General features: G+C 72.3%; 41 protein-coding genes and 1 tRNA gene (1 of these 42 running past the window's edge). 20 read left to right on the top strand and 22 right to left on the bottom strand.

What is annotated here, in order from left to right; genetic code table 11:
• From AB0395_RS19960 to AB0395_RS19910, 11 genes are all read right to left on the bottom strand, one after another.
• On the bottom strand, window positions 1-904 hold the 5' portion of the coding sequence (locus AB0395_RS19960) for an iron chelate uptake ABC transporter family permease subunit (RefSeq protein WP_366282496.1). 137 nt of this gene lie to the left of the window's left edge; only the first 904 of its 1,041 coding nucleotides appear in the window; the start codon lies at window positions 902-904; its stop codon lies off the left edge, out of view.
• Window positions 901-2,181, bottom strand: coding sequence for a cation:proton antiporter (locus AB0395_RS19955; protein ID WP_366282494.1), 1,281 nt, complete (start codon window positions 2,179-2,181; stop codon window positions 901-903). The genes AB0395_RS19960 and AB0395_RS19955 overlap by 4 nt, the downstream gene beginning before the upstream one ends.
• On the bottom strand, window positions 2,182-2,994 hold the full coding sequence (locus tag AB0395_RS19950; RefSeq protein ID WP_366282492.1) for a siderophore-interacting protein: 813 nt from the start codon (window positions 2,992-2,994) through the stop codon (window positions 2,182-2,184).
• A 9-nt stretch (window positions 2,995-3,003) separates the two neighbouring features.
• Entirely contained in the window at window positions 3,004-3,963 is a 960-nt protein-coding gene (locus tag AB0395_RS19945; protein ID WP_366282491.1) for an ABC transporter substrate-binding protein, read from the bottom strand.
• Window positions 3,964-4,104: 141 nt separating this feature from the next.
• Window positions 4,105-5,781: an ABC transporter ATP-binding protein gene (locus AB0395_RS19940; protein ID WP_366282489.1), complete on the bottom strand. Its 1,677-nt coding sequence runs from the start codon at window positions 5,779-5,781 to the stop codon at window positions 4,105-4,107.
• Entirely contained in the window at window positions 5,774-7,459 is a 1,686-nt protein-coding gene (locus tag AB0395_RS19935; protein ID WP_366282487.1) for an ABC transporter ATP-binding protein, read from the bottom strand. Before AB0395_RS19935 ends, AB0395_RS19940 begins: the two co-directional genes overlap by 8 nt.
• A gap of 2 nt (window positions 7,460-7,461) precedes the next feature.
• Window positions 7,462-7,671 carry an MbtH family protein gene (locus AB0395_RS19930; RefSeq protein ID WP_366282485.1) on the bottom strand — a complete coding sequence of 70 codons (210 nt, stop codon included), beginning with the start codon at window positions 7,669-7,671 and terminating at the stop codon, window positions 7,462-7,464.
• Window positions 7,668-23,285, bottom strand: coding sequence for an amino acid adenylation domain-containing protein (locus AB0395_RS19925; protein ID WP_366282484.1), 15,618 nt, complete (start codon window positions 23,283-23,285; stop codon window positions 7,668-7,670). Before AB0395_RS19925 ends, AB0395_RS19930 begins: the two co-directional genes overlap by 4 nt.
• A gap of 61 nt (window positions 23,286-23,346) precedes the next feature.
• The gene (locus tag AB0395_RS19920; protein WP_366282482.1) at window positions 23,347-24,807 is read right to left on the bottom strand and encodes a tryptophan 7-halogenase; all 1,461 of its coding nucleotides are present in this window, start codon (window positions 24,805-24,807) and stop codon (window positions 23,347-23,349) included.
• Window positions 24,804-25,043 carry a phosphopantetheine-binding protein gene (locus tag AB0395_RS19915; protein WP_366282480.1) on the bottom strand — a complete coding sequence of 80 codons (240 nt, stop codon included), beginning with the start codon at window positions 25,041-25,043 and terminating at the stop codon, window positions 24,804-24,806. The genes AB0395_RS19920 and AB0395_RS19915 overlap by 4 nt, the downstream gene beginning before the upstream one ends.
• Window positions 25,044-25,130: 87 nt before the next feature.
• Window positions 25,131-26,471 (bottom strand): lysine N(6)-hydroxylase/L-ornithine N(5)-oxygenase family protein, encoded by a 1,341-nt coding sequence (locus AB0395_RS19910; protein WP_366282479.1) that lies wholly within the window; start codon window positions 26,469-26,471, stop codon window positions 25,131-25,133.
• Window positions 26,472-26,712: 241 nt separating this feature from the next.
• On the opposite strand from AB0395_RS19910, the gene AB0395_RS19905 reads away from it, so the two are divergent.
• The 4 genes from AB0395_RS19905 to AB0395_RS19890 are packed head-to-tail and all read left to right on the top strand — an operon-like array spanning window position 26,713 to window position 30,901.
• On the top strand, window positions 26,713-27,462 hold the full coding sequence (locus tag AB0395_RS19905; RefSeq protein WP_366282478.1) for a 2,3-dihydro-2,3-dihydroxybenzoate dehydrogenase: 750 nt from the start codon (window positions 26,713-26,715) through the stop codon (window positions 27,460-27,462).
• A 21-nt stretch (window positions 27,463-27,483) separates the two neighbouring features.
• Window positions 27,484-28,632: an isochorismate synthase gene (locus AB0395_RS19900; protein ID WP_366282477.1), complete on the top strand. Its 1,149-nt coding sequence runs from the start codon at window positions 27,484-27,486 to the stop codon at window positions 28,630-28,632.
• Window positions 28,633-28,643: 11 nt separating this feature from the next.
• Window positions 28,644-30,209 (top strand): (2,3-dihydroxybenzoyl)adenylate synthase, encoded by a 1,566-nt coding sequence (locus AB0395_RS19895; protein ID WP_366282475.1) that lies wholly within the window; start codon window positions 28,644-28,646, stop codon window positions 30,207-30,209.
• Complete coding sequence (locus AB0395_RS19890) at window positions 30,206-30,901, top strand: isochorismatase family protein (RefSeq protein WP_366282474.1); 696 nt, start codon at window positions 30,206-30,208, stop codon at window positions 30,899-30,901. Before AB0395_RS19895 ends, AB0395_RS19890 begins: the two co-directional genes overlap by 4 nt.
• A gap of 55 nt (window positions 30,902-30,956) precedes the next feature.
• Here the strand turns inward: AB0395_RS19890 and AB0395_RS19885 are convergent, their stop codons facing one another.
• The 3 genes from AB0395_RS19885 to AB0395_RS19875 all read right to left on the bottom strand — a co-directional run bounded on the left by AB0395_RS19885 (window position 30,957) and on the right by AB0395_RS19875 (window position 33,873).
• Window positions 30,957-31,766, bottom strand: a complete 810-nt coding sequence (locus AB0395_RS19885) for a DUF1028 domain-containing protein (RefSeq protein WP_366282472.1) — start codon at window positions 31,764-31,766, stop codon at window positions 30,957-30,959.
• Between the two features lie 84 nt (window positions 31,767-31,850).
• Window positions 31,851-32,474 (bottom strand): class I SAM-dependent methyltransferase, encoded by a 624-nt coding sequence (locus tag AB0395_RS19880; RefSeq protein ID WP_366282471.1) that lies wholly within the window; start codon window positions 32,472-32,474, stop codon window positions 31,851-31,853.
• Window positions 32,475-33,120: 646 nt separating this feature from the next.
• Window positions 33,121-33,873, bottom strand: a complete 753-nt coding sequence (locus AB0395_RS19875; RefSeq protein WP_366282470.1) for a dienelactone hydrolase family protein — start codon at window positions 33,871-33,873, stop codon at window positions 33,121-33,123.
• 106 nt (window positions 33,874-33,979) lie between these two features.
• On the opposite strand from AB0395_RS19875, the gene AB0395_RS19870 reads away from it, so the two are divergent.
• Window positions 33,980-34,420 carry a MarR family transcriptional regulator gene (locus tag AB0395_RS19870; RefSeq protein ID WP_366282468.1) on the top strand — a complete coding sequence of 147 codons (441 nt, stop codon included), beginning with the start codon at window positions 33,980-33,982 and terminating at the stop codon, window positions 34,418-34,420.
• Between the two features lie 127 nt (window positions 34,421-34,547).
• Here AB0395_RS19870 and AB0395_RS19865 read toward each other — a convergent pair whose 3' ends face one another.
• From AB0395_RS19865 to AB0395_RS19850, 4 genes are all read right to left on the bottom strand, one after another.
• On the bottom strand, window positions 34,548-35,099 hold the full coding sequence (locus AB0395_RS19865; protein ID WP_366282466.1) for a hypothetical protein: 552 nt from the start codon (window positions 35,097-35,099) through the stop codon (window positions 34,548-34,550).
• A 65-nt stretch (window positions 35,100-35,164) separates the two neighbouring features.
• On the bottom strand, window positions 35,165-35,917 hold the full coding sequence (locus AB0395_RS19860; RefSeq protein ID WP_366282464.1) for a lysophospholipid acyltransferase family protein: 753 nt from the start codon (window positions 35,915-35,917) through the stop codon (window positions 35,165-35,167).
• Window positions 35,918-36,028: 111 nt separating this feature from the next.
• Window positions 36,029-37,717, bottom strand: a complete 1,689-nt coding sequence (locus AB0395_RS19855) for a thiamine pyrophosphate-binding protein (protein WP_366282462.1) — start codon at window positions 37,715-37,717, stop codon at window positions 36,029-36,031.
• Complete coding sequence (locus AB0395_RS19850) at window positions 37,714-38,487, bottom strand: cyclase family protein (RefSeq protein WP_366282460.1); 774 nt, start codon at window positions 38,485-38,487, stop codon at window positions 37,714-37,716. Before AB0395_RS19850 ends, AB0395_RS19855 begins: the two co-directional genes overlap by 4 nt.
• Window positions 38,488-38,647: 160 nt before the next feature.
• Between AB0395_RS19850 and dhaK the strand changes: the two genes are divergently transcribed.
• From dhaK to AB0395_RS19835, 3 genes are read left to right on the top strand one after another with little or no spacing between them, the layout of a single operon-like run.
• Window positions 38,648-39,640, top strand: coding sequence for a dihydroxyacetone kinase subunit DhaK (gene dhaK / locus AB0395_RS19845; protein WP_366282578.1), 993 nt, complete (start codon window positions 38,648-38,650; stop codon window positions 39,638-39,640).
• Window position 39,641: 1 nt separating this feature from the next.
• Window positions 39,642-40,289: a dihydroxyacetone kinase subunit DhaL gene (dhaL, locus tag AB0395_RS19840; RefSeq protein ID WP_366282458.1), complete on the top strand. Its 648-nt coding sequence runs from the start codon at window positions 39,642-39,644 to the stop codon at window positions 40,287-40,289.
• A gap of 11 nt (window positions 40,290-40,300) precedes the next feature.
• Window positions 40,301-40,672 (top strand): phosphoenolpyruvate--protein phosphotransferase, encoded by a 372-nt coding sequence (locus AB0395_RS19835; RefSeq protein ID WP_366282456.1) that lies wholly within the window; start codon window positions 40,301-40,303, stop codon window positions 40,670-40,672.
• Between the two features lie 94 nt (window positions 40,673-40,766).
• Here AB0395_RS19835 and AB0395_RS19830 read toward each other — a convergent pair whose 3' ends face one another.
• Window positions 40,767-41,207 carry a hypothetical protein gene (locus AB0395_RS19830; protein WP_366282454.1) on the bottom strand — a complete coding sequence of 147 codons (441 nt, stop codon included), beginning with the start codon at window positions 41,205-41,207 and terminating at the stop codon, window positions 40,767-40,769.
• 344 nt (window positions 41,208-41,551) lie between these two features.
• On the opposite strand from AB0395_RS19830, the gene AB0395_RS19825 reads away from it, so the two are divergent.
• Window positions 41,552-41,628: transfer RNA gene (locus AB0395_RS19825), tRNA-Pro, on the top strand.
• A gap of 80 nt (window positions 41,629-41,708) precedes the next feature.
• On the opposite strand, the gene AB0395_RS19820 is transcribed toward AB0395_RS19825, so the two are convergent.
• Window positions 41,709-42,266 (bottom strand): ATP-binding protein, encoded by a 558-nt coding sequence (locus tag AB0395_RS19820; protein WP_366282453.1) that lies wholly within the window; start codon window positions 42,264-42,266, stop codon window positions 41,709-41,711.
• Between the two features lie 550 nt (window positions 42,267-42,816).
• Between AB0395_RS19820 and AB0395_RS19815 the strand changes: the two genes are divergently transcribed.
• Entirely contained in the window at window positions 42,817-44,043 is a 1,227-nt protein-coding gene (locus tag AB0395_RS19815; protein WP_366282451.1) for a helix-turn-helix transcriptional regulator, read from the top strand.
• A gap of 177 nt (window positions 44,044-44,220) precedes the next feature.
• On the opposite strand, the gene AB0395_RS19810 is transcribed toward AB0395_RS19815, so the two are convergent.
• Window positions 44,221-46,125 carry a BTAD domain-containing putative transcriptional regulator gene (locus AB0395_RS19810; RefSeq protein WP_366282449.1) on the bottom strand — a complete coding sequence of 635 codons (1,905 nt, stop codon included), beginning with the start codon at window positions 46,123-46,125 and terminating at the stop codon, window positions 44,221-44,223.
• A 203-nt stretch (window positions 46,126-46,328) separates the two neighbouring features.
• Here AB0395_RS19810 and AB0395_RS19805 point away from each other — a divergent pair, with 203 nt between their 5' ends.
• Genes AB0395_RS19805 through paaI form a run of 10 tightly spaced genes read left to right on the top strand, consistent with a single transcriptional unit; the run spans window position 46,329 to window position 57,357 of the window.
• Window positions 46,329-47,831: an amino acid adenylation domain-containing protein gene (locus tag AB0395_RS19805; protein WP_366282577.1), complete on the top strand. Its 1,503-nt coding sequence runs from the start codon at window positions 46,329-46,331 to the stop codon at window positions 47,829-47,831.
• Window positions 47,832-47,845: 14 nt separating this feature from the next.
• Window positions 47,846-48,064, top strand: a complete 219-nt coding sequence (locus tag AB0395_RS19800) for an acyl carrier protein (protein WP_366282448.1) — start codon at window positions 47,846-47,848, stop codon at window positions 48,062-48,064.
• Window positions 48,061-49,434 (top strand): FAD-dependent oxidoreductase, encoded by a 1,374-nt coding sequence (locus AB0395_RS19795; RefSeq protein WP_366282447.1) that lies wholly within the window; start codon window positions 48,061-48,063, stop codon window positions 49,432-49,434. The genes AB0395_RS19800 and AB0395_RS19795 overlap by 4 nt, the downstream gene beginning before the upstream one ends.
• Window positions 49,427-51,130 (top strand): class I adenylate-forming enzyme family protein, encoded by a 1,704-nt coding sequence (locus AB0395_RS19790; RefSeq protein WP_366282446.1) that lies wholly within the window; start codon window positions 49,427-49,429, stop codon window positions 51,128-51,130. Before AB0395_RS19795 ends, AB0395_RS19790 begins: the two co-directional genes overlap by 8 nt.
• 8 nt (window positions 51,131-51,138) lie before the next feature.
• On the top strand, window positions 51,139-52,509 hold the full coding sequence (locus tag AB0395_RS19785; RefSeq protein WP_366282444.1) for a lysine 2,3-aminomutase: 1,371 nt from the start codon (window positions 51,139-51,141) through the stop codon (window positions 52,507-52,509).
• Window positions 52,506-53,549: a hypothetical protein gene (locus tag AB0395_RS19780; protein WP_366282442.1), complete on the top strand. Its 1,044-nt coding sequence runs from the start codon at window positions 52,506-52,508 to the stop codon at window positions 53,547-53,549. Before AB0395_RS19785 ends, AB0395_RS19780 begins: the two co-directional genes overlap by 4 nt.
• A gap of 4 nt (window positions 53,550-53,553) precedes the next feature.
• Window positions 53,554-54,783: an AMP-binding protein gene (locus AB0395_RS19775; RefSeq protein WP_366282440.1), complete on the top strand. Its 1,230-nt coding sequence runs from the start codon at window positions 53,554-53,556 to the stop codon at window positions 54,781-54,783.
• Window positions 54,780-56,048 (top strand): MFS transporter, encoded by a 1,269-nt coding sequence (locus AB0395_RS19770; protein WP_366282439.1) that lies wholly within the window; start codon window positions 54,780-54,782, stop codon window positions 56,046-56,048. The genes AB0395_RS19775 and AB0395_RS19770 overlap by 4 nt, the downstream gene beginning before the upstream one ends.
• The gene (locus tag AB0395_RS19765) at window positions 56,045-56,926 is read left to right on the top strand and encodes an SDR family oxidoreductase (protein WP_366282437.1); all 882 of its coding nucleotides are present in this window, start codon (window positions 56,045-56,047) and stop codon (window positions 56,924-56,926) included. Before AB0395_RS19770 ends, AB0395_RS19765 begins: the two co-directional genes overlap by 4 nt.
• 8 nt (window positions 56,927-56,934) lie before the next feature.
• Complete coding sequence (paaI, locus tag AB0395_RS19760) at window positions 56,935-57,357, top strand: hydroxyphenylacetyl-CoA thioesterase PaaI (protein WP_366282436.1); 423 nt, start codon at window positions 56,935-56,937, stop codon at window positions 57,355-57,357.
• 120 nt (window positions 57,358-57,477) lie between these two features.
• On the opposite strand, the gene AB0395_RS19755 is transcribed toward paaI, so the two are convergent.
• Window positions 57,478-57,671: transposase (locus AB0395_RS19755; protein WP_366282434.1), on the bottom strand; the 194-nt coding region annotated here is incomplete at its 5' end.

Here is a 57,671-nt window from a genome sequence, read left to right as displayed (position 1 = left end):
CGGGGCCGAGCAGCAGCGAGTACAGCAGCACCCAGCGGTTGTCCTGGCCGACGGTGAGGCGGGCGGCCTGCGCCACGACCAGGCCGACGAACCCGATGGGCCCGACGGCCGCGGTCGCCGCGCCGCACAGGAGGGTGACGGCGAGGACGCCGAGCAGCCGGGTACGGCCCGGCCTGACGCCGAGGGCCCGTCCCGTGTCGTCGCCGAGCGCCATGGCGTTCAGGGACGTGCCGAGCGACATCGCCAAGACCAGACCGGCGAGCATGAAGGGGGCGACCTTCGCCGCGACCGTGAGATCGTGCCCGCTGAGGGCGCCGGTCCCCCAGTACCGGTACTGGTCGAACGCCGTGGGATCGGTCAGCACGAACGCCTGGGTGACCGAGGCGAGGGCCGCGCTCACCGCCGTTCCGGCGAGCGCCAGCCGTACGGGGGTCGCGCCCGTCCGCCCGCTCGACCCGATGAGGTAGACGACGACCGCGGCGATCGCGGAACCCGCGAAGGAGAACCAGACGAAGTCCCGCAGGTCGTGCAGCCCGAACAGGCCGATGGCCACCGCGATGGCGATGACCGCGCCCGCCTCGACGCCGAGGACGCCCGGGTCGGCCAGCGGGTTGCGGGTGAGGGCCTGCATGAGCGCGCCCGCGAGGGCCAGGGACGCGCCCGCCCCGATCCCGAGCAGGGTCCTGGGGACCCGCAGATCCTGGATGACGTGGGCCGCGTCCGAGGTGTCCGGGTGCAGCAGGAGCCTGACGACGTCCCCCGCCGGGATGGCCTTCGACCCGATCGCGAGACTCCCGATCACGGCGAGGGCCAGCAGCGCGGCGGCGAGCAGCGCGCCCCCGGCGCGCAGCGCGTTGCCGCGGGCCCGCCCCCTGGACCGGACGGCGGACCGGACGGCGGTCATACCGGCACCTCGGCTGTCGCGGTCGTCCTGGCGCGGGCGGGGCGCAGGGCCTGCAGGAGCGGGGGCGCCATCACCGTGGTGACGATCGCCATCAGGACGATCGCGGTGTAGGCGGTGGCGCTGAGGATTCCCGTCTGCAGGCCGACGGTGGCGATGACCACCTCGACCGCGCCCCTGGCGTTGAGGCCGACGGCGATCGTGAGCCCGTCACGGAGGCCGACCCTGGCCAGGAGCGCGCCGCCCAGGGCGCCCGCGACCTTGGTCGCCACCGCGCAGACGAGCACCACGCCCGCCCACAGCAGCGCCTGCGCGTCGGCGAGGGCGGTCAGGTCCAGGCGCAGCCCCGCGGTGGCGAAGAACACCGGCGCCAGGATGGTGACCGTGAGGGGTTCGAGCTGCTGCCTGAGCTGGGCGGGGAAGAACCGGGAACGGCTGAGCAGCAGTCCCGCCAGGTAGGCGCCGATCACGACGTCGGATCCCGCAAGGTGGGCGAGGGCGGCCAGCGCGCCGGTGGCGACGACCGCGACGACGAGGCCGCCGTACTCGGTCCCCCGTTCCCGTACGGCCCGCAGCGCGGCGTCCACGAGCCGCTGCCCGGCGGTCAGGGCGGCGGCCAGGAGCAGCGCGACGCCGCCGAGCAGCGTGGCTACGGTGCCGAAGGACAGGGTGCCCGCCTGTGCCAGCGCGGTGACCAGGCCGAGGGCGGCCCATCCGGCGAGGTCGTTCGTCATCGCCACCGCGATGATCATCTGTCCGGTGTCGTGCCGGACGAGGCCGAGCTCGGTGAGGATCCTGGCGATCACCGGCAGCGACGAGATGCTCAGCGCGATCGCGATGAACAGGACGAAGGCGATCCTGGTCGCGGCGTCGCCGTGGAAGGAGGCGGGCATCAGCAGGCCGATCCCGATCCCCGCGGCGAAGGGCAGGCCAAGGGCGCCCGCGGCGATGAGGGCCGAGGCGCGGCCCAGCCTCCTGATCGTCGCGAGGTCGGTCTCCAGGCCGGTCAGCACGAGCAGCAACGCGACGCCGAGCCAGGCGATGGCGTTGAGCGGCGCCGCCGCCAGCCGGTCGTCGGGGACGACGATCGCGGCGGCGGCGGGCCAGAGCCAGCCGAGGACCGAGGGGCCGAGCAGCACACCGGCCAGCAGCTCGCCGACGACGCCCGGCTGCCCGATCCGCCGGAAGGCGGCGCCGAGCAGCCGTCCCGCCGCCACGATGACGAGCAGCTGCACCCACATCAGGAGGACGGCGTCGGCCTGCAGCGAGGGGAAGCCCACTCAGTCCTCTTCGTCCTCGTGGTGGTCGAGGTTGACCACACCGCGCTTCCAGTACCCGTCGACGTCGATCCGGTCCTTGGAGAGCCCGAACTCACCCCGCAGGTAGCGGCGGATGGGCTTGAGCGTGCCCGCCTCGCCGCCGACCCAGGCGAACCCCTCCCCCGGGGGTTTGCGCACGCCGCGGATGGCCTTCTCCAGCAGGTCTCCGGTGCCCGGCGCGGCATCGCCGCGGTAGAGCCAGGTCAGGCTGACGTCGGCGACGCTGCTGATCTCCTGTTCCTCCCGGGTGTCGGCGATCTCGGCGAACGCGAACACGGTCGCTCCGCGCGGCAGTGCCTCGAGCCAGCGGGCGAGGGCGGGCAGGGCGGTCTCGTCCGCGCCCAGCACGTACCAGTCGCAGTCGAGCGGCACCATGACCGAGCCGCGGGGGCCGATCACGCCGATCCGCTTGCCGGGGACCGCCTGGTCCGCCCAGGCCGACCCGGGACCGTGGCCGTGGACGACCATGTCGACGTCGATCTCCAGGTCCTGCGGCCGGTGGTAGCGGATGGTGTAGTCGCGGAAGATCGGGCGGGGCGCGCCGGGCGGCGGCGGTTCCAGGCCGTCGGGGCCGAGGGTCGGCATCACCGGCAGGTCCGCGCCGGGTTCGGGGAAGCAGAGCTTGACGTGGTCGGCGGGCGCCGCCTCCTGGAAGCCCTCCAGGTCGGGGCCCGTCAGGGTGACCCGGACGGTGGACGGGGTGATCCGCCGGACCCGGCTGACCTCCAGCAGGCGCGGTTTGAGGGGGTATTCGACGATCGTGACATCAGACATCGCGGGTCCTTAGGTGAGCTTGGCGAGGATGGCGTCGAGCTGGCCGAGGATCTCCAGGACGCCCTTGTAGCTGTACTGGTAGCCGTACTTGATCGGGTAGACGTGTCCCTCCTTCGCGGCGGGCAGCAGTTTCCAGGAGCCCTGGTCGAGCAGCTTTCGCGTCGCGGGGTCCGCGCTGCCGTCGGGCTGCGCGCCGTACAAGACGACGGTGGTCTTCTCGAACCGGGAGATCTGCTCGAAGGAGAGCCGCACCCCGCGGTTGGCGCGCTCATCGGTCGCGACCTCGGAGAACGTGAGGCCCGCCTCCTCCATGAACAGGCCGGGCCAGGAGACCGGGGAGTTGGCGACGAAGCCCTCCGGGCCGCCCTCGACGTAGTCCCATGTGGTCTTCGCCAGGACGGTCGAGTACTTCGACTTGATCTCGGCGACCTTCGCCCGGTACTCGGAGATCTTCCCGGCCATCGCGTCCTTCCTGCCCAGCGCGTCGGCGATCTCGGGGAGTGCCTTGCGGACGTCGGCCGGGTTCTCCGTCACGAAGAAGGCGGTCGGGGCGATGGCGCTGAGCTTGTCGTAGCCGAAGTCCTCCGCCCGGCGTTGGGTGCTGACGATGAGGTCGGGCTGGAGCTGGGCGAGCTGCTCGTAGTTGATGGACGTCTCGTCGGCGCCGATGACGGGGATGGCCTTGACCTTCGCCCAGTCCTCGGGGGAGTAGTCGCTCTCGGCCTCCTGGAGGATCGCGACGGGGGTGATGCCCAGTTCGAGGACGGCCGCGGTGGTGTTGAGCAGGGAGACGACCCGCTTCGGCTCCGCGGGGACCTTGACCGGCCCGTTGGCGGTTTCGACGACCCGCGTGGCGGTGGCCTGGGCGGGCGCCGCGGCGGGCTGGGCCGGCGAGGAGGAGCCGCAGGCGGTGGTCAGAGCCACCAGCCCGGCTGTGACGAGGCCGAGAACGGCCCTGGTGAGATGCATCCTGCGTCTCCTGGATCACAATAAAGTTAGGTAAGGCAAACCTAAGTAAAGGGATAGGGTGTGGTTGCGTCAAGCCCGTCTCGGAGATCGCCGGTCTCGCCCTGGCTCCGGTGGCCGGCGAACTCCGCGCTCCTTTCCGGCTCAGTTCTCGTTCCCGGTTTCGAGCACGCCCGCGCGCAGGGCGACCAGGCGTGGCAGCAGCTCGATGGTCGAGGGGCGGTGGGCGATGACGATGAGCGCCCGGCTTTCGCGCAGCCGGGCGAGCGCGGTCTCCAGGCTGCGGGCGGTGACCGGGTCGACGTCGGCGGTCGCCTCGTCGAGGATGAGCACGGCCGGATCGGCGAGCACGGCTCTGACCAGCCCGAGGATCTGCCGCTCCCCCGCCGAGAGGTCTCCGGCCGGGGTGTCCAGGCCGCGCGGCAGCCCCTGGGCGAACGCGCTGATGCCGAGGGCCTCGAACGCGGCCTCCATGTCGGCGCGTCCCGGCTCCCCCTGGGCGAGGGCGAGGTTGTCGGCGACAGAGCCGGACACCGTGTGGACCTCCTGCGGCACGAGCGCGATCCGCCTGCGCACCTCGTCCGGCGAAGCCTCGCTCAGGTCAACGCCGCCGAAGGTGACCCGCCCCGAGTCGGGCCGGTAGAGGCCGCTGAGAATCTTGGACAGGGTCGTCTTGCCGGATCCGGTCTCCCCGACGAGCCCCGCGTGAGCGTCCTCGGCGAACCCCACAGAGACCTCGCGCAGCACCTCGGCGTCGCCCTCGTAGCGGAAGGTGACCTTCTCGGCCAGCAGTTCCCCCTTGACGGGCAGCGGCCGGTCGCCTCCGGGCTCCGGGACGCCCGCCGCCAGCAGGTCGAGCAGGCGGGCCAGCCCGGCCCGCACGGTCTGCACCTCCCCCGCGAGCTGGGACAGGTCGCCGAACCCCTCGAACAGGTTCCTTCCGGCCAGCACGAAGACGACGACGGTCCCGACGCTCAGGTGCCCCTCCACGGCGAGCCAGGCGCCGAAGACGAGGAGCACGGCCATCGCGGCCCCCTCGACGAGGGTGATCGCGCCGATCCGGTTCTCCACCAGCACCGTGCGCCGCTGGGTGGCGAGGGTGGCGAGGTTGTCGCGGTCGAACCGCGCCATCCACGCGGGCAGACCGCCCGCCGCGCGCAGTTCCTCGCGGGCGTCGAGGGTCTCGGCGAAGGTGGCCGCCATGGTGGCCTCCGCACCGGCGTGCGCGCCGAAAGCGGGCCCGGCGTCCTTGGCGAACCATCGGGTGACCAGCACCGCGGGGGCCAGGAAGACGGCCACCACCACGAGGGTGAGCGGCCAGGAGTAGGCCAGCAGCACGACGGTGGTGAAGGCGAGCGTCGCGGTGACGCCGAGCAGGTTCGGCAGCGCGGTGCGGACGAACATGGCCAGCTCGGCGATCTCACCGGTCGCGCGCTGCAGCAGCGAGCCGTCGCGGTGCGCCTCGATGAAGCGCAGCGGCGCCTCGGCGAGCCGTTCCGCGGCGCGCTCGCGCAGGCCGCGGGCGACGTGCTCGCCCGCGTTCGCCAGCGTGGTCGCGGCGAACCTGGCCAGCAGAGCCTGTGCCACGACGAGTCCGGCCAGCAGCGCGACGGTCGTGAGCAACCGGTCGCGGTCGTTGGCGGTCAGCGCCTCCACGGCCACGCCGATGAGGGGCGCGAGGGCCACCAGCGAGGCGCTCTCCGCGAGGCTGAGCAGCAGCGCGACCAGCATCCTGCCCGAGTACGGCCGCAGGTGCGGCCAGGCACGGCGCAGCAGCCTCGCGCTGGACGGCTCGTCCGACAGCAGGACGGTCTCAGCCATGGGAGACCTCCGCACCGGTGAGGTCGAGCACGCGGTCGGCGGCGTCCGCGACCGCGGCCCTGTGGGTCACGAAGACGACGGCGGTCTCCGGTGACCACCGCCGCAGCCGGTCGAGGACGTGCGCCTCCGTCGTCTCGTCGAGGGCGGAGGTGACGTCGTCGAGCAGCAGCACGGCCGGGCGGCCGAGCAGGGCGCGGGCGAGCGCGAGCCGTTTCACCTGGCCGCCGGACAGCGCTCCGCCGCGCTCGCCGACCTCGGCGTCGAGGGGAAGGTCGATGGCGGCGGTGTGGCAGGCGGCCCGCAGGTCGGCGTCGCCCAGGTCACGGCCGAGGCACAGGTTGTCGGCGACGGTGCCGGACACCAGGACGGGCCGCTGCGACACCAGGACGAGACGGCGGGCCACCTCGTCGGGGTCCGCCGCGCGCAGGTCGAGGCCCCCGTAGGAGACGGTCCCCGCCGAGGGGTCGGCGCGACGGCACAGCAGCCGCAGCAGCGTCGACTTGCCCGAACCGCTCGGCCCGGTGACGGCGAGCAGTTCCCCGGGCCGCACCGACAGGGAAAGGGGACCCAGCACACGCCGCCCGCCGCGCGTGAACGTCACGTCCTCGCAGGTGAGCGCGCCGCGCGCGGGCAGCGGGACCGGGTCGGGCCGGTCGGCCAGCGCGGGACGCAGCGCGAGGATCTCCCCGATACGGCGGGCGGCGACGACGGCCTGGCCGCGGTCGGCGAACCGTTCGACGGCGACGCCGACGGCCAGGGTGAGCGTGACCATCCACGAGGTGAACGCGACGAGGCCGCCGATGGTGAGGTCTCCGGAGAGCACCGCGAGGCCGCCGAAGCCGATCCCGGCGACCACGGCCAGGCGCGGGATCATCGGCCCGAGCGCCGACCAGGTCGCCGAGATGCGGGCGGCCCGCATGGTCGCCTCCGCGACGCGGGCGCTGCGCGTGTGGTGACGCCCGAGGAGGACGTCGGCGCCACCGAGCCCGCGCAGCGCGCCGCCGACGGTCAGCAGGTCCGCGACGGCGTCGGCGCGGGAGGCGTGCGCGTCGGACAGCTCGGCGAGCGCGGGCTCGAACCGGCGTGGGAACACCAGGTTGACCAGGACGAGCGGCGGCAGCATCGCGAGCGTCACGTACAGCAGGGCGGGTTCGAGCGCGGCGAGGGCGGGCAGCACGACCGCGAACGTGGTGGCGATGACCGCCCACGTGGTCAGCCCGTGCACCCAGATGCGCACCAGGTCGACGTCTCGGGTCACACGCAGGGCGAGGTCGCCCCGGCCGCCCTGCCCTACCAGGTCGTCGTCGCCGAGCGCGGCGACGTGCCGGACGAGACGGTGCCGCAGGCTGACGCCGACTCTGGCGTCGGCCAGGTTGGCCCACCACTGCCAGCCGATCAGACCGGCCCACTGGGCCGCGGCGACGGCGAGGATCACCAGCGCCCACGAGAGCGTGACGCCCGCGTCGGAGCGCGCGATGCCGTCGTCGACGGCCCGCTGCACGCACCAGGGGATGGCCAGCAGCGCGACCTGCCTGACGACGGCCGCCGTCACGGCGGCGGCCAGCGTGCGCCACTGCGCCAGCAGGCACCGGCGCAGCAGCGAGGAGGGCCGCTGGGTGAGGGGCGGCCCGCCGTCGGCGGCGCCGCCCGGGGAGGAGGCGGGGGCGAGAGCGAGCAAGCTCAGCCGCCCATCTCGGTGACGAGGCTCAGCGGGCGCATGTCGGTCCAGTTCTCCTCGACGTAGGCGAGGCAGTCGGCGCGTGGCGCCGGGCCGTGGACGCTGTCCCAGCCGCCGGGAACGTCGGCGAAGGCGGGCCACAGCGAGTGCTGTCCCTCGGCGTTCACCAGCACCAGGTAGGAGGCGTCCGCGTCTTCGAAGGGGTTGGTCATCGGGGGTCCTCCTCTGAGGATGTGTCGGTCATCGGGGCGGTCACTGTGTCGGTCACTGTGTCGGTCGGGATGTCGGTCGGGATGTCGGTCGGGATGTCGGTCGGGATGTCGGTCGGGATGTCGGTCGGGATGTCGGTCACGGTGTCGTTGAGCGCGCGGTCGACGATGGGGCCGATCACGGTGAGCGCCCCGGGAGTGAGCAGTTCCGCGTGGGTGAAGTCGACGTCGTGGTTGACGATCGCCCCGCCGACGTGGGCGGCCCACTGGAGGTGGTCGCCGGTCTCCACGCGGTCCTTCGTCGCCGTGACGACGAGCAGGTCGCCGTCGTAGCGGGCGTAGTCGGCGCCGAGCAGCAGGCCCATGCAGGCGCGGTGGACGGTCTCGATGGCCCGCACGGTGGCGTCGTCGAAGTCGGCGAGCACGCCCGCCGACTCGCGCAGCCCCTGCAGGAACTCCTCGGTCTCGGCGCGGCTGAGCTCGTCGAGCTCCTCGGGGGTGCGTCCCACCTCGCCTTCGGCGTCCATCGGGAAGGTGTCGAGGACGCCGAGGAAGGCGACCTCCTCGCCGCGCTCGCGCAGGGCCGTCGCGATCGCATAGGCGACCTGCCCGCCGAAGGACCAGCCGAACAGGTGGTACGGCCCCGCGGGCTGGACGGCGGCGATCCGGTCGGCGTAGGCCCGGCCGAGGTCGCGCAGGCTCGCCGGGGTGAAGTCCTCCCCGGAGAGCTGGGGCGCCTGGATGCCGTACAGGGGCCTGCGTGGGTCCAGGTGCGGCAGCAGCCCGCCGTACAGCCAGGCGAACCCGGCGGGCGGGTGCGCGCAGAACAGCGGCGGCAGGTCACCGGCGGCCCGCAGCGGCAGGATCACCTCGAACCCGCCGTGCGCGCCGCCCGCCAGGCGTGCCGCCAGCTCCGCCGGAGTCGGGCTGGCCATGACGGCGGCCAGTTTGAGCGGCACCCCCAGCTCGGCGCGGATCCTGGCGGCGAGCCGCATCGCGAGCAGCGAGTGGCCGCCGAGCTCGAAGAAGCCGTCATCGATCCCGACCCTGGGCAGGCCGAGCACCTCGGCGAAGACCCGGCACAGGACGGCCTCACGCTCGTCGCGCGGCTCGCGGGACGAGACGGCCGCCGCGAAGTCCGGGGCGGGCAGCGCGCGCCGGTCGAGCTTGCCGTTGATGGTCAGCGGCAGCGCCTCCAGCGGGACGAACGCCGAGGGGACCATGTGGTCGGGCAGCCGTTCCCGCAGAGCCGCCGCCAGGTCGCCGGGGCCGTCTCCCGAGGGCACGACGTAGGCGACCAGGCGGGTGACCGGGCCCGGCCGGGCGACGACCGCGACCTGGCCGACACCGGGCTCGGCGGCCAGGACGGCCTCGATCTCCCCCGGCTCGACCCGGAACCCGCGGATCTTCACCTGGTCGTCGGCCCTGCCGAGGAAGTCGAGGTTGCCGTCGCCGCGCCAGCGCACGACGTCACCGGTGCGGTACATGCGCTCGCCGTGCCGGAACGGGTCGGCGACGAAGCGTTCCGCGGTCAGGCCCGGCCGGTTCAGGTAGCCGCGGGCCAGCCCGATCCCGGAGACGTACAGCTCGCCCGCGACGCCGACGGGGACCGGGCGGAGCCGGTCGTCCAGGACGTAGGCGCGGGTGTTCCAGATCGGGCTGCCGATGATGGGGGTGACGCTGTCGCCGGTCCCGCCGCCGAGCGTGTTGATGGTGTATTCGGTCGGCCCGTACAGGTTGTAGCCGAGGGTTCCCTCCGTGGTGCGCAGCGTCTCCCACAGGGCGTGGCCGACGGCCTCGCCGCCGAGCAGGACGAGCGGCGGCACATGTCCTTCGAGGAGCCCGTGGTCGACGAGCTGCTGGCCGTAGGACGGGGTGACGTTGACGACGTCGACGAGGTGCTCGGCGCAGTAGGCGGTGAGCGCCTGCGCGTCGCGCCGCATCTCCTCGTCCAGGACGTGCACCTCGTGCCCCTCGACCAGCCAGAGCAGTTCCTCCCACGACATGTCGAAGGAGAAGGAGACGGTGTGCGCGATCCGCAGCCGCCGCCCGGCCGCCGCGACCACCGGGCCGAAGATCTCCGCCCGGTGGTTGAACTGCATGTTGGTCAGGCCCGCGTACGGCACGACGACGCCCTTCGGGCGCCCGGTCGAGCCGGAGGTGTAGATGACGTAGGCCGGGTGGCTCAGCGGGAAGTCGAGCCCGAGGTCGTCGCCGGGCAGGTCGTCCAGGCCGCGCAGTTCGTCCGGGGTGAGCACGCAGACGGGCCGGGCGTCGGCGATCATGTGCTCGATCCGGTCGGCGGGGTAGTCGAGGTCGAGCGGCAGGTAGGCGGCGCCGGTCTTGAGCACCGCGAACAGCGCGGCGACCATGTCGGCCGAGCGCGGCAGCGCCAGCCCGACGATCCGCTCCGGGCCCGCGCCCCGGCCGGTGAGCATCCTGGCGATGCGGTTGGCGCGGGCGTTCAGCTCGGCGTAGGTGTGGCGCAGCTCGCCGAAGACCAATGCGACCGCGTCCGGTGTGCGGGTGGCCTGCTCCTCGAGCAGCCGGGCGACGGTCTTGTCCGGCAGCGGGTGCTCGGTGGCGTTCCAGTCCTGGAGCACCAGCCTCCGCTCGTCAGGGCCGAGCGGGTCGAGGCGGCCGACGGGCACCGTCACGTCGTCGGCGATCTGCTCGAGCAGCCGGACGAACCGGGCGAGCATCGACTCGGCGAGCGGCCGGTCGAACACGTCGGGGCGGTAGGCCAGGGACACCTTGAGCCGTTCGTCCGGGGTGACGACGAGGGTCAGCGGGTAGTGGGTGCCGTCGACGCTGTCCATCTCGGCGATGCCGTACGAGGCGGTGATCCTGGCCCGCTCGTCCTCGTCGTCGCCGAAGTTGCGCAGCACGTACAGGGTGTCGAAGAGCCGGCCGAGCCCGGCCGCCCGCTGGATCTCGCCCAGTCCCAGGTGTTCGTGCGCGAGCACGGCCGAGCGGCTCCGCTGGAGGCGGGTGAGCAGGCCGAGCAGGGGCTCGTCCTGGTCGAGGACGACCCGGACGGGGACGGTGTTGAGGAACAGGCCGATGGTCGACTCGACGCCGGGGATCTCGGCGGGCCGTCCGGAGACGGTGCTGCCGAACACGACGTCGGAGCGGCCGACGACCCCGGCCAGGACCATCCCCCACGCCGCGGTGAGCAGCGTGTTGAGCGTGAGCCCGTGCCGCCTGGCCTGGGCGCTCAGCGCCGGCCCGAACCCCTCGGGCAGCTCGGCCATGACGGCCTGCGGGATGACCGCGGCCAGCTCGCCGCCCGCGGGGGCCAGCAGCGTCGGCTCGCCGAGCCCGGCCAGGGCCTCCCGCCAGGCCGCGAAGGCGGCGCCGGAGTCCTGCCGCGACAGCCAGACCAGGTAGTCCCGGTACGGGGTGACCCTGGCGGGCTCGCGCCCGTCGTACAGGTCGAACAGCTCGCGCAGGAACAGTCCCTCCGACCAGCCGTCCCACAGGATGTGGTGGTGGATCATGACGAGGAGGTGGTGGTCGTCGGCCAGCTTGACCAGGGTGAACCGGACGAGCGGCGGCCTGGTCAGGTCGAAGCGCCTGGCCCGGTCCTCGGCGAGGACGCGCGCGACCTCGGCCCGCTGCGCGGGGTCGGCGAGGAAGCCGAGGTCGACGCCTGCGACCGGGACGCTCCCGGTGACGGGCCGTCCGGCGACGCCGGTCAGGTCGATCTCGGTCAGCGGCAGCTCCGCCACCGCGGGCACGAACTGGACGGCGCGGTCGAGGCCGTCGTGCCGGAATCCGGCGCGGAGGTTGGGGTGGCGCCCTGCGAGCCGCCGCCAGGCCTCGCGCAGCCGGTCGGCGTCCATCGGACGGCGCAGTTCGAGGAAGTTCTGCACCGTGTAGACGTCGAGCGCGCCCTCGTCGACGCTGGCGTGGAAGAGCAGGCCCTCCTGCAGCGGCGCCAGCGGCAGCACGTCGGCCGTGCCCGCGGGCAGGTCGTCGATCTGCTCCTGGGTGAGTGAGACGAGCGGCAGGTCGGACGGGGTCAGGACGCCGTCGAGGGCGCCGGTGCCGGTCAGCTCGGCGAGCGTCGCCGTCCAGCGTTCCGCGAGCCTGGCCAGTGCGTCGCCGTCGAGGACGGCGGAGGTCCAGGTGACCCGCAGCCGCGGCCCTTCCGGCCTGTCCTGGGTGACGGCGTCGACCTCAAGCCCGTACGGCGACGCGCCCGGCCCTCCGTCGGGGAGCGTCTCGCCGGCGATCCCCCAGTCCTCGGGCCCGCCGACGCCGAACCGGCCCAGGTAGTTGAACAGGATCTCCGGGCGGGGTGAGGAGGCGAGGACGGCGGCCGTCTGGGCGTTGAGGTGGCGGAGCAGGCCGTACCCGAGGCCGCCGTCCGGCACCACCGCGAGCTGTTGCCTGATCCGCTTGAACGCCGCGACCGCGTCTCCCCTGCCCGGGTCGAGCCGCACCGGGTGGACGGCGGTGAGCCAGCCCGCGGTCCGCGACAGGTCCAGTTCGGAATGCTCGCGTCCGTGCCCCTCCAGGTCGACCAGCACGGGCCCTTCCCCGGGCAGGGCACGGGCGAGGGCGGTGAGCAGCAGCGCGTTCATCCCGCCCCGCGCGGACAGCAGGCCGCGGGTGAGCGCGACGTCCAGGGTGGTCTCGTGTACGGCGGGCCCTGTGCCGGATCCCGTCACGGCCCCCGTCGCGGACCCGATGACGGGTCCAACGCCGGATGCCGTGGGGTGCGGGAGGACTCCTGCGCCGAGCCGGGACGCGCCGGGGCTGAGGGTGGCGAGCCAGTGGTCGAGCTCGGCCAGCCGGCCGGGCGCGTGCGCCTCCTCGGTCAGCCGTTGCGACCAGCGGCGCAGGGACACCGGGACGGGGGCCAGGTCGCGGCCCTCGACCGCGGCGGCCAGGTCGGGCAGCAGGAAGCGCCAGGAGACGCCGTCGACGGCGAGGTGGTGCGCGACGACGAGCAGGCGTCCCGGTTCCCGGCCGAGGTCGAACCAGACGGCCTGGACGACCGCTCCGGTCGCGGGGTCGAGCCGGTCGACGGCCGCGCGGTACTCGGCGCCGAGTCCTTCAAGGCCGGTGACCTTTCGCACCTGGGCGGCGGCCTCGGCGGGCACGTCCTGGGTGATCTCCGCGGACCAGACCGCCGGATGCGGCCTGGCCAGGCGGATCCTGAGCGCGTCGTGGCGGCGCCTGAGGGCGTCGAGCGCGGTGGTGATCCGGTCAAGGCCGAGTTCCGCGGGCACCTGGAGCAGCCTGGCCTGGTGCACGCCCTCGACCGGGACGCCCTGCTCGCGGAGCCAGTGCATGACCGGCAGCAGCGGCAGCGGGCCGCCCGTCTCCTCGACGTCGTCGGCAATGGCTTCCTGCGGGGCCGCCGCCCTGGCGACGACCGCGAGACCGGCGACGGTCGGGTGTTCGAAGACGTCCTTCGCGGTGATCGTCAGCCCGGCGGCGCGCGCCCTGGCGACCAGGGTGATGGACATGATGCTGTCGCCGCCGAGGCCGAAGAAGTCCTCGTCGGCGCCGACCGCGTCGAGGCCGAGCACCTCGGCGAACGCGGCGGCCAGGACCTCCTCCCCGGGAGAGCCCGGCCCGGCGGCGCGGGTGGCGGCCGGGGAGACGGCGGGGACGGGCAGCGCGCGGCGGTCGAGCTTGCCGTTGACCGAGAGCGGCAGCGCGTCGAGCGGCACGATCACCGACGGCACGAGCTGGCCGGGAAGCCTGGTCGCCAGCTCGGCGCGCAGCGCGGCCGGGTCGAGCGGCGCGCCCGCGCCACCGTCTTCGCCCGTACCGGAGCCGGTGACGGGACCGACGGACGAGCCGACGACGTAGCCGATCAGGCGGCCCTCGACGGCCGCGGCCGCGGCCTGCCGTACGCCGGGGAGGGCGCGCAGGGCGGCCTCGACCTCGCCCAGCTCGACCCGCTGCCCGCGGATCTTCACCTGGTCGTCGGTGCGGCCCAGGAACTCCAGCGTGCCGTCCGCCCGCCACCGGGCCAGGTCACCGGTGCGGTACATGCGCTCGCCGTGCCGGAACGGGTCGGCGACGAAGCGTTCCGCGGTCAGGCCCGGCCGGTTCAGGTAGCCGCGGGCGAGCTGGTCGCCCGACAGGTAGAGCTCTCCGGGGACGCCGACCGGCACCGGGCGGAGCGCGGCGTCGAGCACGTGCGTCCTGGTGTTCCACACGGGACGGCCGATCGGGACCGTCGTCGTGCCGGGATCCGCGGTGTACTCCTGGTAGGTGACGTCGACGGCGGCCTCCGTCGGGCCGTACAGGTTGTGCAGCGGCACGTCGAGCACGTCGGTGAAGGCCGCGGCGAGGTCGGCGGGCAGCGCCTCGCCGGAGCAGACGACGTGGCGCAGGCTCGCGCAGCCGGAAACGCCCGAGTCGGTCAGGAAGGCGCGCAGCATGGACGGCACGAAGTGCGCGACCGTGACGGACCGCTCCCGGATGAGCCGGGTGAGACTGCCGGGGTCGCGGTGGTCGCCGGGTCCGGCGAGGACCACGGCCGCGCCCTCGGACAGCGCCCAGAAGAACTCCCACACCGAGACGTCGAACCCGGCGGGGGTCTTCTGCAGCACCCGGTCCCGCGCGGTGAGGCCGTACTCGGCCTGCATCCAGGCGAGGCGGTTGACGATCGCCCGGTGCTCGACCGCGACGCCCTTCGGCCGCCCGGTCGAGCCGGAGGTGTAGATCACGTACGCGGGATGGCCCGGCGCCGAGGCGTCGGGGAACGGCCGGTCCGCATGGGCCGCGCCGTCGGCGTCCACGACGTCCCGCCCGGTCAGGAGGCGGACGGGGCGGGCGTCGGCGAGCATGAACTCGCGCCGCTCCGCCGGGTGGTCGGGGTCGATCGGCAGGTAGGCGGCGCCCGTCTTGAGCACGGCCAGCAGGGCGACCATCAGCTCCGCCGAGCGGGGCACACAGATCGCGACGACCGTCTCCGGCCCGGCTCCCTCTGCGGCGAGCGCCCAGGCCAGCCGGTCGGCCCGCCGTTCCAGCTCCGCGTACGTCAGCTCGGTCCACCCCTGCCCCGCGGGAGCGGGGGCGGCGACGGCCGGGGCGTCCGGGGTACGGCGGGCCTGGGCGCCGATGCGGCGGCTGAGCGTGCCGGAGGGCACCTCGTGGCCGGTCGCGTTCCAGGTCCCGGTGAGCAGATCGCGTTCCGCCGGGGACAGCACGTCGACGGACCCTGCCGTCAGTTCGGGGTCGGCGAGGACCTGACGCAGCACGTGGACGAGCCGGTCGGCGAGCAGCCCGGCGGTGGCGTCGTCGAACAGGTCGCGGGCGTAGACGACCGACAGGTGTGTGCCGTCGCCGTCGTCGACGGCGTTGAAGGCGAGGTCGAAGCGGGCGTGGACGCTGGTGTCCGGTTCGACCTCGCCGAGCGCGACGGCGGGCGCCGCGCGGTGGTACTGGGTCATGACCTGGAACAGCGGGTGCCTGGCCAGGGAGCGGGCCGGGGCGACGATGTCGACGAGCCGCTCGAACGGCAGGTCCTGGTGGGCGAGCGCGGCCAGCTCGGTCTCCCGCACCCGGTCGAGCAGCGTGCCGAACGAGGGGTTTCCCGACAGGTCGGCGCGCAGCACGAGCGTGTTGACGAACAGGCCCATGACGTCGTCGAGGACCTCGTCGGGACGGCCTGCGACGGGGACGCCGAGCGGGATGTCGGCTCCGCCGCCGAGCCCGCCGAGCAGGACGGCGACGGCGGCCTGGAGGACCATGAAGGGGGTGGCGCCGCTCCGCCGGGCGAGCGCCGTGATCCCCCGGTGGACGTCCTCCGGCAGGCGCAGCCGTACGGTGCCGCCCCGGTGGGTCGGGGTGTGCGGCCTCTGCCGATCGTACGGCAGCGCCAGCTCGTCGGGGATCCCGGCGAGCGCGGCCCGCCAGTGGCGCTCGGCCTCCTCGGTCGGCACGGCCCGCTGCCAGAGCGTGTAGTCGGCGTACTGGACGACCGGCTCGGCCCAGCGCGGCGGGTGCCCGGACAGCCGGGCCTCGTAGGCGACGGCCAGGTCGCGCAGGAACACGCCCTCCGACCACTGGTCGCTCGCGATGTGGTGGAAGACGGCCGACAGGACGAGCCGGCCGTCGTCGAGGGTGAACAGCGTCCCGCGCAACGGCGGCTCCACGGGAAGGTCGAAGGCGTGGGCCTCGGCGTCGGCGAGGTCGGCGCCGAGCCTTTCCCGGGGGCAGCTCACGGGCGTGAACGGCGGGTGCTCGTCGAGGATCCGCTGGTACGGCGTGCCGTCCACGTCCGGGTATACGGTGCGGAGGATCTCGTGACGGCCTGCCACGTCGTGCCAGGCGGCGCGCAGCGCGGCGGCGTCGCTTCCCTGGGCCAGGTGGAGGCGGAGGGGGATGTTGTAGACGGGGCTCGGGCCTTCCAGGTGGTGCAGGAACCACAGCCGCCGTTGCGCGGCGGACAGCGGTACCCGCTCCGGGCGTTCCGCGCGGGTGAGCGGCGCGCGCGGGGCCGCGCCGAGCCTGGGCATCAGCCGGGCGACGGTCCGCGCCTCGAACAGGTCCCTGATCGCGAGTTCGGCGCCGAGAACGCGCCGGATGCGGTTGACGGCGCGGGCGGCCAGCAGCGAGTGGCCGCCGAGCCCGAAGAAGTCGTCGTCCGCGCCGACGGCGGGCAGGCCGAGCAGGTCGGCCAGCACGCCGCGGACGATCTCCTCCCGTTCGTCCCGCGCGGCGCGCCCGGTGCTCTCGCCCGTTCCCGGGGCGGGCAGGGCTGCGCGGTCGAGCTTGCCGTGGACGTTCATCGGCAGCGCGTCGAGCGTGACGACGGCGGGGACCATGTAGGGGGGCAGGCCGAGCGCGTCGGGGTCGACCGGCCCCTCGGCCACGACGTACGCCACGAGCCGGTCGTCCCTGACGATCACGGCGGCGTGGGAGACGTGCGGTTGCGCGGTGAGCGCGGCCTCGACCTCGCCGAGCTCGATCCGGTAGCCGCGTACCTTCACCTGGTCGTCGGTGCGCCCCAGGAACTCCAGGGTTCCGTCCTGCCGCCAGCGGGCCAGGTCGCCGGTGCGGTACATGCGCTCGCCGTACTGGAACGGATCGGCGGCGAACCGCTCCGCGGTCAGGCCAGGCCGGTTCAGGTAGCCGCGGGCCAGACCGGCTCCGGCGATGTACAGCTCGCCGGGGGTGCCGGGCGGCACCGGGCGCAGCCTGCGGTCGAGCACGTAGACGCGGGTGTTGGCGATGGGCCGCCCGACGATCGGGGTCGGGCTCTCGTCGAGGGCGGCGCCGAGCGTGTCGACGGTGTCCTCGGTCGGCCCGTAGTAGTTGTGTGTGAGCACGCCGGGGGTGGCGCGGAACCTGCGCCACAGCGCGTCCGGGACGGCCTCGCCGCCGAGCAGCACGAGCACGGGCCGGTGCGGCCCTTCGAGGAGGCCGCAGTCGACGAGCCGCTCGGCGAAGGTCGGGGTGACGTCGAGGGTGTCGATCCGCCGTTCGGCGATCAGGGCGACGGTCGCCTCGGCGTCGCGGCGGGTCTCCTCGTCGAAGACGTGCAGTTCGTGGCCGCACAGCAGCCACAGCAGCTGTTCCCAGGAGGAGTCGAAGGAGAAGGAGGCGGTGTGCGCGGCGCGCAGCCGCCGTCCGCCCGCCGCCTCGACGGCCCTGGCGAAGACGGTGTCGCGGTGGTCGCGGTAGAGGTTCGTCAGGCCCTCGTGCGCGATCTGCACGCCCTTGGGGCGTCCGGTCGAGCCGGAGGTGTAGATGACGACGGCCCGCTGCCTGGGGTCCCGTGCGACGACGGGGTCGGTGTCGGGGCCGTCGCCGGTTTCCGGGAGTTTGGTGAGGACGAGCACGGGCCTGGCGTCGGCGAGCATGAGCTGCCGCCGTTCCTCGGGGTAGTCGAGGTCGATCGGCAGGTAGGCCGCGCCCGTCTTGAGCACGGCCAGCAGCGCGACGACGAGGTCGGCGGAGCGGGGCAGCGCGAGCGCGACCAGCGTCTCCGGGCCAGCGCCGAGCCCGGTGAGGGCGTGCGCGACCCGGTTGGCGCGCCGGTTGAGCTGGTCGTAGGTGAGGGACGTCGTGCCGAAGACCACCGCGGTCGTGTCCGGGGTCGCGGCGGCCTGCGCCTCGAACACGTCGACGACGGTTCCCCCGGGGATCTCGGCGCCGGTCGCGATCCAGTCGCCGAGAACCTGTTCCCGTTCGAGCAGCACGTCGATCTCGCCGACGGCGACCTCGGCGGCGATCCGCTCGAGCACGCGGGCGAAGCGGGCGGCGACCGCCCTGGCCTCGTCCTCGCCGAACACGTCCGGCCGGTACTCCAGGACGAACCGGGGCCCGCCGCCGTCGGGGCCGAGTACCGGGTTGCCCGAGGGCAGCACGAGCAGGGTCAGCGGGTAGTGGGTGTAGCCGCGGTTGCCCGCGCCGGTCACCGTCACCTCCCCGCCCTCGGGGCCGTGGCCTGCCGGGTAGTTCTCGAAGACGAGCAGTGTGTCGAAGAGCGTGCCCGCTCCGGCGAGGGCCTGGATCTCGGCCAGGCCGAGGTACTGGTGGTCCAGCAGCCTGGCCTGCTCGGTCTGGATCCTGGCGAGCGCGGCGGGCACCGGCTCGCGCGGGTCGAGCCGCACCCGAACCGGGACGGTGTTGCTGAACAGGCCGACCATGTTCTCGACGCCGTCGAGGTCGGCGGGACGCCCAGAGACGGTGGCGCCGAAGACGACGTCGTCGCGCCCGGTGAGCAGGCCGAGCAGGATCGCCCACGCGCCCTGGACGACGGTGTTGAGGGTGAGGCCGTACTTTCTGGCGAGCGCGCCGAGCCGGTCGCCGACGGCGCCGGGCAGCTCGACGGGCACGTCCCTCGGCGGGACGGGGGCACGCGCGGGCTCGGCGCCGCCGACCAGCGTCGGCTCGGCCAGCCCGGCCAGGGCCTCCCGCCACGCCGCGGCGTCGGCCGCCGCGTCCCTGCGGCCCAGCCAGGACAGGTAGTCCCGGTACGGCGGCGCGGGCTCGGCCGTGCCGGAGACCAGTTCGCGCACGATGAGCGGGGTCGACCAGCCGTCGGCGACGAGATGGTGGCCGGTCAGCAGCAGCCGATGGCGGCCGGGCCCGAGCCGGACGAGCAGGCAGCGCAGCAGCGGTGACCGGGTGACGTCGAAGCGGTGGGCCAGCTCGGCGCGCTCGACCTCCTCGAGGCGTTCCGGCTCGCCGGTGAGGTCGAGCTCCCGCCAGGGCGGTTCCGCCCGCGCCGGGATGACCTGGACGGGCCGGTCGAAGCCGTCGGAGAGGAAGACGGCGCGCAGGCCGTCGTGCCGGTCGAGCAGCCGCCGCATCCGCTCGCGCAGGCCGTCGACCGGTCCCTCAAGGTCGAGGTGGGTGAGGGAGGTGTAGACGTCGAGCTCGTCGAACCCGGCGTGGAAGAGCAGGCCCTCCTGCAGCGGGGACAGCGGCAGCACGTCGGCCACGTCCTCGGGCAGGCGGTCGACCTCCCGCTGGGTGAGCTCGACGAGCGGCAGGTCGGACGGGGTGAGCGCGCCGGTCACCTCCGCCAGCTCGGCCAGCGCGGCCTCCCACCGCTCGTCGAGGCCGGTCAGGTCCAGGACGTCCCACGGGGAGGACCAGTGGACGGTGAGCGAGGGTCCTTCGGGGGTTTCGTGGAGGAAGGCGTTGACCTCCAGCGCGTACGGGGTGGGCATGGCGGGGTCGTCCACGGCGGTGAAGGCGCTTCCGGCGGCGAAACGCCCCAGGTAGTTGAAGAGGATCTGCGGCTGCGGCAGCTCGTCGAGCCGCCCGCGCAGGTGACGCAGGACGCCGTAGCCGAGGCCGCCGCCGGGCACCGCCCTGACCGCTTCCTTCACTCGCCTGAGCGCGCCGGCTGGGGTGTTCGCGCCGTCGAGCCGGACGCGGACCGGGTACTCGACGGTGAACCAGCCGACGGTGCGTGACAGGTCGAGGTCGTCGATCAGGTCACGGCCGTGCCCCTCGGTCTGTACCAGCAGCTCATCCCTGCCGATGGCACGGGCCAGGGCGGCGAGCAGCAGCTCGTCCATTCCGGCGCGGCAGCGGGCGGCGGCCGCGAGCAGCGGGACGGTACGGCTCGGCGGCAGCGTGACCGAGACGTGGACGGCGGTGCCGACGGTGTCGCCGGGTCCCGGCCTGCGCGCGCCGAGCCGCGGGTCGGGCCGGTCGAGCACACCGGTCCAGTACGGCAGCTCGCGGGAGACGTCCAGGCCCGCGACGGTGGTGGCCCAGGTGCGCAGCGACGTGCCGACCGGCTCAAGGGGGCGTCCTTCGAGGGCGGCCCGCAGGTCGGGCAGCAGGATCCGCCAGGACACGCCGTCGACGACGAGGTGGTGGACGGTGACCGTGAGCCGCCCCGGCGCGCGGGTGAAGACGGCCATCCGGCCCGCCCCGGGGTCGAGGTCGTACCCGGCGTCGATGACGTCCTCCGCGCGGACCGCGCCGGGGGGCCGGACGTCGAGGGTCCAGTCGGGGTTGAGGCGGGCGCGGAGCGCGTCATGGTGATCGAGCAGGGTCTGCACCGCCGCGCGCAGCCCTTCCTCGTCGAGGCCCTCTGGCACCTCGACGGTGGCGGTGTGGCGGTAGGCGGAGGACGCGCCGCCGAGGTCGCGCAGCCAGGCGACGATCGGCGTGACCGGGACGGGCCCGACACCGTCGTCGGGCCGCTCCTGCCGTACGGTCCCGGCGACCGCGGCCAGGCCCGCGACGGTCTTCAGCTCGAAGACCTGCCGCGGCGTCACCGCGAGTCCCGCCTTGCGGGCGCGGCCGCAGACCTGGATGGAGGTGATGCTGTCGCCGCCGAGCTCGAAGAAGTTGTCGTCGATGCCGATCTCGGGCAGGCCGAGGACGTCGGCGAGGATGCCGCAGAGCGTCTCCTCAGCCGCGTCACGCGGCGGGCGGCCCTTCGCGGTGAACTCGGGAGCGGGCAGGGCCCGCCGGTCGAGCTTGCCGTGCCCGGTCAGCGGCAGCTCGGCGAGCACGACGACGGCGGCGGGCACCATGTATCCGGGCAGGCGGGCCGCCAGGGCGCCCCGTACCCGGGCGGCGTCGAGGCCGTCGCCGACGACGTAGCCGACCAGCAGGCCGCCCCGCAGGGCGGCCACGGCCTGGGTGACGCCCGGTGTCGCCGCCAGGGCGGCCTCGATCTCGCCGAGCTCGACCCGGTGGCCGCGGATCTTGATCTGGTCGTCGGTGCGGCCGTGGAACTCCAGGGTTCCGTCCTGCCGCCAGCGGGCCAGGTCGCCGGTGCGGTACATGCGCTCGCCGTACTGGAACGGATCGGCGACGAACCGCTCCGCGGTCAGGCCAGGCCGGTTCAGGTAGCCACGGGCCAGACCGCCGCCCGCGACGTACAGCTCGCCGGTCACGCCCGGCGGCACGGGGGCGAGCCCGGCGTCGAGCACGTACGCGCGGCCGCCGCCGATCGGACGGCCGACGACCGGTTCCCGGCTCTCGTCGAGCCAGGTCCACAGGGCGTCGACGGTGAACTCGGTCGGCCCGTACAGGTTGTGCGCGCGCAGGCCCGGGGTCTCGCGCAGCCGCCGCCACAGCGCGGACGGCACCGCCTCGCCACCGAGCAGCACGAGGCCTGGGCGCCCCGGCCGGTCGAGCATGTCCGCGTCGGCCAGCTGCAGGCAGAAGGACGGGGAGACGTCGATGACGTCGACGCCGGTGAAGGAGGCCGGGTCGCGCCGCTCGTGCTCGTCGAGGACGACCAGCTCGTGCCCGGAGACCATCCACAGGAACGGGCCCCACGCCGAGTCGAACGAGAACGCGTAGGAGTGCGCGACCCGGCGGCGGGGTCCGGCGTGCAGGGTGCCGCGGTGGTGTTCCCACAGGTTGGCGAGGGTCGCGTGGGTGACGGCGACGGCCTTCGGCAGGCCGGTCGAGCCGGAGGTGTAGAGCACGTACGCCAGCGATCCCGGCCGCGCGGTCACGCCGGGCGGCCCGTCCCGGCGGGCGGCGGCCTCGGCGAGGGTCTCAGGGGTGACCACGAGCACCGGGTCGGCGTCGGCGAGGAGGAAGGAGCGCCGCTCGGCGGGCAGACCGGCGGGGAGCACGAGGTGGGCGGCGCCGGACTTGAGCACGGCGAGCTGGGCGACGATCATGCCGGTGCCGCGCGGCAGCTCGAGGGCGACGATCCGCTCGGGTACCGCCCCGCGGTCGAGGAGCAGCCCGGCGAGGCGGTCGGAGCGGGCGTCGAGCTCGGCGAAGGTGAGGCTCTCCCCGGCGTCGCCGGCGCGGTCCCGCACGGCGACCGCGTCCGGCGTCCTGCGCGCCTGGGCGCGGAAGGCCTCGACGAGGGTCGCCTGGGTGACGGGCGTCCCGGTGGCGTTCCAGCCGCCCAGGATGAGGCTCCGCTCCTGCGGCGTGATCAGCGGAAGGTCCGCGATCGGCGTCCGCGGCGCGTCGGCGAGCGTGGCGGCGAAGGTGAGGAAGCGCCGCAGGTGCGCGTCCAGGGTCTCGCCGGTGCACTTTCCCGCGTTGCCGTCCAGTTCGAGGACCAGGACGTCGGCGGGACTCTTGTAGAAGGAGAACTCCAGGTCGTCGACGGGACCGGCGGCGAGGTTGCGGGCGACGCCGTCGATCCCGGCGAAGGACAGGGCGTAGTCGAACGCCTTGACGTTGACCGACGGGCCGTACGATGCGCGCCCCGAACCGACCAGGTCGAGGTCGCGTTGCAGGTCCTCACCGCGGTAGTGCTGGTGGGACCGGGTGGCGGCGATCTCGGCGGCGGCCTGGCGGGTGAGGGACGCGAGCGTCGAGCCGGGCTCGACGGTGAGCCTGACCGGCAGGACGTTGACGGCCATGCCCGGCACCCGCATCGACGCCGCGCCGAACCGTCCCGCGAACGGCATGCCGAGGAGGACGTCGGCGGCGCCGGTCATCCGGCAGGTGTAGGCGGCGGTGACGGCGGTCACCGCGTCGGCCCACGTGCCGCCCGTCTCCTTGGCGACGGCGAGCAGGGCCTGCCCGGGGATCTCCGCCCGCCCGCGCAGGAACCCGTACTCCCGCGGGCCGGAGGTCACCTCCGCCGCCTCCGGCCGGTCGGTGAACCGGGCGCGCCACCAGTCGCGATCCTCCTCCCGCCGCCCCGAGGCGCGGTACTCGCTCTCCTGGCCGAGGATCGCCGACAGCGGGCCGAACGGGCTGTCCCCGTACGGCCTGCCCGCGGCGAGCGCCGTGTAGACCTGCGCGATCCGCCCCGCGAGCAGGGTGAAACTGTAGCCGTCCATGACGATGTGGTGGAAGCGCTGGTACCAGAAGTAGCGCTGGGGCCCGACCTCGTACAGGACTTCGGCGAACAGCGGATCGGTCAGGACGTCGACCGGGGTCGCGAGGTCCGCCCGCATGGCGCGCAGCGCGTCCTCCGGGGCGCAGCGGACGACGCCGAGGGCCCATTCCGGGGCCGCGCCGAGCACCTGCCACGGCCCGTCGGGGCCGTCCACGATCCGCACGTTCAGGGCCTGCGCCTCACCGACCCCGATCCGCACGGCCCTGCCGAACAGTTCGAGGTCGAGGGGGCCGCACAGCTCGACGTACTGGCCGACGTTGAAGCTCGGATCGGCTGGGTCCAGGCGCTGGGCGTACCAGACGCCCAGCTGGGCGCCGGTCAGCGCGAGCACGTCCGCGGACAAGGGGAACCTCTTTCTCGGATCTCGTCTTTCCTGGGCGCGTCCTGGCGCCGTCGAACCGCGCTTACGCGCCGCTGAACTCGGCCCAGCCGAGGCCGTCGTAGGCGGGCACGAGCCCGCCGGGCAGCAGCGGCGCCTCCGGGGTCTGCTCGCCGAGCACGCCCCTGGCCTGGATCTGGTTCATCTCCTGCATGACGTCGGTGACGACCGGGGTGCCGAACAGGTGGAACATCCGCTCCCCCGACTCCGTCTGCATGGTCCCGGTGCGTTCGACCGCCTCGGCGAGGTTGCGCGAGGACAGGGCCGGCTCGCGGGAGTGCACGCCGCCGACGAGCGTGCTGAAGGCCTCCAGGTCGGTGGCCTGCATGCCGGTGACCTTGCGTGCCTTCCAGAAGTAGTTGTCCTCGCTGCTCTGCATGTCGTAGAAGGCGGAAAGGAACTCGTAGAAGACGGCGTACTCGCGGCGGTAGCGGCCCTCGAACTCGCCGAAGGCGCGCTCCTCGGAGAGCGCTCCGGCCAGGACGCTGTTGATCGACCGTGCGACGAGCAGCCCGGCGTAGGTGGCCAGGTGCACGCCGGTGGAGAACACCGGGTCGATGAAGCATGCGGCGTCGCCGACCAGGGCCATGCCGGGCCGCCAGAAGCCGCTGTTGGAGTAGGAGTAGTCCTTGCGGGTGCGGATCTCACCGTAGACGCCCTCGGTGACGCGGCTCGCCTCGGACAGGTAGTCCTTCACGATGGCGCAGCGGTCGATGAGGCCGAGCAGTGCCTTCTCCTGGTCGCCCTGGAGTCTGGCCGCGTGCTCGCGGCTGATGACGGCGCCGACGCTGGTGAGGGTCTCGCTGAGCGGGATGTACCAGATCCAGCCCTCGTCGAAGGCGGCGCACAGGATGTTGCCCGCGTCGGGCCCGGGCAGGCGCTTGCCTCCCTCGAAGTAGCCGAAGAGCGCGATGTTCTGGAAGAACTCCGAGTAATGCCGCTCGCCACCGACGCCCTTCCAGATGCGGCTGCGGTTGCCCGAGGCGTCGACGACCCAGCGGGCCTCGACGGTGTGCTCGGTTCCGTCGGCGTCGGTGTAGCGCACGCCGGTGACCCGGTCGCCGGAGGCCGTGACGTCGACGACGGTCGCGTTCTCGCGGACGTCGACCCCGTGCCTGGCCGCGTTCCGCAGCAGGATGTGGTCGAACTTCATCCGCTCGACCTGGTAGGCGAACGAGGTCGGGCCGGTCAGCTCGGGGGAGATGGCGAACAGGAAGTTCCACGGCTCGGGGTTGACGCCCCAGCGGAAGCTGCCGCCCCGCTTGACCGTGAAACCGGCCTTCTCCATCTCGTCGCTCACGCCGAGCAGGCGGCAGATGCCGTGCACGGTGGCCGGGAGCAGTGACTCGCCGATCTGGTAGCGCGGGAAGGTCTCCTTCTCCAACAGGACGACCCGGTGGCCGCGGCGTGCGATCAGCGTCGCGGCGGTCGATCCGCCGGGGCCGCCGCCGACCACCACGACGTCGGCGCTGTGGGTGATGCTCACTGGTTCTCCTCCATGCGGTCGCTGATCAGCCGCCACCAGTCGGCGACGGTCGGCCGCTCGGCCAATTCGATGAACGTGGTGTTGACGCCCGCGGCGCGCCAGCGCTCGACGAGGCTCATCACGCGGATCGAGTCGAGGCCGCGATCCAGCAGGTTCTCGTCGTCGGAGATGTCCGCCGGGGGTTCGGAGAGGACGTCGGCGACGTCCTCTCGGACGCGTTCATGGGTCAGCGACATGGAACGACCGCTACTTTCTCGTTCGGTGGCAGTTCGGGGGGGCAGTTAGGTGGCGGTTCGGTGGCGGTTCGGGGCGGGGATGGTTGTTCAGCCGAGGGCGGCCACGGACGCGGAGCCGACGCCGGGCAGGCCGCTCTCCCGCGTGCCGCCCGCGATCGAGCGGACGATGTCCCCGGCCCGGACCGCCACGTTGGACAGCAGGGAGGAGGAGAGGCCGTGGGCGTACTCGGTGCCGCCCTGCAGGTAGATCCCGGCCGTGACGGACGGGTCGGTGAGCACGCGGTAGTCGGGGCCGACCCGGAGGCGTCCCTGCTCATCGACGCGGCAGTGCCCGGCCAGCTCGCCGAGCAGCCCCGCCGGGTCGACGGGACGGTAGCCGGTGGCGAAGACGACGGCATCGCAGTCGAGGACGGTCCTGTCCCCGGTCGCCAGATGGTCGACGCGCACGCGCACGCCGTCGGCGACCTGGTCGAGGCCCGCGACGCGGGAGACGTTGAGCATGCGCAGCCGCTGCCGCCCGGTGACCTTCTCCTGGTAGGCGCGCCGGTAGAGCTCCTCGATGAGCTCCAGGTCGACGACCGAGTAGTTGGTGTTGCCGTGGTAGTCGAGCAGGGCCCGCCGGACGGGCTCGGGCGCGGCGTGGAACTCCTCCACGGCCTCCGCGTCGAAGATCCGATTGGCGAACGGGCTGTCGTCCGCGGGGCTGTAGCCGTAGCGGGCGAAGATCGCGCAGACCTCGGCCTGCGGGTAGGTCCGGTGCAGGTGGTCGGCGACCTCTGCGGCGCTCTGTCCCGCGCCGACGACCGCGAAGCGCCGCCGGGTGAGGGGCGGCAACGCGGGCAGCCGGGTCAGCAGGTCGGCGTTGTGCCAGACGCGGTCCGAGGGATGCATGCCCTCGGGCAGCCGTGGCTGCAGGCCGACGCCGAGGACGAGGTTACGGGTTCGGCGCAGGACGCCGCCGTCCGCGCCGAGGACGTCGATCTGCGCCGCGTGGCCGTGCGCGTCCCACACCGGGCGGGCACCGCACACGGGGGTGCCGTAGGTGACCTGGTGTGAGAACAGCGCGGCGACCCATTCCAGGTAGTCGTTGAACTCGACCCGGGTGGGGAACAGCGTCTTGTGGTTGATGAAGTCGGCCAGTCTGCCCTTGGCGTGCAGGTAGAACAGGAAACCGTACTCGCTGGCCGGGTTGCGGAGGGTCGCGAGGTCCTTGAGGAAGGAGACCTGCAGCGTCGTCCCCTCAAGGAGCATCCCCCGGTGCCAGCCGAAGCCGCGCTGGCGCTCGAAGAAGGACGCCTCCAGGGCCGTTCCCGTCGTGCCGTGCTCCCACAACGCCACGGCCAGCGCGAGGTTGGCCGGTCCGAAACCGACGCCGACCAGGTCGAGAGGCCGCCGAGATCGGGATCTCTCCGCGGGGGGTTTCGACATTGCGCTCCTCGTGTCTGCGGGCATGGCTGAGCTCCCTCGGGACAAGGGGCATGGGTGAAGGTGAGTTCGAAAACCTACCGGGGTTACTTAGGTAAGTCTTACCTAAGATTCATGCCCCCAGGGGGGACGTCAAGGGGCAATTGCCCGTGAACCAAATCACAACGGACAGCCGCTTGACAGGGCCCGGCGGCCCATGGAAAGTAAAGTTAGGCTTACCTAAGTTGATCGGTGGGGTAGAGCAATGAACGAACCCGGTCTCTCGGGTGCCGTGGCGCTCGTAACGGGCGCCGCGCAGGGTATCGGGGCCGCCGTCACGGTCGCGCTCGCCCGTGTAGGAGCCGTCGTCGCCGGGGTCGACGTCCTTCCTGACCCCTGGGATGACCAGGGCGAGAAGGTCACCCGGCTGATCGCCGACGTCACCGACCCGGTGCGGATGGAGGCGGTCGTCGAGGACGTCGAACGCGTCCTCGGCCCGATCGGCGTCCTCGTCAACGTCGCGGGAATCCTGCGCACCGGCGCGGCGACCGACCTCAGCGAGGAGGACTGGAACCACGTGTTCGCGGTGAACGCCGGAGGCGTGTTCCACACCGCGAGAGCCGTCGCGCGCAGGATGGTCCCCCGCGGCGCCGGGACGATCATCACCGTGGCGTCCAACGCGGGGGGCGTGCCCAGAATGGGCATGGCGGCCTATGCCGCGTCGAAGGCCGCCGCCGCCATGTTCACCCGCTGCCTCGGGCTCGAACTGGCCGGGCACGGCATCCGCTGCAACGTGGTCTCCCCCGGTTCGACGGAGACCTCGATGCAGGCCGGGCTCGACCGCCGGGCCGTGCTCGAGGGAGATCCTTCGGCCTTCCGGGTGGGCATCCCGCTCGGCCGGATCGCCGATCCAGCCGACATCGCGGACGCCGTGCTCTTCCTCGCCTCCGACCGCGCGCGGCACATCACCATGCAGGACCTGTACGTGGACGGCGGCGCCACGCTTCGGGCCTGAGATCTGTAGGAAAGGCCAGTTTTGAGCATCGCATACGAGGCGGTCACCGCCTCCGAGCTGCTGTACGGGTACCGTCCCGGGCTCTCCTGTCTGTTCTCCTCCCCCCAGCACACCCTGCTCGGCCTGGGCGTCGCCGACGTGGTGCCGCCCGCGGCGACGCTGCGCGAGCTGGCGGGCCGGGTGCGGGACCGGGCGAGCCTCGTCATCGGCGCGATCCCGTTCGACGACCCGGGCTCGGCGCACCTCGTCGTGCCCGAGCAGGCCCGGTGGGCCGACCCGTTCGTCCCCTGCGAACCTCCGGAAGCCGAACCGGCCCAGCCCTGGCGGATCGTCGCGGTGCCCAGCCCGGCCGACCATCGCAAGGGCGTACGGCGCGCGCTCGAACTGCTGGAACAGGGAGCCCTGGACAAGATCGTCCTCGCCCGCTCCCTGGAGCTGACCCGTCCGGAACCGGCAGACGTCGTGACGATGGTGCGCCGTCTGGCGAGCCGCGACCCGCACGGCCACATCTTCGCGGTGCCGCTGCCCGGGGGCAGGACCCTCGTGGGCGCGAGCCCGGAGCTGCTGGTCTCCCGCGCGGGCCCGGCGGTCGTCGCCAACCCGCTCGCGGGCTCCGCGCCGCGCAGCGCCGATCCGGACGAGGACCGCCGCCGCGCGGCGGCCCTGCTCTGCTCGGCCAAGGACCAGCGGGAGCACGCCGTGGTCGTCGAGGCGGTCGCCGACGCGCTCGCCCCGCACTGCCGCGCCCTCAGCGTGCCCTCTGAACCCTCGCTCATCTGCACGGCCACCATGTGGCACCTGTCGTCCAGGGTCACCGGGCGCCTCACCGACCCGGGCACGACCTCGCTCGACCTGGCCGTCGCGCTGCACCCGACGCCCGCCGTCTGCGGCACGCCCACGGCGGCGGCCCGTACCGCCATCGCCGGCATCGAGCCGTTCGACCGCGGTTTCTACACCGGAACGGTCGGCTGGTGCGACGCCTCGGGGGACGGCGAGTGGGCCGTCACCATCCGCTGCGCGGAGGTTTCCGAGACCGGCGTCCGCCTGTTCGCGGGCGGCGGGATCGTCGCCGGATCGGTCCCCGAGGACGAACTCGAGGAGACCTCCGCGAAGTTCCGCACCCTCCTGCACGCCCTCGGCCTCGATCCGCGGGCCTCGAACCACGAGTGACGGGAACCACCATGAGCAGTGTCGTGCCGTACCCGCCGGAGTTCGCCGAGCGCTATCGCGCCGCCGGATACTGGCGCGGCGAGACCTTCGGCGGCATGCTCCGCGAGCGGGCCGCCGCGCACGGGGACCGCGTCGCCCTGGTCTGCGGTGACGAGCGGCTGAGCTACCGCGAGCTGGACGAGCGCGCGGACGGGCTCGCGACCGGCCTGCTCGGCGTCGGCGTCGGACCGGGCGACCGGGTCGTCGTCCAACTCCCCAACCGGCTCTCGTTCTACGAAGTCTGCTTCGCGCTGTTCCGGATCGGGGCGCTGCCCGTGTTCGCGCTCCCGGCCCACCGGGCGTCGGACATCGAGTACTTCTGCGCGTTCACCGAGGCCGCCGCGTACGTGATCCCCGACACGCACGAGGGGTTCGACCACCGGCGCCTCGCGGCCGGGCTGAGGGTCCCGAACGTGATCGTGGACGGCGACCCCGCAGGACACCGCTCACTGGACTCCCTGCGGGCCCGGCCCTCCGCCATCCCCGGCCCCGCCCCGTCGGACGTCGCCTTCCTGCAGCTCTCCGGCGGAAGCACCGGCCTGCCCAAGCTCATCCCCCGCACCCACGACGACTACATCTACAGCTTCCGGGCCAGCGCCGAGATCTGCGGGCTCGACGAGACGAGCGTCTATCTGTGCGCGCTACCCGCGGGGCACAACTTCCCGATGAGCTCCCCCGGAGTCTTCGGCACCCTGTACGCCGGGGGCCGCGCGGTGCTGGCCCCCCATCCCGGCCCGGACACCTGCTTCCCGCTGATCGAGGCGGAGGGCGTGACGATCACCGGGCTGGTGCCGCCGCTCGCGCTGCTGTGGATCGAGGCCGCCCGCCGCGGCGGGCACGACCTGTCGAGCCTGCGGGTCCTGCAGGTCGGCGGCGCGAAGCTGAGCGAGGAGGTGGCCCGCAGGGTCGCCCCCGCCCTCGGCTGCGCCCTGCAGCAGGTCTTCGGCATGGCCGAAGGGCTGGTCAACTACACCCGGCTCGACGACCCCGAGGAAACCGTCGTCACCACGCAGGGCAGGCCGATCTCCCCCGACGACGAGATCAGGATCGTCGACGACTCCGGCTCCCCGGTCGCCCCCGGGGAGACCGGTCACCTGCTCACCCGCGGGCCGTACACGATCCGCGGCTACTACCGCGCCGAGGAGCACAACGCCACCGCCTTCACCCCCGACGGCTTCTACCGGACCGGCGACGTCGTACGGCGGACGCCGACCGGCCACCTCGTCGTCGAGGGCCGGGCGAAGGACCAGATCAACCGGGGCGGCGAGAAGATCGCGGCGGAGGAGGTCGAGAACCACCTGCTCGCCCATCCCGCCGTACACGACGTCTCGGTGGTGGCGATCCCCGACGCCTACCTCGGCGAACGGTCCTGCGCCTACGTCGTCACCCGTTCCCCCGTCGGCGGGCCCGCCCTGAAGTCCTTCCTCCGGGAGCGCGGCCTCGCCGGCTACAAGATCCCCGATCGGATCGAGTTCGTCGACACACTGCCGACCACCGCCGTCGGCAAGATCAGCAAAGTCCGGCTAAGGACCCGGTGACAACCGCAGAGAGGATCGACGTGGCCATCCCCGCCATCGCCCCCTATCCCATGCCGGGAGAGAACGAGCTGCCCGCCAACCGGGTGGAGTGGACGCCGGACCCGAGGCGTGCGCTGCTGCTCGTGCACGACATGCAGAACTACTTCGTCGAGGCGTTCACGCCGGAGGCCTCACCGATCTCCGACCTGGTCACGGGGATCACCACGCTGCGCGAGACCGCCTGGGCGCTCGGCGTCCCCGTCGTCTACTCGGCGCAGCCGGGCGGGCAGACCCGGACACAGCGCGGCCTGCTGCAGGACTTCTGGGGAGCGGGGATCGGGCCGGAGCCTGGCGCCCAGGAGATCGTCCCCGCCCTCGCTCCCGGCCCGGACGACATCCACCTCGTGAAGTGGCGCTACAGCGCCTTCCACCGCACCTCGCTGAGCGACCTGATGGCGGAGACCGGCAGGGACCAGCTGATCGTCACCGGGATCTACGCCCACATCGGCTGCCTGATGACGGCCTGCGACGCGTTCATGAGTGACACACAGGTCTTCTTCGTCGCCGACGCCGTCGCCGACTTCTCCGCCGAGCACCACCGGATGGCCCTGACGTACGCGGCGGAGCGGTGCGCGATGGTCCTGCCCGCGCGGCGCCTGGCCGAGCTGCTCGCCGCTTGCGCGTCCCGCTCTCCGGCGGCCGCGGCGCGCTGACTCCGCGAGCGGGGCGTGGGACTACGGGACGCCTCGCTCGCGGGCCGCCGGACGGCTATCGTCCGGCCTCGCCCCTGAGGTGGGAGAGGACCACCGGGTCGATCTTGCCCTCGACCAGGCGGCCCTCGAGGTTCTCGACCCCGGCCCACTGGTCGAGCGTCGTGTATCCCAGCTCCTTCAGCCGGGTCTCGATCTCCTCGGCCAGCTCCCCCGAAACCTCAAGCAGTGTCGCCGGGTCGGGCTTGCCGAACAATAGCTCGTGAATCCCGAGCAGCCTGCCCAGCTCGGCGGCCGGGTCGGGGTGGTCGTCGACGCGCAGGTCGCAGGCGACGTCGCCGGCGCCCGCGTAGCCCGCGCCCGCCTCGACCACGTAAACCGCCGCGCTCTGCCTGCCCCTGCGGTCGCCGCCCGCGGCGTCGCCCGCCGCCAGCGCGGCCACCAGCCGGTGGGTGAGGGGCAGGTCCGCCGACGCCAGCCAGGCCAACTCCATCGCCTCGACCACCTCGGGGCCGGTCAGGATGTTGCCCTGGATGGCGTAGCCGTCACCGCTGACCCCGCCCGCCCAGTCGGGGCACTCCTCCCCGGTGAAGGTGGCTCCGTCTCCCTCGGCGCCGACCACCCCAAGCTGGCGCTGCGCCCGGCCGGTGTCGGCCGCGGTCAGCCCCGCGACCACGTCCTGCGCGCGCACGCCGGTGCGAAGCATCGCCAGTCCCTGCGGCCGGAAGGCGACGTTGGCCCACGCCTGGGTCGCCAGCGCCCCCGCGCCCGCCTCGGCGGCGGGCACGACCGCGCCCGCGGCGGGGAACTTGCTCGCAACCGCGACCCCGTAGGCGTCGCCGGACCGTGCCACGATCGAAAAAGTCACCCGCAGACCGTACCGGCCGACGGCGGGGAGGTCCACACGTCCCGGAGGGGCGGCGTCGCGGGAGACCGCGCCGCGGCCCCGCCCTCAGCGCTTGATCGCGATCAGCGCCTTCACCAGCCCGGCCATCCACTCGTACTGGATCTCCGAGTGCGGGAAGTAGTGCCGCATCTCGGTCTTGCTGAGCAGCTCGATCTCGGCGACCGAGCGCACCGCGCTCTCCTTGTCCGTCGGCCGGGTGTGCACCAGGGGCCAGCGCCGTACGGTCGCCGCCCGCACCGCCATCGGCATGAACTGGAAGCCGGGGAAGACGTAGTGCGGCTCGACCGGGAAGTAGCGGTAGGGCGTCTGCACCCAGTGCCGGTCGGCCAGGTCGTAGACCGCCTCGGCGAACATCTCCCGCCGGATGTGGCCGCCGACGTGCTCGATGACCGCGTTCGAGAAGACCAGGTCGTAGCGGGTTCCGTGGGTGGCCGCCCGCAGGTTGCAGGCGTCGCCGTTCTCCACGGTCATCCACGAGGGCAGGTCGGCCGGCGGCGTCGAGAGATTGACGATGTGCACGTGGGCGGGCCGGACCGGCGCCCGAAGCCAGGCGCTCGCCGTACCGCCCAGGTCGATGACCGTCATGTCGTCCACGTTGGGGAAGAGTCGCGCGAACCAGTTCCAGCGACGGGCGCGTGCCTTGGCGCCCAGGGAGTCGGGCGCGTCCACGAACCGACTACGTAAGGCGGTCAAACGACTCATCGATCATCCATTCTCGGAGCTGGACAATTCATCAGACAGTTGAGTCAAATTTCCAAAATGGTTGCGACCCGCACCGCTCGATGATTTTCCGATTCCGGACATGCGGCAGGGTTAGGCGATACCCCTTGATTCTCATGAACTTCAGAAAATTTTCCATAGAAGGGAGATCTGTCGTTAGTGCATCGTTATAGTGCGTCGCCGAGTGACCCACGTGACTCCCGGGCAGGCCGCGAAGGAGCACGTTCCCCCCGGTCCCGCGATCGGCGCCCACTCCCTCCTCTCTCGTGAGCGCATGCGCCCCATATTGCCGCATCACCACATAAAAGTGACATTACCCGGCGGGGTGACCTCATTCCAACCACAAAGGTCCTCCATATTCGGACCCTCCTTAATAACCTATGAAGAACGTTCCAAAACGGCGGCCCCAAAACAGCGACAAGACGACGGTGCAGAGCATGCGGCTCGCGATCGAGTACGCCCCTGATCCGCCGTTCGACACGGGCTCCCCGAGGACCATGGGAGCGGCGCCGACCGGACGGGCGCCGAGCCTCACGAGCCCGGGGCACCACGGCCCGCCCGGGAGAGCACGCGGGCGGACCATGGCCTCCCGGGCTCAGTCGGCGTTCTCCAGGAAGGCGAGCACCCGCCGCCACGCGTCGGCGCACGCCTCAGCGTGCTCGCCGTCACCGGTGTCGAAGAACCCGTGCGGGGCTCCGGGGTAGGTGACGAACTCGTGCTCGACGCCCTCCGCGGTCAGGGCCTCGCCGAACGCCGCGACCTCGCTCGCCGGGATGCCCTCGTCCGCGCCGCCGAACAGGCCGAGGATCGGGGCACCGAGGTCGGCCGCCTGCTGGGCGGGGCCGGGGCCGTACGGCGGCGCGATGCCGGGGGCGCCGTAGAACCCGATCACCCCGGCCAGGCCGAAGCGGGGCTGGGAGGCGAAGAAGGCCAGCCTGCCGCCCATGCAGAACCCCAGCGCCACCTGAACGCCGCCGAACTCGCGCACCCTGTCGATGGCCGCCGCCATGTCGTCGTACATCCCGTCCCTGCTGAGCGCGACGAAGTCCTCCATGGCGGGGAAGCCCTCGCCCCTGCCCTCGGTGCTCGGGCCCGCCGTCCGGCCGAAGTGGTCGTAGGCGAGGGCCGGGTGGCCGTGTTCCGCCAGCCGTACGGCGAGGCTCTCGTAGAAGGGGGAGAGCCCCCGGTTGTCGGGGATCACCACGACCCCCGCGCCGGAGGGTCGCTCCGGGGCGGCGAGGAACGCGGCGAAACGGGTGCCGCCGGTCGAGGTCAGGGTGATGCGGCCCGAGGTGACGGGCACTCCGGTCGGGTCGATGGGAGGGGTGGCGTCGGCGTCATAACACACGGGGCGCGTGTCCTTTCTTCCGGTCGGTGCCCGGGTCTTCCGGTCGGCACCAGGGTCAGCATCCGGGAAAATAGCAAAGCCAGCTTGATAAAGCTAACTTTGGTTTATGACCGAAACCGACCACACCGCACGTGACCTCAGGATCACCGTCGGCAGGATCGCCCGGCGCATCAGGCAGATCTACGCCATCGCCGACTCGCCGGGCGACATCACCTTCACCGAGCTCGCGGTGCTGTCCCGGCTCGACCGCATGGGTCCCTCGACCTCGGCGATGCTCGCCGACTCCGAGCAGGTGACCCCCCAGGCGATCGGTACCGCCCTCGGCGTGCTCGCCAGGCGCGGCCTGGTCGTCCGCGCACCGGACCCCGCGGACGGGCGCCGGGTCGTCACCTCGCTCACCGAGGCGGGACGGCAGGCCCTGGGCGACCGGACCCAGGCCGTCACCGAGCAGGTGGAGCGCGTCCTCGACGAGACCCTCGACAGCGGGGAGCGGCGCAGGCTGGCCGAGGTGCTCCCGCTGCTCGAACGCATCGCCGACCGGCTTTGACCGCCCCCGCCGCCCACACCCCGCCCCGGCCCTCGCGGGGAACGGGCGGGTGGAATCGGGTCCACGGGGACGATGGGGAGCGGACCCGCGGGCCGGAGGGGCCAGGGGAGGCGTCAGGAGTAGGGCGTCAGGAGTAGGCGGCGACCATGCCGACGACGACGCCCGCGAGCGAGACAACCGTGAGCAGACAGCCGAGGATGACGGCGGGACGGCGGCCTCGCCGTATCCGCAGGACGTAGAGGAACGCGTACGGCAGGAAGCCCAGGACTCCCACACCGAGGAAGGGCAGGGTGAGCGCGGCCAGGACGCCGGTGGTCCCGGCCGGGACGGCGCGGTCGCCCTCCGGGGTGAGCTGGGCGCGCTTGACGTCCCCTTCCGTCGAGTCGGGCGAGGCGTCCACCGTCACCGTGTCGCCGCCCCGGTCGAACACGAACCTGCCCTTGCAGTCGTAGCGGCCCTCCCCCAGCGACTCGCACGAGACGATCGTCAGGGTTCCCGGGGAACCGATCCTCCCCGTCGCGAGTTCGAGGTCCCGCACCGAGAAGACGAAGGGCATCAGGCCGAGGACCGCCCACAGCAGGAGCAGGATGGTCATCCCGACGGGCCCAGGCGTGCGGCCGGGCCCCGGGGTCGGCCCCGGCTGGAAGGCGCCGACGAGATCCTCAAGTGCGTCACTCATACGGGCAGCATGGACCGCGCCACTTGTGGCTCACCTGCTCACGACTTGTGGCGGAGCGCCCCTCCTCACTCCTTGTGACGGGCCGCTCTCTCCTCCGCCTCTGCGGCGTCCAGCTTGGCGGCCTCCTCAGGGGTTGGGGCGGTGCCGCCGAGGTGGCGGGGCTGCCACCACGCGCCGGGCGGGATCTCCGGGTAGGTCCGCTGGGCCCGGTCGAGCAGCTCGGCCATGCGCTCGCGCAGCTCGGCGGTGACCGCGTCGTAGTCGTCGCCGCGCTTGGGATGCAGCGGCTCGCCGACCAGGATGGTGATCGGGACGTGCCGCTGGAGGAGCTTCTTCGGGTGGCCCTTGGTCCACAGCCGCTGGGTGCCCCACAGGGCGACCGGGATCAGGGGCACCTTGGCGCTCACGGCCATCCTGACCGCGCCGTTCTTGATCTCTTTGACCGTGAAGGACTGGCTGATCGTGGCCTCGGCGAACACGCCCACGACCTCACCGGCCTTGAGCGACTTCAGCGACGCGCCGAACGCCGCGGCGCCCGCGGCGCGGTCGACCGGGATGTGGTGCATGCCGCGCATCAGCGGGCCGGAGATCTTGTGGTCGAAGACCTCCTTCTTGGCCATGAAGCGGACCAGGCGCTTGGCGGGCAGAGCGGCCAGGCCGGCGAAGATGAAGTCCAGGTAGCTGATGTGGTTGCTGACGAGCACCGCGCCACCGGTCCGCGGGATCCGCTCCGCGCCCTCGACGCGGATCTTGAGGTCCAGCGCGCGGAACAGGGTCCTTGCCAACCCGATGACCGGGGGGTACACGATCTCAGCCATAGGCTGAACCGTACCGCAGCCACCCGGCTCTCTCAGCCCCCGCCCACACTCCGGCCCACTCCCGGCCCACTCCCGGTCAGGGCCGCCCACGGCCTGGTCACGGCCCGGGGCTCAGTGCCCGCGGAAGGCCTCCTCCAGCCACCACGAACCCCGCGCGCGGCTGACCCTGGCGTGGACCAGCATCGGCCGCTCCCGCGGGCCGCCCAGCCATCCGGCCACCGCGGCCAGGTCCTCCCCGGCCCGTACGGTCACCGCCTCGCACCCGAAACCCCTGGCGATCGCGGCGAGGTCGGCGGGCGGGAAGGTCACCGTGCCGAGGGGGTGGCCGCCGGGGCCGAAGTGGTGCATCTCGGCGCCGTAGCCCTCGTCGTCGTAGACCACGATCAGCATGGGCAGGCCGAGCCGTACGACGGTTTCCAGCTCGGCGACGCCCATCAGCGCACCTCCGTCGCCGAGCGCGGCCACGGGGAGCCGGTGCGGCTGCGCCAGCGCGGCGCCGATCGCGGTGGCCAGGCCGAGTCCGACCGACTGGAACGCCTGCGTGAAGCAGAAGCCGCCTTCGTCAGGAACATCAAGGAACATCGCCGGATATCCCATGAAATTTCCTGAATCAGTGGAGACGACCCGTTCGGCGGGCAGCAGGTCGTCCAGTTCGATCGTCAGCGTCCGGGGGTCGATACGGCCGTCGCCGCCCTCGTCGGCGTAGGGCACGTCCCGCCAGCGGCCCTCCCCGGCGATCCGTCCCGCCAGTTCCTCCGACCGGTAACCGGTCAGGCCCGGTACGGCCTCCGCCGTCCCGGCCCCGGTGAGCAGCCCGGCCAGCAGGCCGGTGACGGCTCGCGCGGTGCGTGCGACGTCGCCGGTCACGCCGAGGTGGATCGGATGGTTGAGGCCGAGGGCACCGGGGTCCAGGTCCACCTGGACGACCTTGGCGCCGGCGCCGACGAGCGTGCCGTGACGCATGGTCCACATGTTGAGCGCGCAGCCCCAGCCGACGATCACGTCGGCGTCGCGGATGAGCCCGGCGGTGAGGGGGGAGGCGAACCCTCCGCTCACGTCCAGGTCCCACGGGCTGCCCCGGAAGAGACCCTTGGCGACGGCCGAGGTGGCCAGCAGCGCTCCGGTCAGCCCGCCGAGCTCCTCAAGGTCCCGCCTGGCCGTACGCGCTCCCCTGCCCGCGAGGAACACCGGCCGTCGCGCCGCGGCGAGCAGCTCCGCGAGGCGCGCGGCGTCCTCCTGCCCCGGCTCGCCCTCTCTGCCGGACGTGCCCGGCTCCCGCGGGGCCCCGCCGGACGTGCCCGGCTCCGGCCAGGCGGAGACCTGTCGTTCCTGCACCTCGAGCGGGAGGTTGAGCAGGACCGTGCACCGCTCGTCGCGAGCCACGCGGAACGCCTCCGCGGCCTGCGCGACGGCGGTCTCCGCCGAGGTGACCCGCATCGGGACCGCGCCGACCGCGGTCGCCAGCGCGGCCTGGTCGACGAAGAAGTTGGAACGCGGCGCGGTCGCCTCCCCGGCCAGCACGATGAGAGGCGTGCGGCTCTTGGCCGCCTCGGTGATGCCCGTCATCGCGTTGGTGAGGCCCGGCCCCTGGTGGACGCTGAGCACGGCGACCCGCCCCGAGGTGCGCGCGTACGCGTCCGCCATGGTCGCGGCGCCGCCCTCGTGGCGCGCGGCGACGAACCGCACGCCGTGCTCGATCAGCGCGTTGGTCACGTGGAAGTTGCCGCTGCCGACCACCCCGAAGGCGGCGTCGACGCCGAGGGAGGCGAGGACCGCGCCGACGGCCTGGGCGACGTTCACCGCTCGACCAGTGCCAGCACCCGCACCGGGCTGCCCGAGCCGCCGACGATGGGAAGCGGCGGAGCGACGACCACCGCGCCGGTGACCGGCAGCCGGTCGAGGTTGCGCAGCTGCGTCAGGCCGTACTTACCCGCGCCGAGCAGGAACGAGTGGCACGGGAAGGCCGGGTCGAAGCCGTGCGCGGCGCCCCCGTCCGTGCCGACCGTCTCCACGCCGAGCCCGATGATCGGCGTCTCCTCCGCCAGCCATCTGGCGCACTCGGCCGAGACTCCCGGGGTGTGCGGGCCTGTCTCGTCGGCGTTGAGGAAGCTCCCCTGGTCGTGGGAGCGGGCGTCCCAGCCGGTGCGGTAGAGCAGCCAGCCGCCCTCCGGCAGCGGTCCGTTCGCCTGCTGCCACGCCTCGACGTGGTCGATCTCCAGCAGGAAGTCCGAATCCGCCGCGGCCTCCGCGGTGAGGTCGAGCACCGCCGCCGGGGCGATCAGCCGGTCGAGCGGCACCTGCGAGACGTCCTCGCCGTCCCTGCCGGTGACCCAGTGGACGGGCGCGTCGAAGTGCGTCCCGGTGTGCTCGCCGGTCGAGATGTCGTTCCAGTACCAGGCGGGGCCGCGGTCGTCGTAGCGGCTGATCTCCTTGAGCGTGAACGGGGCGGTGTTGCCGAAGGGCTCGGGCAGCCGCAGGACCGGCGTCCGCGACGACAGCGGCGCCGTCAGGTCGACCACCTCGACCGCGCCGTTCCGCACGCTGTCGACCAGGTTCCGCAGCACCGACATGACGCCTCCAGCATCGCAAAAAGTCCTGGCCAGATCCTCCTACACGCCGACGCCTCCCGCCATCTCCGCCACCGGTCCCACGCGGGAGGGGTTCCGTCCCGGCAAGAGGTTCCGCGCGACCGCGCTTGCCCCGGCACCCGAACGGGAAAAGCTAACAACTGTGAAGAAGCTCATCAACAGCGTCGACTCGGTCGTCACGGACGCGCTGCGTGGCCTGGCGTCCGCGCACCCCGGACTCAGGGTCGACCGGGAGAGCCGGGTCGTCTCGCGGGCGTCGGGTCCCAGGGCGGGCAAGGTCGGCCTGGTCTCCGGCGGAGGATCGGGCCACGAGCCGCTGCACGCGGGCTTCGTCGGGCACGGCATGCTCGACGCGGCCTGCCCCGGCGAGATCTTCACCTCACCGGTGCCCGACCAGATGATCACCGCCGCCACCGCGGTGAACGGCGGCGCAGGCGTGCTGTACATCGTGAAGAACTACACCGGCGACGTCCTGAACTTCGAGCTGGCCGCCGAGCTCTGCGCCGACGAGGGGATCGAGGTGGCCAGCGTGCTCGTCGACGACGACGTGGCCGTGCGGGACTCCCTGCACACCGCGGGCCGCCGGGGCACGGGCGCGACCGTCTTCGTCGAGAAGATCGCCGGAGCCGCCGCGGAGGGCGGCGCGGCGCTGCCGGAGGTCGCGCGGGTGGCCGAGGAGGTCAACGCCAGGAGCCGGTCCTTCGGCGTCGCGCTGAGCGCCTGCACGACTCCCGCCTCCGGCAGGCCGACCTTCGAGCTGGGTGAGACCGAGATCGAGCTGGGCATCGGCATCCATGGCGAGCCGGGACGGTCCCGCGCGACCATGAGAGGGGCCCGCGAGCTGGTCACCGCGGTGATGGACGCCATCCACGAGGACATGCCGCTCTCCGGCGACGTCCTGGTCATGGTGAACGGCATGGGCGCGACCCCGCTCATCGAGCTCTACGTCGTCTTCGCCGAGGTGGCGGAGTACCTGTCGGGCAAGGGCGCCCGCGTGGCGCGGAGCCTGGTCGGCGACTACGTCACCAGCCTCGACATGCGGGGCTTCTCGGTCACGGTCTGCCTGCTGAGCGAGGAGCTCACCCGCCTCTGGGACGCTCCCGTCGAGACCCCGGCCCTGCGCTGGGGCCGCTGAGATGAACACCGCCGTCTTCGCCCGCTGGGTCGGCGAGATCGACAGGACCGTGCGGGCGGAGAAGGAGCGGCTCACCAGGCTGGACGCGGCGATCGGCGACGCCGACCACGGAGCCAACCTCGAGCGGGGCTTCCGCGCCGTCACCCAGGCCCTGGCCGACGACGAGCCCGCCACCCCGGGCGCCCTGCTCCGCCTGGTGGGAAGCACACTGATCCGCAAGGTCGGCGGAGCCTCGGGGCCTCTGTACGGCACGGCGTTCCTGGAGGCGGGCAAGGCCCTCGGCGAAACCCCGCAGGTGTCCGTGACCGAGCTGACGCGGGCGCTCGAGGCCGGGCTCGCCGGGATCCAGAGACTGGGGGCGGCGGTGGAGGGCGACAAGACCATGGTCGACGCGCTCGCCCCCGCGATCAGGGCACTGGCCGGGGCGGCGCGCGAGGGCGCGGGGCGGCGGGAGGCGCTCGACGCGGCGGCGTCCGCCGCCGTCGCGGGAGCGGAGGCCACGATCCCGATGCTCGCCCGCAAGGGGCGGGCCAGTTACCTCGGCCCTCGCAGCGTGGGCCACGAGGATCCCGGCGCCGCCTCGGCCGCACTCATGCTCACCGCCCTGTGCACGGCTGCGGCGGCATCCGACGAACCCCGAGAAGGGTAGGAAAGTCGCCGATGGTGGGCATCGTCCTCATCTCCCACAGCGGACCACTGGCCGCCGAGGTCGCCGCGCTGGCCGAACGGATCTGCGATGTGGACGTTCCCCTGGCCTCGGCGGGGGGCACGGAGGACGGCGGCCTGGGCAGCAGCGCCGAACTGGTGGCGGCGATGATCAAGCGGGTCGACCAGGGGGACGGGGTGGTCCTGATCCCCGACCTCGGCGGTTCGGTGCTGACCGCCCGGCTCTTCGAGGCCCCGGGAGTCGCGATCGCCGACGTGCCGTTCGTCGAGGGCGCGATCGCGGCCGTGATCTCGGCGAGCGCGGGTTCGTCGCTGCGGGCCGTACTGGCCGCGGCCGAGGAGGCGAGGAGTTTCCGCAAGCTGTGACCCGCCTCCGGCGAGCTGTGAGCTGTGAGCTGAGCGTCGCACCGGAACGGCGAGGCCCCAGGTGGGGGGTCGGAGCCTCGCCGTTCCGATGGCGTCACTGCACGAGCTTGCCGAGCGCTCCCTCGTACTCCAGCGCGTCCGCCGGCATCAGTTCCTTCGACACCCGGACCACGACCGGGCCCTTCGCGTAGCTGTACTCAGCGAGCGTGGGGACCTTCTCCGCGCTCTCCTTGAGCAGGGCCGCCCTCGCCGCCGCGTCGTCGGCCGTGGCGAACACCTCGACGTTGCCGCCGAGGTTCACATCGCCCTGCTTGCCTCCCTGCACCTTGGCGGGATCGACGCGCTGGTCGGTGAAGGAGGCCTTCGAGGTGTAGCTGTTCGGGCGGCCGAGCAGCTTGTTCGGGTCGTTGGAGGCGGTGTACGTCACGGTGAGGGTGACGGGCAGGCCCTGCTTGGCGAGCGCCTGGACCATGCCGGTGGCGTCCAGGTCGGTGGTCGGGGAGCCTCCGCAGCCGACCAGGGCGAAAACTAACATCCCGGCGGAGACCGCCGCATTCACTCGACGTTTGTGGGGGGTACTGAACATGTTTCCTCTTCGTTCGGACCGCTCCTGTCATTACAGGAACAGAAATGGCACCGTAGAGGTAGGTCCCACTGGGAGGGAAGACCCTTCACCCGTCTCCCGGGACATCACGGCGCGCACGGCCCATCACCCGATGTGCGCCAAGACCGCGCCGTCCCGCCCGAGAGGACGAGAGAACAACCGGGACGTAGCGCAGCTTGGTAGCGCACTTGACCGGGGGTCAAGGGTCGACGCGCGGCCCATCACCCGATGTGCGCTAAGATCGTGCCGTCCCGCCCGAGAGGGCGAAGGATGACCGGGACGTAGCGCAGCTTGGTAGCGCACTTGACTGGGGGTCAAGGGGTCGCAGGTTCAAATCCTGTCGTCCCGACCAGATTCTCGCTGGTCGGCAGGGTGTCACCCACAGGGGAGGCACCCTTTCCGCGTTCTGGGTGACCAACCGAGTGACTGTCGTCATCCGATCGGCGGGCCAGGCCTCTCCGTCAACGCGCCGCGTTCTTGTAGGCCCGGCAGTCCCCGCACCGGCACCCGGCGCCACTTGCCATCGTTCCTTTCCTGTTCTCTCTGTCCTGTCGATCGGGAGGTGGGGACGTGCATCCACACCGCCACCCGGCCCTTCTCCACCTGGCGTACGCCCCACCTCTCGGCGATCGCGTCGACCAGCCACAGCCCACGCCCGCCCGTCTCCAGCACCGCCCCGTCGTCTCCCCCGGGGAGGCGCAGCACCGGAACACCGGGCGGGACCAACGGTGAGGACGGACCGTCGTCGATCACCTCGACGCAGACCACGTCCCGATCGGTATCGGTGACCTCCACCGTCACCACGCCACCCGGCCTGCCCGAGCCGGTGTGCACCACGGCGTTGGTCACGACCTCACTCACCAGCAAGACCACGTCCTCGATCTCCACGTGACCCGCGTCCGTGAGCAGTTCCGCCACGTACCGCCGGGCCACGGAAACGGACCGCTCGACTCCCGGCAGGTCGACGACGCCCAGCGTCACGGCCCTCACCGCGCCATCTCCCGGATATGGTGCGGAACTTCTGAATCCAGGGCGGCCCCCCACTGATCCCGGCCCCGCCCCCAGGCGAACACCCACTCCTGGGCGCGCTTCGTCGCCACGATCCGCAACAGCGGCCCCGACGCTCGCCGTACCGTCAAACAAGGCTCCTGCCTCTGCGAAAGCTCTATCGAGACCTCCAGCCCCAGGCCCCGCAGGTCCCAGGCCAAACGCACCAAATGAATGAACTGATGCTCTTGATAACCTCCTGTTCCTTGAACCCATCGGACAGCCCTAAAGTTGCCCATGGATCGCACCCCCATCGTGCGGTTCAGGAACCCACCGGGCGAATCATGTCGTTTCGGTTGGTTCGTCTTGTAGGTTCACTTCGAGCCATTTAGCGGGATTTCACTCTTAGCGCCGATGCTTCCGCGATGAGAGAGCGCCGTATCGCTGTCACCCGCGCGACCTGGTCATTAGCATCAAGGTCAGTGGTCCCAAAGACACCGTTGCGGGGTTGTCGCAACGTAGGTGCGGCAACGATTCAGGGAGAGAACGCGACATGACAACGGGCCAGGATCTACGTTCTCTGAGAGAAAGTCAGGGCATCAGCCTTGACGCCTTTTCCCGCGAAATACGCACTTCAAAGGGGCATCTCAGCCGTGTAGAACGCGGCGAACGTCCCGTCACCCCTGCTCTGGTGCTGGCCTACGAACGGACTCTCGGTGTACCCGTTGCCGCAACCCCCGAGAACGGGGATGCGTCCTTTTCGGAAGGTACCGTTGACAGTGTGAGGCGAAGACAGTTGCTTAGCTCAATCGCGGCGGCGTCTGTGGGGGCCGCAGCGTTGGAGCCCCTTACTCGTTTGCTCGATGGTTTGCCAAGCTTGCCACCGGGCAACGTCGGCCTGTCCGAGGTCAAGGCCATTGAGAGCGCCACTCAGCTCTACATGGACATGGATCTCGCAGGCCACAGCTCCACAGCCACCGCGATAGCAGGCGGAGTGCTCTCATGGTCGGTGAGCCTGCTTGATCGCAAGATGTCGTCCACCACGCGAGAGCGACTGTTCCCCGCAGTCGGGTTACTCGCGGATCGCCTGGGGTGGGCAACATACGACTCAGGCGCATCACCACGGGCAATTCAGTTGCTGACGTTCGCGTTGGACAATGCCGCCCAAGGCGCAGACCGTGACCTACGAGCGCATATCATGCTTGACCTGTCTACGGTGGTCACCGACATGGGCCAGCCATCCGATGGGGTTGAAATCCTCAGGATGGCGTTGGGCGATGAGCGAATCAGTTCCGCCGAGCAGGCCAACCTGCATGCCGTCGCGGCCAGACACTGCGCCACAGCAGGTCAACGTACAGAAGGGCTACGGCATATTGTCCGGGCCGAGGAAGCATTGTCGCGGGATAGTAAGGCCATAGCCCCAGACTGGGCACACCGTATTACCGTCTCCGCAGGTCACCATGACAGCGCACTGGGACTCGCACTTTTCGCGCTCGGCGAGGACGAGCGAGCACGAGAGCGACTGACAGCCGCGGTGAAGAAGCTGGACGCTGGGCGCACGCGCACAGGATTACGCTGCCTGACCCGGCTCGCCGTTCTCGATATCCGCGCCGGAGCGCGTGACCAGGGAGAGGGGAAAGCGCGCCAAGCCGCCGCGAAAGCCGCTGACATTCAGTCGACACGCGTCTCGACTGACCTACGCATGGTGATCAACACCGCTCGCCGGCATGGGATGCCTGATCTCGCGGCCGAGTTGACGACCGTCCTCAAGAAGAAATAGAGCACCGAACCGGAAGTAACGGCCTCCTGCGGGGGAGTCGGCTCCGGGATGGCCGGCGATGCCAGGCGTCGAGGCGGCGAAGCGGCTGAGGTGGGAGCGGGTCCGCCTGGCCGGTGAGGGCACCTCTTGAAGGAGAGGTGCCCTCACCGCGTTCCGGGGGTGATCGGCAGAGCAGCGCTATCCGCTGTGACCGCGGGCGCGCGGCACGTGCGGGCAGGGGGCGTCCCCGACGTCCCGCAGGACCCGCAGGTACCAGGCCAGGAGCGCGTCCAGCGCACGGGCGCGGTCGGGTTCCGGCTCCTCCGCCCAGGCGCGCTCGAGCGCGTACTCCCGGATCAGATCGTGGAAGGTGTAGCGGCCCTGCTCGCTTTCCTCGACGAGGTGCGCGGCGGCGAGCTGGCACAGCAGGCGATCGGTCTCGCCGGGGGTGGTTCCGGCCAGGGCGGCGGCGGCTTCGGGGGTGAACGTGGGCCCGGGGATGAGACCGAGCAGCCGGAACAGGCGCTGTGACGGCGGGTCCAGACGGTGGTAGGACATGTCGAACGTGCCGCGCATCGCCGCGTGCGCGTCTCCGTTGACGGACAGTACGGACAACCTGCTGTCGGTGAGCCTGCGCACCTGACCGGCCATGTCCCCGCCGGGCCTGCCGGCGATGTCGGCGGCCGCGATGCGCAGCGCCAGGGGCAGGTAGCCGCAGGCCCTGGCCAGCTCCAGGGCGACGTCCGGCTCGGCGAACAGGCGCTCGTCGCCGAGGAGCTTGCCGAACAGGGCGACCGCCTCGCCCGAGGCCAGCACGCCGAGCGGGACCGGGACCGCGCCGTCCCGGGCGACGAGGCCGGCCAGGTGGTCCCGGCTGGTGATCACGGTCGCGCAGCGTCGGCCGCCCGGCAGGAGTGGACGGACCTGGTCCACGCTGCCCGCGTTGTCCAGCACCACCAGGACCTCCCTGTCGGCGAGCAGGCTCCGGTACGCCGCGCTGGCCTCCTCAACCGTGTCCGGCACCCGTTCCGCCGGTACGCCGAGCGCGCGCAGGAACCGCCCGAGCGCCTCGATCGGACGCAGCGGCCGCTCCGGCGAGTGACCGTGCAGGTTGATGTAGAGCTGTCCGTCGGGATACCGGGGGCGGATCCGGTGCCCCCAGTGCACGGCCAGGGCCGTCTTCCCGACCCCGCCCGCCCCGGTCACCACGGAGATCGCCACCGTTTCGCCGCGGTTCGCGACCGCGTCCAGCGTGCTCAGCTCATTCGTGCGCCCGGTGAACTGCCCCGGCTCCGGCGGCAGCTGCGCGGGCACCGCCGAGGCGGAGAAGCCGGGCGGCCTGACCGCGCAGACGGAGCCGCGGAGGATCCGCTGATGCAGCTGCCGCAGCTCGGGACCGGGCTCCAGTCCCAGCTCGTCGATGAACCGGCGGCGGGTGTGTTCGTACCGCTTCAAGGCGTCCACCCGGCGACCGGCCCGGCATAACGCCAGCATGAGTAATCCCACCAGCCTCTCCCTGAAGGGGTGGTCCGCCACGAGCGCTATCAGCTCAGGAATCAGCACCGCGTCACGACCCGCCCGCGTCTCAGCGTTCAGGCACTCCTCGGTGACCGAGAGCCGTTCCTCCCTGAGGGTCTCCCGCAGCCGGTCCAGCAGCTCCCCGCCGGAGATGCCCGTCAGCGGCTCGCCTCGCCACAACGTCATCGCGCATCGCAGCCCGGCGGCCTGCGCCTCGTCCGTCTTCATGGCTCGCGACCGGGTGACCGACGTTCGAAACTCGTGCAGATCCACCTGCTCGGCCGCGAGCTCGAGCAGGTAGCCCTGCGGGCTGCGCGCGATCGTGACGCCGACCCTGGCCAGGGCGGGCCGCAGCCGTGACACGTACCCCTGCACCAGGCCCCGCGCGCCCGCAGGAGCCCCCTCCCCCCACAGCCCCTCGATCAACCGCTCCATCGACACGGTCCGGCCCGCCTCCAGGGCCAGCAGCGCCAGCACCGCCCGCTGCCGTGGTGGTCCGAGCGGGATCTCCTGGCACTCGCACCATGCCTGGACCGCTCCAAGAAGTCCGACTTTCAGAACGTGCTCCAGACATTCGTCTGACATTTCGCTCTCCGTCTGTCACGTCGTTGTCACAGGCAGCCATACGAGAGCTACGAAATGCAGTCCAGCCGAAATCCAGGCAGTAACAAGCCCACATCCAGCACCTCTCGACAGCATGAACGCGATCTCCCCCAATTTCACAACAAATTGCCATTTGGCATTCTCTTCAGGAAGGGGCAATCGTGTCCCATCTGCACCACGACGTGATGAGAGCGTTTGCCGACACGGCCGGCCGGCACCCGGATCGGCCGGCTGTGACGCACAACGGCAAGGTCCTCACCTACGCCGAACTCGACGCGTGGGTGCGTGTGACGGCTCGGCGGCTCGGCCCGGACCCCGGGGTGGTCGGGGTGGTCACGTCGCGGTCGGCGGCCACCGTCGCCGGGCTGCTCGGCACGCTGGCGGCCGGTGGCACGTACTGCGCCATCGATCCGGCGTACCCGGAGCCGAGGCAGCGGGCGCTGATGTCGGCGAGCGGATGCCGCCTGATGGTCGCCGCGGAACCGGGCGCGCCCGCACCGCCGGGAGTGCGCGCGATCGACCTCCCCGGCCAGGCGGAAGCCGCGCGGACGGCCGGGCGGGGCAGGGCGGACGCGGCGCTCGTCGCCGCGGACGATCCGGCCTACATCCTGTTCACCTCAGGCTCGACCGGTGAGCCGAAGCCCGTGGTGACCCCGCGTGGCGCCATCTCGACCGTGGTCGGCGCGCTGCGGGACCTGTTCGGCCTCACCACCGCCGACCGCGTGCTGCAGTTCGCGTCGCTGAACTGGGACACCTGCTTCGAGGAGATCCTGCCCACGCTCACCGTGGGGGCGGCGCTGGTCTTCCACGACCACGCCTATTCGGGCTCCTTCCAGCGGATGCTGCGAATGATCGACGCCGAGCGGATCACCGTGCTGGACCTCCCCTCGGCGTTCTGGCACGAACTGGTGCGCCACCTGGTGGAGGAACGGGCCGCGCTGCCCGCGTCCGTACGGACGGTCATCGTCGGCGGGGAGGCGGTGAGCCCCGTACGGCTGGCGGACTGGTGCGCGCTCGGCACCGAGGCGATCCGCCTGGTCAACACCTACGGGTGCACCGAGACCACGCTCATCACCCACGCCGTCGACCTGCACGGCCCGCTCGCCGCAGGCCGGGCGGCGCCCTGGGCCGCGGGGGAACGGGTGCCGATCGGACGCCCGCTGCCCCATGTCCGGCAGCACCTCAGCGAGGAGGGCGAGCTGCTCGTCGGCGGCCCGTCGCTGGCGCTGGGGTACCGGGGAAGGCCGGACGCGACCGCGGAACGGTTCGTCGAGATGGATCTCGGAGCCGGTCCCGAGCGTTACTTCCGCACCGGCGACCGGGTCAGCCAGGCCTCCGACGGCACGCTCGTCCACGAGGGCCGGCTCGACCACGAGCTCAAGGTGCGCGGCATCCGGGTGGATCCAGCCGAGGTCGAGGCCCAGATCTCCGCTCATCCACGCGTGGGCGCCGTGGCGGTCACGGGCGCCGCCGTCGCCGACCACACGACGCTCGCGGCCTACATCGTGCCCCGCTCGTCCACCGCCGTCGCGACGCTGGCCGGAGACGTCCTGGACTATCTGCGCGACCGCGTCCCGAGTCATCTCGTACCCAGCCGAATCACCGTTGTGCCCGAGCTCGTCTACACGGCCAGCGGAAAAGTCGACCGGGCGGGTTCGCATCAGCGATACGCATCCGCCACCGCATGAAAGGGGATCGTTCCATGAATACAGACGCCGTGTCAGACATCTTTCGGCGCGTGCTGGAAAACGCCGAAGTAAGGGCCGATTCTGACTTCTTTGTCATGGGCGGGGATTCGCTGCTCGCCACCCGCGTCCTGAGCGCGATCGCGCGTACCTACGGCGTTGAGCTGGGTTTCGACGACTTCCTGGACGCGCCGACCCCGAACGCCCTCTCCAAGAAGATCGCGAGCATGGCATGAGCGTCGTCGTGGTGGGAGCGGGCCTGGCGGGGCTCACCGCCGCCGCCGACCTGGCGGCGCGCGGCGTCGAGGTCACCGTGCTCGAGGCGCGTGACCGGGTCGGGGGCCGTACCCACGGCATCGAGGTCGCGCCCGGCACCTGGGTGGACGCGGGCGCGGCGTATCTGGGCGGCCGGCACACCGCGTTGACCGCCCTGATGGCCGAGCTGGATCTGAAGACCACGCCGACCACCATGACCGGCGACAGCCGGTTCGCGCTCGGCAGTACCCAGACCGGGGACCAGACCAGGCCCGGCCGGTTCCCGCCGCTGTCCGCGGTCGCGCTGGGCGAGATGTTCGACGCGCTGGACGAGCTGACCGGGGCCCTGCGCGCGGATGCCCCCTGGCTGTCCGCGGACGCCGCCCTGCTGGACACGCGGACCGCGGCCGAATGGGCGGCCGAGCACCTGCGTCATCCGGACGCGCGGCTGTTCTTCCCGCTGTTCCTCGGGGAGATGATGGCCGCCGACCCGGCGGACGTGTCCGTCCTGCACATGGCGTTCTACCTCCGCTCCGGCGGCGGGGTCCGCTACCTGAACGCGTTCGCGGGCGGCGCGCAGGAGGACCGGATCGACGGCGGCGCGCACCTGCTGTGCCAGAGGCTGGCCGCCGGGCTGGGCGAGCGGGTACGCCTCGGCGAGCCGGTGCGCGCGATCCATCAGGACGACGACGGCGTGACCGTGGTGACCGCGACCGCATCGCTGCGGGCCGGCGCCGTCGTGGTCGCGGTGCCGCCGACGCTCGCCGACGCGATCGACTACCGGCCCGGGCTGCCGGTGCCCCGCTCCGGTGAGCGCACGGCGCCCGGCTGCGCGGTGAAGGTGCACCTGGTCTACCCGACGCCCGCCTGGCGGGAGCACGGTCTGTCCGGCTGGTCGGTCAACGCGCGGGGCCCCCTGCTGTCCACGGTGGACGACTCGCCCGCGGACGGTGCCGTGGGCGTGCTGACCGGGTTCGTGACCGGCGGGGAGGCGCACCGGTTCGCGGAGCTGTCCGCCGAGGAGCAGCGCGAGCGGGCGGTCGCCCAGGCCGCGCGGCTGTTCCCGGGGCTGCCGCAGCCGATCGGGTTCCACGCCACCGACTGGGTCAACGAGGACTACAGCCGGGGGTGTTACGCGGCGCTCTTCGGACCGGGTGACTGGCTGCGGCTCGGCCCGCATCTGGTGACCCCGCACCGGCGGGTGCACTGGGCCGGCACCGAGACGAGCACGGAGTTCTTCGGCCTGATGGAGGGCGCCATCCGGTCGGGACACCGGGTGGCCGCAGAGATCACCACAGAGATCACCACGGAGATCATCACAACGCACGAACGAAGGGACATCCATGTCTGACATCACGTCGATCGCACCGCTGTCCGTCCGGCGGCGGCTGATGACCGAGCCGGAGCTCGGCGCGGGCAACTTCCTGGATCACGCCCTGGCGGCCAACCCCAACCGGGCGGTGCCGTTCGTCTACAGCCACCACAACGACCACCGTGGCCAGGTGGTGCTGCGCGGCCACAGCCTGACCGACCTCGCGGCGCTGCGGGACCGGTACGCCACGTGGTATTGGGCCAACGGCGTACGGCCGGGCGAGCCGGTGGGGATCGTGGTGGGCGAGGGGCTCGAACCCCTGCTCCACTTCCTGGCGCTCACCGCGCTCGGCGCCATCCCGGCGATGATCAACGACGCGATGCGGCCCGACGTCATGGTCCGCTACCTCGACCACGTGGGCGCCGTCGGCATCGTCGCCGACGACTCGACCCGGCTGCAGCTGGCCTACCGCAACAACCCGCAGAGCAGGCCCCGGTTCATCGCCCTGGCCGCCGAAGTCCGGGCCCACGACGCCGGCTCCGTCCCGCTTCCCGCCGAGTACCCCTACCGGCACGCGCCGGACGACGTCGTGGCGCTGATCCACTCGTCGGGCACCACCGGCACGCCCAAGTCGACGATGCTCGGCCACCGGCAGTTCTGGGACGGCAAGCAGCCGCGGATGCTGCGTTTCCCGGCCGAGCCGTACGACAGGTTGATGTCGCTCATGCCGCACACCCACGCCGGTGGGCTCAGCTACTTCCTCACCGCGGTGCTGCTCGGACTGCCGACCGTGGTCATGGCGGACTGGCGGCGCGCGGTCGTGGAACCGGTCATGGAGGCGTTCCAGCCGACCATGGTGGCCTCGTTCCCGCGGACGTTCGTCGAGCTCGCCACCGGGGAGCTGCCGGTCAAGGGCGCGGCGAGGGTGCACTCCTGGTTCAACACCGGAGACAGCGCGCACTACGGGCACGTCAGGAGGCTGGTCCGGCTCGGCGAGCGGCCCGCCGGTCTGATCAAGTCGTGGCTGCTCCCGAGCGGCGCCGCCGCCGGCGAACCGCTGCCGGGCTCCCAGTTCATCGACGGCCTGGGCTCCTCGGAGATGGGGATGGCGCTCTTCGGCCAGGTGACCACCCCGGAGACGCCGCGCGACGACCGTTGCGTCGGCAAGGCGCAGGAGGCGGTGATCAAGGCCGCGGTGCTGGACGAGAACGGCGAGGAGGTGCCCGACGGCACCGTGGGCCTGCTGGCGGTGATCACCCCCTCCCGCACGCCGGGCTACTGGAACGACCCGAGACTGACGAGCAGCTTCGAGCTCAACGGCTACTGGCTCACCGGCGACGTGGCCCGCAGGGACGGCGAGGGCAACTTCTACCACCTCGACCGGACCATGGATGTCATCGACACCGCTGCGGGGCCGGTCTACAGCCTGCCCATCGAGGAGGTCCTCATCGCTGACTGCGCCGACCTCGTCCAGGACTGCTCGGTCGTCGGCGTGCCAGGGAAGGCCGGTGAGGGGCAGCGCCCGATCGCCGTGGTACGGCCGCAGGCCGACATCGCGAACGTCACCGCCGACGACGTGCGAGAGAAGGCGAACAAGGCCCTCGCCGACGCGGGCCTCGCCCCGCTCGCCACGGTGGTCATCGCGCGGACCGGCGAGGACTTCCCGCTCGGCCCGACCGGCAAGGTGCTCAAGCGTGAGCTACGCACCCGGCACGCGGCGCTGTTCACCGGATGAGCCGCCGGATGAACGCCGACGCCTCCCGCGGGCCGTACACCTATGCGCGCCGGCCGCTCGTGGAACCGGACTGGCGGCGGCTGCCGGGCTGGCGCGACGTCAGTGACGCGCAGTGGCGCGATGCCCGCTGGCAGCGCGCCCACTGCGTGAAGAACGCCGGGCAGCTGCGCGCGGTGGTCGGCGACCTGCTCCAGGAGTCCTTCTACGCCGACCTGGCCGCCGACGTCGAGCGGTTCGCGACCATGTCCACGCTGATCCCGCCGCAGATGCTCAACGTGATGGCGCCGTACGCCGAGGGCGACCCGGCCTCCTTCACCGAGGCGTTCCTGGCGGACCCGGTCCGCCGCTACATGCTGCCGGTGCGCTCGGACCGCCACCCCGACTGGCCGAGCCACCCGCTCGCGCAACGTGATTCGCTGCACGAGGCGGAGATGTGGGTGGTCGAGGGGCTGACCCACCGCTACCCGACCAAGGTGCTGGCCGAGCTGTTGTCCACCTGTCCGCAGTACTGCGGCCACTGCACCCGGATGGACCTGGTCGGCACCTCGACGCCGCAGATCGTCAAGGCCAGGCTCGCCCTCAAGCCGGTGGACCGGCAGGAGCTGATGCTGGACTACCTGAAGCGCACGCCCGGCGTGCGGGACGTGGTGGTCTCCGGCGGCGACGTGGCCAACGTGCCCTGGGCCCGGCTGGAGAGGTTCCTGCTGCGGCTGCTGGACCTGGAGTCCGTGCGGGACATCCGCCTGGCGACCAAGGCGCTGGTCGGCCTGCCTCAGCACTGGCTGCAGCCCGGCGTGGTCGAGGGGATGGGCCGGGTGGCCGCCGTCGCCCGCCGCCGCGGGGTGAACCTGGCCGTGCACACCCACGCCAACCACGTGCGGTCGGTGACGCCGCTGGTGGCCGAGGCCACCCGTGCCCTGCTGGACGCGGGGGTGCGGGACGTGCGCAACCAGGGCGTGCTCCTGCGAGGGGTGAACACCACCCCGGCCGACCTGCTGGACCTGTGTTTCGCCCTGCAGGGCGAGGCCGGCATCCTGCCGTACTACTTCTACCTCTGCGACATGATCCCCAACGCGGAGCACTGGCGGATCCCGGTCCACCGGGCGCAGCGGCTGCAGGAGGCCATCATGGGCTACCTGCCCGGCTACGCGACGCCGCGGATCGTGTGCGACGTGCCGTACGCCGGCAAGCGCTGGGTGCACCAGGTGGTCGAGTACGACCGGGAACGCGGCATCTCCTACTGGACCAGGAACCACGGGATCGGGCTGGAGCGAGACGAGTCCGCCGGTCAGGACCGCCGGTTCCCCTTCTACGACCCGATCGACACCTTGCCCGAGTCGGGCCGCCGCTGGTGGACCGACGGAGAGGGACGGCCATGACCTCGACGACCCCGGCGACCCCCACGCCCCCCGCCGCCACGAGCACGCTGCGCCGCATGTGCTGGATCTTTCCCGACCGGGAGTCGACCCGGACGGGCGCGATGTGGCGCCACTACTTCTGGGACATGTACGCCGACGTGGCCGCGGAACTCGGCCTGAGCTGGACCAGGCACTCGCCGGACGCGGTGACGGTCGACGGCCTGGAGCCCGGCAAGCCGCGCGTCTACGTGGACGACGAGCTCGTCACCCCGGAGGACACGCTCTTCATCACCGCGCTGTACTCGCTGCCGTACCAGTCCATGGACGTGTTCAACCAGTACACCCTGTACGCCGTGCTGGAGCAGGCGGGTTTCTACCTGCCGTTCCCGCCGGGCCTGTCGTCCGTCGCCAACGACAAGCTGGCCACGGTCCTCTACCTGGACGACTCGCCCATTCCCCCGATCCCCACGCTGCGTGTCGGCACCGGCCGGGACGTGGGCAAGCACCTGTACGAGGTGGCGCTGGAGAATCTGACCTACCCGGCCATCGTCAAGCCCTCCGGATGGTGCGGCGGTGGCGGGGTCAACCTGGCCCGCGGCGCCGAGGAGATCCGGGGCATGGCCAGCCTGGCGCAGGGCGGCGACACCACCCTCGTGATCCAGCCCTACCTGGGCGACGGCACGATCGACTACCGGGTCTACGTCGTCGACGGCAAGCCGTACGCCGTCCTGAAGCGGACCCCCGAGGCCGGTTCGCCGGTCGCCAACGCCAGCCGGGGCGGCACGATGGACTTCTCGCCCGTCCCTCCCGAGCTGGCGGAGGCGACGGCGTACTTCTACCGGAAGCTGCCCATCCCGTTCTTCTGCGTCGACTTCCTGTTCGACGGCGAGCGCTTCTGGTTCTCCGAGCTCGAACCCGACGGCGTGATCGCCCCGGACTTCGGCGATCCGGACCGGGCGCTCCAGCGGGACATCACCCGGGCGCGCTGGACGGCCTACCGGGACGCCCACACCCGGTGGCTGACGACAGGCGCCGCCGCCCCGACCTTCGAGAGCCGGTGACGACATGACCGAATCGTTTTCGCTGCCGCCCGAGGCCGCCGAGCCGCGCCTGAGCGTCTCACAGCGGACGCTGGAACGGCTGAAGAGTGTGCCCGAGCTCGCGCCGCGGTACGCGGGCCACGAGAAGGCGCTCACGCTGGAGGACATCGCCGCGCTTCCGACGCTGGTGAAGGACGACCTGAACGCGGCCCTCGCGCACCTGAGGCCGAAGGCGGAGCGCGGCGCGACCTGGCTCTTCCAGAGCGGCGGCAGCACCGGCGCGCCCAAGGTCGGCCACGCCCCCACCGGGTTCTACATGGACGGCGTTTACGAGCAGTGGCGCCCGCTTGAGCGGGACGACGTCTTCGTCAACGGGTGGGGCGCGGGCCGCATGTGGGGCGCCCACTTCCTGGCCGGCGCCTTCGCCGACCTGTCCGGCTGCGAGGTCATCGCGCTGGGCTCGGTCACCAGGGAGGAGTACGGCGACTGGCTGGCCTTCTTCGCCGCCCGGGGCGTGACCGCGTTCGGCGGCACACCGAGCGTGCTGCGGCTGTGGTTCGCGCACGCGAGAGCGGCCGGGATACGCCTTCCCGCGCTGCGCAAAGTGCTCTGGCTCGGAGAGGCCTGGCACTCGCAGCTCGACGAGGACATCGCCGCGGTGGCGCCGGACGCGCGCCGCTGGGGCATGTTCGGGAGCACGGAGACCTGGGTCGTCGGCACCAACACCCCGCAGTGCCCGCCGGACGTCTTCCACACGCTCCCCGAGCAGCTGGTGCATGTGGACGCGGACGAGCTGCTGGACTTCACCACCCTCAACCCGGACACGCTCAACCCGGTGTTGCGGTACCGGACCGGCGACGCGGGCCGGTTCGTGACGTGCGACTGCGGCCGACAGGACAGGGCGCTGCGCATCCTGGGCCGCCGGGACTCGGTGGTGCAGGTGCGCGGGCTTGGGCTGCACGTGGACGACATCGTCGCGCAGGTCGAACGGGAGCCCGGCGTCTCACGAGCGCAGATCCTGATCACGGAGCAGCGAAGCCGGGTCTCCACGGTGGACGTGCTGCTGCTGACCGATCAGGACGCGCCGCCGGACCTGGCCGAGCGGCTGCGCGGGGACCTCATGTCCTCGACGTTCACGATCAGCACGGCGTTCCAGCACGACCCGCAGTCGTTCCGGGTGACGGCCGTCGACGCGCTGGTCAGCAACGAGCGCACCGGCAAGACCGCCACCTTCGTCGTACGGGAAGAGGCATGAAGTCCCCCAGGTCCCTGGGCCGGGAGTTCAACCTGTTCTGGGGCGGTCAGACGGTGAGCCTCTTCGGGGACCGGATCACGGTGTTCGTCGTGCCCACCCTGATGATCTTCGCACTGCACGCCTCGGCGTTCGAGGTCGGCGTCGTGGCCATGGCCCAGTACCTCGGCATCCCCCTGCTGGGGCCGATCGCCGGCGTGCTGGTCGACCGGTGGGACAAGCGCCTGACCCTACTGGCGTGCGACCTCATACGGCTGGCGGCGGTCGTGGCCATTCCCGTTACCTACTGGTACGGCGTGCTGTCGACGCCGGTGCTGTTCGTCTGTGTGGCCCTGGTCAGCGGAGCGACGATCTTCTTCAACGTCGGCTATCTCGTCGCCGTGCCCACCACGGTGCCCGAGGACCGGCTGGTCCGGGCGTACTCGCGCCTTGAAGGCAGCAGAACGGTCTCCGAGGTGGCCGGGCCGTCGATCGCCGCGGGCCTGTACCACGCGCTCGGGGTGGCCGCGCTGCTCGTCGACGCGGCCAGCTACCTGGTCTCCGCCGCGTGCTTCCGCTCCATGCGGCCCCTGGGGAACAGAACGGTCCAGCAGGGGTCGGTGTGGTCGCGGCTGACCCTGGGGTTCCGGCTGAACTGGGCCGACCCGGTCCTGCGCCGGGTGGTCGTGGCCGCCGTGACCCTGAACTCGGGCGGCCCCATCTTCGTCACGGTCCTGCCGGTGCTGGCCTACCAGGGCCTGGGCGTCTCGGTGGGCGTGTTCGGGGCGGCGATGTCGGTGGCGGCGGTCGGCGCGGTGCTCGGCGCGCTCGTCGCACCCAAGATCGGCGACCGTCTCGGCCTCGGCCGGACCCTGGCCTGGGCGCTCCTGCTGCACTGCCTGGTCGGCCTGGGCATCCTCGCCGCGCCTGCGCTGCCCGCCGCGCCCGTGATCGGCGTGACGTTCGGGTGCTACGGCTTCTTCATGGCGTGCATCAACGTCTGCAGCGCCCCGATCCGCCAGTCGCGGATGACGGCCGACAACCAGGGCGTGACGCACGCGGCGTTCCGCACCGCGACGTGGGGGGTGATCCCGCTGGCCGCCCTCGTCGGCGGCACGGCGGTCACCCTGCTGACCGACGGTCTGGGCGTGCTCGACGCGGCCCGGTCGGTCATGGTCGGCGGCACCCTGCTGGCCGCGTTCTCGTTCCTGCCCGCGCTGGGGGTCCAGCCGCTGCTCGACCGGGAGAAACGACAGGAGGAGCCGATGCTCTCGGGGAGCACGCCATGACGACGCGGCAGCGGACGGTTCTGATCACGGGGACGTCGTCGGGCATCGGCCTGGCGACCGCGGTCACCGCGGCGAGGGCCGGGTTCACCACGGTGGCGACGATGCGCGACCCGGAGCGGTCGCACGCGCTGCGCGAGGAGGCGGACCGCGCCGGGGTCACGCTGGACGTCCGCCGCCTCGACGTCACCGACGCCGAGTCCGTCACCTCGTGTGTCGAGGGCGTGCGGGACACCTACGGGCGGCTGGACGCGGTGGTCAACAACGCCGGCGTCTCCAACTTCGACCCCACGATGGAGATGTCGACCATGGAGGCCCTGCGGGCCAACCTGGAGGTGAACTTCTTCGGGGTCGTCGCCGTGAGCCGGGCCGCGATGCCGCTGCTGCGCGCGGGCCGGGGCCGTCTGCTGACCATCGGCAGCGTGCACGGCGTCGTCGGCCAGCCCTTCAACGAGGCGTACGCGGCGGCGAAGTTCGCCGTCGAGGGGTTCATGGAGAGCCTGGCCCCGGTCGCGGCCGAGCACGGGGTGAGAGTCAGCGTGGTCGTGCCCGGCTTCGTGCCGGGCACCCGGTTCGGCGTCTTCCCCGACGTCAACCGGGAGACCATCCGGGCGGCCTCGGGGCCGTACGCCGGGACGTTCACCGACTACGTCGACTGGGTGCGCGGCCAGGGCTGGGAGAGAGCGGGCCAGCCGGCGTGGGACGTGGCCGACGTGGTGGTGCGGGCGCTGACCGCGGCGGAGCCGCCGTTCCGGATCCCCACCAGCGCCTGGGTGAGCGAGTACCTGGCGAGCAAACTCACCGACCGGGACGGTTCTGCCGTTCAGTCTCTGGCCAGGAGCTGGATCGCGGGCCCGGAGCGGAGCGGGGCGGCGACATGAGCCGCGACATGAGCACGGAGACGGACCTGGCCCAGGCCATGTACGCGCGGGACACGGCCTGCCGGTCGCTCGGCATCGCCCTGGAGGAGGTCGCCGCGGGGCGGGCACGGCTGCGGATGCGCGTCTCCGGGGACATGCTGAACGGGCACGGCATCGCCCACGGCGGATATCTGTTCCTCCTCGCCGACGCCGCGTTCGCGTACGCCTGCAACGCCTACGGGCCGGTCACGCTGGCGCAGAGCGCGCAGGTGACGTTCCTGCGCCCGGCCGCGGCCGGGGACGAGCTGGTGGCCGAGGCGGTGGAACGCGTCCGGTACGGCAGGAACGGCGTCTACGACGTGACCGTGCGACGCCCCGGCGGTGCGGTCATCGCGGAGTTCCGCGGCCAGAGCGTGACAGTTTCCGGCAGGCCGGGTGAGACGCCACGTTGACATCCTCCCCCTCGTGAACGAGGGGGATTCCCACGGTCGCCCGTGAGGGTTCCTGTTTCATCGCCGGTCGCCCGCCCGAGAGGACTCTCGTTGAGGTCTTACACCAGCTCCGCAGGCGTTTCACCTGTCCGCCAGCCCGGCGGCCAGGATGTTCTTGGCGGCGTTCACGTCCCGGTCATGGACCGCGCCGCAGGCGCACACCCAGTCCCGGACGCCGAGCGGCATCGTGTCTTGCAGTACCCCGCAGGCCGAGCACAGCCTGGAGGAGGGCAGCCACCGGTCCGCCACCAGCAGGTCGCGCCCGTACCAGGCCG

It is taken from the genome of Streptosporangium sp. NPDC051023 (genome assembly GCF_040689595.1).
Taxonomy (GTDB): Bacteria; Actinomycetota; Actinomycetes; order Streptosporangiales; family Streptosporangiaceae; genus Streptosporangium.
The sequence above is the reverse complement of the archived record's forward strand: the minus strand, read 5'-3'. Positions and strand labels throughout refer to the sequence as shown.

Excerpts from the sequence above, each read along its gene's own strand:
- AB0395_RS19950 (WP_366282492.1), bottom strand. The coding sequence starts at position 2,994 with ATGTCTGATGTCACGATCGTCGAATACCCCCTCAAACCGCGCCTGCTG.
- AB0395_RS19945 (WP_366282491.1), bottom strand. The coding sequence starts at position 3,963 with ATGCATCTCACCAGGGCCGTTCTCGGCCTCGTCACAGCCGGGCTGGTG.
- AB0395_RS19940 (WP_366282489.1), bottom strand. The coding sequence starts at position 5,781 with ATGGCTGAGACCGTCCTGCTGTCGGACGAGCCGTCCAGCGCGAGGCTG.
- AB0395_RS19930 (WP_366282485.1), bottom strand. The coding sequence starts at position 7,671 with ATGACCAACCCCTTCGAAGACGCGGACGCCTCCTACCTGGTGCTGGTG.
- AB0395_RS19915 (WP_366282480.1), bottom strand. The coding sequence starts at position 25,043 with ATGTCGCTGACCCATGAACGCGTCCGAGAGGACGTCGCCGACGTCCTC.
- AB0395_RS19910 (WP_366282479.1), bottom strand. The coding sequence starts at position 26,471 with ATGTCGAAACCCCCCGCGGAGAGATCCCGATCTCGGCGGCCTCTCGAC.
- AB0395_RS19905 (WP_366282478.1), top strand. The coding sequence starts at position 26,713 with ATGAACGAACCCGGTCTCTCGGGTGCCGTGGCGCTCGTAACGGGCGCC.
- AB0395_RS19895 (WP_366282475.1), top strand. The coding sequence starts at position 28,644 with ATGAGCAGTGTCGTGCCGTACCCGCCGGAGTTCGCCGAGCGCTATCGC.
- AB0395_RS19870 (WP_366282468.1), top strand. The coding sequence starts at position 33,980 with ATGACCGAAACCGACCACACCGCACGTGACCTCAGGATCACCGTCGGC.
- AB0395_RS19865 (WP_366282466.1), bottom strand. The coding sequence starts at position 35,099 with ATGAGTGACGCACTTGAGGATCTCGTCGGCGCCTTCCAGCCGGGGCCG.
- AB0395_RS19860 (WP_366282464.1), bottom strand. The coding sequence starts at position 35,917 with ATGGCTGAGATCGTGTACCCCCCGGTCATCGGGTTGGCAAGGACCCTG.
- AB0395_RS19850 (WP_366282460.1), bottom strand. The coding sequence starts at position 38,487 with ATGTCGGTGCTGCGGAACCTGGTCGACAGCGTGCGGAACGGCGCGGTC.
- dhaL (WP_366282458.1), top strand. The coding sequence starts at position 39,642 with ATGAACACCGCCGTCTTCGCCCGCTGGGTCGGCGAGATCGACAGGACC.
- AB0395_RS19835 (WP_366282456.1), top strand. The coding sequence starts at position 40,301 with ATGGTGGGCATCGTCCTCATCTCCCACAGCGGACCACTGGCCGCCGAG.
- AB0395_RS19830 (WP_366282454.1), bottom strand. The coding sequence starts at position 41,207 with ATGTTAGTTTTCGCCCTGGTCGGCTGCGGAGGCTCCCCGACCACCGAC.
- AB0395_RS19815 (WP_366282451.1), top strand. The coding sequence starts at position 42,817 with ATGACAACGGGCCAGGATCTACGTTCTCTGAGAGAAAGTCAGGGCATC.
- AB0395_RS19810 (WP_366282449.1), bottom strand. The coding sequence starts at position 46,125 with ATGTCAGACGAATGTCTGGAGCACGTTCTGAAAGTCGGACTTCTTGGA.
- AB0395_RS19805 (WP_366282577.1), top strand. The coding sequence starts at position 46,329 with ATGAGAGCGTTTGCCGACACGGCCGGCCGGCACCCGGATCGGCCGGCT.
- AB0395_RS19800 (WP_366282448.1), top strand. The coding sequence starts at position 47,846 with ATGAATACAGACGCCGTGTCAGACATCTTTCGGCGCGTGCTGGAAAAC.
- AB0395_RS19795 (WP_366282447.1), top strand. The coding sequence starts at position 48,061 with ATGAGCGTCGTCGTGGTGGGAGCGGGCCTGGCGGGGCTCACCGCCGCC.
- AB0395_RS19790 (WP_366282446.1), top strand. The coding sequence starts at position 49,427 with ATGTCTGACATCACGTCGATCGCACCGCTGTCCGTCCGGCGGCGGCTG.
- AB0395_RS19785 (WP_366282444.1), top strand. The coding sequence starts at position 51,139 with ATGAACGCCGACGCCTCCCGCGGGCCGTACACCTATGCGCGCCGGCCG.
- AB0395_RS19780 (WP_366282442.1), top strand. The coding sequence starts at position 52,506 with ATGACCTCGACGACCCCGGCGACCCCCACGCCCCCCGCCGCCACGAGC.
- AB0395_RS19775 (WP_366282440.1), top strand. The coding sequence starts at position 53,554 with ATGACCGAATCGTTTTCGCTGCCGCCCGAGGCCGCCGAGCCGCGCCTG.
- AB0395_RS19770 (WP_366282439.1), top strand. The coding sequence starts at position 54,780 with ATGAAGTCCCCCAGGTCCCTGGGCCGGGAGTTCAACCTGTTCTGGGGC.
- AB0395_RS19765 (WP_366282437.1), top strand. The coding sequence starts at position 56,045 with ATGACGACGCGGCAGCGGACGGTTCTGATCACGGGGACGTCGTCGGGC.
- paaI (WP_366282436.1), top strand. The coding sequence starts at position 56,935 with ATGAGCACGGAGACGGACCTGGCCCAGGCCATGTACGCGCGGGACACG.